Raw genomic sequence first — 44,179 nt, forward strand, 5'->3', positions numbered from 1 at the left:
TTCGTCGTGCAGGCGCCGGGCATAGCGGGCGAAGGCGTGCAGGGCCTCGGAGGGGTTGCCCTCCGCCAGGTGGGCCCGGGCCAGGCACACCTGGCCGCTCTCGCGCAGCGGGTCGGCGTGCACGGCCGTCTGCGCAGCGGTGACGGCCTCGGCGTACCGCTGCGCCGTGATCAGCCGCCTGGCCAGCGTCTCCAGGGCGTGCAGTCGCAGCTGCCGCCAGCCCTCCGCCTCCAGCAGCGCCCAGTCGTCGTACCAGCCGGGCAGCAGGTCGGCGGAGAGGGCGTCGACCGCGTCCGGAACGGAATCGGGGAGCCGGGCAGCCTCGGCGGGGTCGAGGACGCGGTGGGCGGTCCTGCGGGCATGGTGGAGGTCGACGGTCGTGCCGCGGGCCAGGCACACCTCGGCCGGGCCGATCTCCAGGGCCCGTCGGCCGGTGTGGTGCAGGCGCGCGAGGGCGGAGCGGAGGTTGGCGTACGCGTGGTCCTCGGGGGCCTCCGGCCACAGGGTTCCCGCGATCAGGGGCCGGGGCACTGCGGCCCGGCAGCACAGGGCAACGAACGCCAGCACCCGCTCCGACCCTCCGGGAACGGCCACCGCTTCCTCGCCCACCCACAGGCCGAAGCCGCCCAGGACACCGATGCGCACCCCGACCCCGCCCCGACCGGAGACCGCCGAAACGGGAACGGAGGCGGCCCGGACCGAAACGGCCTCCCGCGGCGCCCGTCGGCCGACCGCGCCGTGACCACCCCGATGTCCGTTCTCCATGCCCCCTGCCCATTCCCGCAGAGACGCAAATCCGGTCACAGGTGCCCCGTGTGCCCCCACCCACCATGCTCCACCCCCCACCACACGCTGTCGAGCCGCTTCCGCGTCCGGGACGGTGTCGAGCCGCTCGGAGACGACGAGGCGCTCAGACCCGTTTCCCGTCGTGCTCGAATAGACCCCCAGGGTGACTGGCCGAGCACTTGGTCGTAAGGGGTCTTTGGCCGGAGGCCTCCCCGTGGTGCGCTTCACCACCTTTCCTCTCCCCCTTCATGGAGCCGCGATGACGGTGCAACAGCATCAGGCGACGGACCAGACGGTCCTGGTGTACACGGCCATCGCGCAGCCCGCGCCTCGGCCGGACAGCGCCGGGCCGGGCACGACGGCGTTCCGCCACCGGGTGGCGGCCGATGCGCTCAGCAGCGCCAGGAAGGCCTCCTGCGACGCGGTCGGGTCGACGTACCCGAGGAGCACCGCTCCGGCACGGCGGTCGTCGACGACAACCCCTCCCGGCTCAAGACCCACGAGATCGTTCGCAGCGAGACCACCGAAGGCCTCACTCCGGTCCGGCGCTGCTCCGCCTGAGGGGTCAGCTGGAAAAGCGCAGGCGGCGGACGGTGAGCCGCCCGTCGTCCTCGCGCTTGACGACGTGCGTCGTGCTGGGCGTCGGCTCCTCGCCCTCGAAGACCGCCTCGCCCCGTGTCAACAGGTCGCTGATGTGCTTCTCGGCTGCCTGGCGCTCGGCGTCGTCGCCCTGCCCGCTCCCACCCGAGTCCGGATGCCTTTCCTTGCCTGTGCTCAACGCCGATGCCGAGCCTGAATACCCGTAGGTGACCTCACCCGCCTGCCGGCGGCCGAGAGGCGGACGTATTCGGCGACGGCAGCGCTCCTGCAGGTCGGCGTCTCGGCTGCCGCCTGTTCGGCACGGTCCCTTCAGTGGGCGTTCTCGCCATGGGTGTTCCCGTTGTCCAGGTCGTTCTGCCCGCGGTCCGGTTGGCGGGTGAATCGGGTTGCGAGGTGGTAGGCGACGGTGACGTTGTCATACCGTCGGCCGGGGACGACTCTGTCGGGGAGGTTGATCCGGTCACTGTGGGATGTTGATTCACGTTCGCCAGTGCCGGGGAAACTGACGGCTGTCCGTGGTTTTTCCGTGAAGCGGAGGTGCTTGGATCGGACCGTCGCCTGGAACGAGATGTCTGGTTCCGGGTCCTGGCCTCCGATGGTGGCGGGCCGTCCGGCGCCTTGTGGCTTGGAGGTACCAGCCGTTCAGGGGGGCTCGTCCCGCCTCCGGGGGGTGCGACGGGTGGGCCGAGGTGCTTCCTTCCCGTCCTCGCCGCGGGCCCGGCGCGGGCGGGTGCCGCTCTTGCTCCGGGCGGTCCGGTCCCGGTCCCCGTCGGCGGGCCCGTGTGACGTGCTTGATCCGGCCGGCCTCGTCCGGCCGGCGGTGTCGCCTGTCGCCTCGGTGACGTCCTCGACGGCTTTTTGCGCGGTGCCGCCCGCGGCCTCGGCCACGTCCCCGGCGGTGTCGCCGGCATTCCCGCCGACATCGCCGACGGCCTGGCTCGCCCCGGCACCGACGTCCTCCACCGCTCGCCCGGCGCCACCGCCGACGTCCTGCACGGCCCTCCCGGCGCCGCGTCCCAGGTCGTCGACCGCACCGCCGGCGCCGCGTCCCACGTCCTGTACGGCGGACCCGGCACCCCGGCCGACGTCCTCGACGGCCCTTCCCGCGCCCGTGCCCAGCTCACCAACGGCTTGGCGGGCACCGCCACCGACGTCCTGTACGGCGGAACCGACCCCGCGTGCCAACTCCTGGACGATCTCCGGGTTGCGATCGAGCGTGGTCAGCACCCGGTTGACAATCGTCACGACGTTGTGGAGGCGCACCTTGAGCTGGGCTTGCGCCTCCACACCCGAGATGCCCAGGTGCACCCTGCCGAGTGCGACGTCGGCGCCCACGTTCAACTTCAACAGGTCCAACACCTCGGCCTGCAGTGAGACATGCGCCCGCAGGTCCTCCACGTCCAAGTCGATCTGGTCGACCTTCAGCACAGGAACGTCGAGGAAGACGTCAGGAGCCGCGTCGGCCGGCTCACCGCCGAAAGCGTCGGTGTCCTCGTGGGCCGTGGCCGACTCGTCCTCGGCGCTGGGTTCGCCGTCGTCCAGGTCGTGCTCCTCGACGGGGTCCTCGTCGTGCTCGGCGTTGTCCTGCATGGGTCCGCCTCCATGAACTCGCCGGACGTTTCGCGCCTTTTGGGACAGTATGGCGTACAGGTGTGCGGCGCGGTGCTGTCGGCCGCGGTGGAGCCACAGGCCGGCCGGGGAACGCACGGAAGGTGCCGGGGGGCGCCCGCGCGCGAACGGGGCCAAACGGGTGGCAGCCGTCATGGCCGGTTCCCGCTGTTGTTCCGGGAAGTCGAGGAGCTGATGTTCGAGCGCGAGGTGATCGTCTCGTACGAGACGATCCGGCGTCGGTGTGCGAGGATCGGCCGGATCCGTGCGAATGAGCTGCGCAGCCGCCGGACGCAGAACCTGGCAGCCGCTGCCGAGCCCCGGCTAGCGATTGATGGTTCGCATCCCTGCCTCGTCATATCGTTCGCCCGCCGCCTCGGGCAGTTCCGCGTCGATGCGGGCCAGGTCGTCCTCGGTCAGCGCGATGCCGACCGCGGCGGCGTTCTGTTCCAGGTAGGTGCGGCGCTTGGTGCCCGGGATCGGCACCAGGCCCTCGGCCTGGGCCAGCACCCAGGCGATGGCCAACTGGGCCGGGGCCACGTCCTTCTCGGCGGCGATCTCCTTCACCTTGGCCGCCAGCCGCAGGTTCGCCTCCAGGTTGGCGTCCTGGAAGCGCGGGTTCTCGCGGCGCCAGTCGTCCGCGTCCAGCTCGTCCGGCGAGGTGAACCGCCCGGCGAGGAAACCGCGGCCGAGCGGTGAATACGGGACGAAGCCGATGCCCAGCTCCCGGCAGGCGGGCAGCACCTCGGCCTCCACGTCCCGTGACCACAGCGAGTACTCGCTCTGCACCGCGGTGACCGGGTGCACGGCGTGGGCGCGCCGGACGGTCTCCGCGCTCGCCTCGCTCAGGCCGATGTACCGCACCTTGCCCTCGGCGACCAGCTCGCCCAGCGCGCCGACCGTCTCCTCGATGGGTACGTCCGGGTCGACCCGGTGCTGGTAGTACAGGTCGATGTGGTCGGTCCCCAGCCGCTGCAGGGAGCCGTGGACCGAGCTCCGGACGTGCTCGGCCGAGCCGTCCTGGGGGCCGACCGTGCTGATGTCTCCGGGTACGGCGTTGTCCATCCGGTAGTTGAACTTCGTCGCGATCACGTACTTGTCGCGATGTCCCCGGATCGCCTCGCCGACGAGTGACTCATTGGTGAGCGGCCCGTACATCTGCGCGGTGTCGAGAAAGTTCACCCCGAGGTCGAGGGCGCGCCGGATGGTCGCGATCGCCTCCTCGCGATCGGTGGATCCGTAGAAGGCGGACATGCCCATGCACCCCAGGCCGATGGCCGATACCTGGAGGTCCCGCAGACTGCGCTTCTGCATGCCGTGTCCCAGCCTTTCCCTGCGTACTCGTTCATTGCCCGGGCGGCACGAAGCCCCTCATCCATTTAGCGACGGATTCCACCACCCGGCATCCTGTGAGAGGCACCGGGCGACACGGGCACCGCCGGCTCCAAGCACGCCGCCGCCCTCCCAGAACCCAGGTTCTGGGAGGGCGGCGCCGTCCCGCAACCACACAACGACCGTGTCCCGCCCCAGCCAGTACAGCCCGTCACACCACGCAGCCAGAGGTTGGGCGGTTCGTGCCGGTGAGCCGGATCAGCTTCGCCTCGGGTGGCGAGCCTGCGGGGCCCCTCATGTGGTGAGGTCGTCTCAGCGCAGGGGCTGTTCCGGGGAGTCGGCCGGGGACGCCGTCTGCCGGACCTGACGGCGGCGGTGACGGAGCACTGTCCACGCGATGCCGAGAATGACGAACCACACCGGGGTCACCAGCAGCGCCTGCAGGGTGTCCTCCTTCTGGGTCAGTGCCCAGACGAGGAACGCGAAGAAGGCGAGTACGACGTAGCACATGACGACGCCGCCAGGCATCTTGAACGTCGACGCCTCGTGCAGGTGAGGACGGCGCTTGCGGTACACCAGGTAGCAGATCAGGATGATCGACCAGACGAACATGAACAGCAGGGCCGAGATGGTGGTCACCAGCGTGAAGGCCTCGATGATCGAGTCGCCCATGGTGACCATGACGACACCGGGGAGCAGGAAGAGGCCGGACAGGAGCAGGGCGTTGACCGGTACCTTCCTGGAGGTGAGCTTGCCGAAACGGGCCGGCGCGTCGCCCTCCTGGGCCAGGCCGTAGACCATCCGTGAGGTGGAGTAGATGCCCGAGTTCGCGGACGAGGCAGCAGAGGTCAGCACCACGAAGTTGATCACGGAGGCGGCGATGCCGAGGCCGGCCAGTGTGAACATCACGACGAAGGGGCTGCGGTCCGCGCTGATCTGGCGCCAGGGTGTGACGGTGATGATCGCGATCAGGGCCACCACGTAGAACAGCATCACGCGTACCGGGATCGAGTTGATCGCCTTGGGCAGGTTCCGTTCCGGGTTCTTGGTTTCCGCCGCAGTGGTGCCGACCAGTTCGATGCCGACGAAGGCGAAGGTCGCGATCTGGAATCCCGCGACGAACCCCATGGGGCCGGTGGGGAAGAAGCCGCCGTCGTTCCAGAGGTTGGAGAAGCTCGCGGTGGCGCCCCCGGGTGCCTGGAAGCCGCCCAGTACCATGCCGAATCCGACGACGATCAGTGTCACGATGGCGATGATCTTGATCAGTGCGAACCAGAACTCGGTCTCACCGAACGCCTTCACCGTGGGCAGGTTCAAAACGATCAGCAGGACGACCGCCGCGAGTGCCGGGATCCACAGCGCGAGCCCTCCCCACCAGTACGACACGTACCCGGCGATCGCGATGACGTCGGCGACGCCGGTGACGATCCAGCAGAACCAGTAGGTCCACCCCGTGAAGAAGCCGGCCCACGGTCCGAGAAGGTCCGAGGCGAAGTCGGCGAAGGACTTGTAGCGCAGGTTGGAGAGCAGCAGCTCTCCCATCGCCCGCATCACGAAGAACAACATCGCGCCGATGATCATGTAAACGAAGATCACCGAGGGGCCGGCCAGTGAGATCGTCTTGCCCGACCCCATGAACAGGCCGGTGCCGATGGCGCCGCCGATCGCGATCAGCTGGATGTGCCGGTTGGACAACTGCCGGGAGAGGTGCTGTTCGCCCGCGGGGGAGGGGGGTTGTCCGGGCTCCGTCGCGGGCTCCGTCCCGGGTGCCGGGGCGGTGGTCGGGACGGCTTTGCTGCTGTCGTGCATGTGCGAACCTCGTGGATCTTTGGTGCGTGCGGGCCGTGACAGACGTGTCATGGGATGCGGCCGCACACGCATGGGAGGAGCGAGTGGGCACAAAGAGTCGGCATGAGTGGTGGGGCGGCCGGCGGGGTGCCGGGCACGCCGGACACGCCGGACACGCCTTCAAGGGGTGTGGGCCCATGAGGGAGGGCCGTGGGTGGGAAAGCCGGAGCTCAGTCGGGATGCCGACGGGCAGCCGGCGGCCGGCGGCGGGGTAACGAGAAAGCCATCGGGGGGTCCTCAAAGGTCGGGCACGGGCAGGAACCCGCGCTGCCGAGTGGAGCCTCCCCCTCTGTCATGGGGCCTGAGAGCTTCGCCGCGGAAGTTCGCGGCTTGCACCGTGGGCGAGGCGCGGGAGCGCCTGCTTTTCAGAGGTGCCTGCCCGAGCGGTAGGGGTGCCTGAGAGTTTCCGGGGAGGTGTTGCTCCTTCGGCGCCCGGGTCTGGCTGACCCGGTGCTCTCCCGCAGCGGGATGAGCGGCGATGTGAGGCTAGGCCCGCACCGGCAGCCGGTCAAGACCTGCGCGAACGTTGATCGTTTACTTCCGGGTAGGGCGGCGTTTCAGGATCGCGTGCACCTTCCCGCGGGTGCGGGCCGCTCCCGAAACCGGGTCGGCCCTGTGCGTCGGCCGCCGGGATCGTCCCCTTTTTGCGGCCGCGGACGTAGGCGAGCCGTTTGCCGTCGTGGCTCCGTACGGGGCATGGCCGTTTGGTGCGAACGCGAGGGGTGGCGGCGCCAAGAAGCCATCCCGAAGTCCCGCTTGAGGCAAGGTCACCGGACTCTGCGAAACCCGGGGCGGTTCAGGGTGTGGCTGGACAGATCAATCGACGACGGGTAGACAAGCGCACGAAGCTCCTGGCGGACACGGGTGATCTTGGTCGAGAACCCATCTACCAGGAGTTTCGTTGTCCCGTAGAGGCCTCCCCCGCCAACGCCCCGACCACGCGGCCAGGTTGAAAAGGATCAGGGTAATTGCCTATTGCATCCAAAGCCTCGGGGTGATCGAATATGCGTCCGGCGATCGGTGTTCTTGACGTTACGCAGAGGGTGTCGCACATGATGGGCCGCTGGTTGGCAAGCCGAACGAAACAGCATCAGACGGGCCCCCTGGCAGCTGTGCAGACTCCCTCGAATGCCGGAGTGCTGAGCTGCCGGATCCTCAGCCCGGCCAACGAGCCGGTGCCGCACGCCCGATTCGCGGTCAGCGACACCGTGGGACGCACCATGGTCGAGGGCGGGACGGACCCCTTCGGATCGTTCGTGGCCACAATTCCGGCGGGGGAGTACCGGCTCGCGGTGTTCGCCGAGGGGTACCTGCCGTACCGGGTGCCGTGCACGGTCACCGAGAACTCCCTGGCCTCGCTCGGCGATGTGACCCTGCGGGCGGCACAGCCGCTGGAGATGCCCGCGCCGGGCGACTGGGAGATCGATCTGGCGCACTCCTCGATCGCCTGCACCGCGCGGCACATCGGGGTGGCCCGGGTGCACGGCCGGTTCAACTCCTTCGCGGGGGTGGTGCGGATTACCGGTGACGCGACGCAGACGGCGATGCACGTGGTGATCGACGCGGGGTCCATCGACACCAATGTGAGGATGCGTGACGACCATCTGCGGTCGGCGGACTTCCTGGACGTGGCGCGGTTTCCGACCATCGAGTTCTACAGCGACCGGTTCGTGCCCCGGGGCGGCAATCGGTGGGACGTCATCGGCGAGCTGTGGCTGCGCGGGGTGGCGCGTACGGTCACGCTGGACATGGAATACCTCGGGCTCGGCAACGGCATGCAGGGCGAGGCCCGTGCGGCCTGCCGGGTCACCACCGAACTGCACCGCGACGACTTCCAGGTGAGCTGGCAGACGATGCTGGCGCGGGGTATCGCCGCCGTTGGCCCCACCATCCGGGTCGACATCGACGTGCAGGTCGTGCCCAAGAGCTGACCACCGACCTGGCGTTCGCTGTCCCGAAAGACGCCCGGCAAGGGCTCTTGTGAGCGAAGTGAGACATGTGCTGGTGCTGCCCGACCGCGAGTTTGCGGAAGCGGTGGCGGAGGCGCTCGGGGAGAGCTTCGGCGCCGACGAGGAGCCTCGGCTCGTCCGGGACGCCCAAGCCGGCGACAAGTGGCACCTGGACGAGGTCTTCGTGAAGGTCAACGGGGTGCGGTACCAGCTGCGGCGTGCGGTCGTCCAGGACGTCGCCGTCCTGGACGACCGCACGCAGTCCCGGCGCGACGCGACGGCCGCGAAGCGGTTCCTGGCCAAGCCGATGAAGAAGCAGTGCCGGGTGTCCCCGGGTGCTGGTCACCGACAGGCTCCGCTCCTGCGGCGTCGCCCACCGGGAGTTGACGCCCTCGGTCGAACACCGGCAGTCGAAGTGCCTCAACAACCTGGAGGAGGACTCCCACCAGCCCACCCGACAGCGCGAACGCGCAATGAAGGGCTTCCGTTCCGCCACCGGGACACAGCGGTTCCTGTCCGTGTCCAGCGCGATCTCACCGCACTTCAGGCCCCGACGCCACCGCCTCACCGCCCCTCAGCACCGCGCCGAGACGCACCGCCGCTTCGCGATTTGGAACCAGGACGCCGACAGCACCTGCCCGCCCGCCGAGGCCTGGCACCCCATCAGCCAGACACGCCATGGACAACTTGACAACGCTTCGGAGGCGACCTGCACGACGGCGGCCACAGCCGCTACTTGATCAGGGCGTTGGCCACGATGATCACCAGGCCGATCAGCATGTCGCCGGTTCCGGCCCGGAGCGAAGCCCCCCACCCACGGCCCGCGCGGCGCGCGGTCCACGCCCCCAAACCGGCGAGGAGCAAGGTGTTGAACACCAGTGCGGTGTTCACCGCCTCGGCCTCCGTCCACCAGGAGGGCATCGCGGTCAGCAGCAGCACGACGGTGGGAACAGCCGCCGCGACGACGGGCCACTCGGCGAGCATGGCGCGCAGCCCGACCCAGGAACCGCCGGGGTCCGCCGACATCCGGTGCGCGAGAACGTGGGCGTAACCGTGGGCGGCCGCAGAGGCGAGGGCGGTGAGCAGGACCCACACCGCGTCCGATCCAGGGTCGGTCTTCTCTCCGGGGGAGTCGAGGGCAGCCGCCAGCGCACTGGCCAGGACGAGCCCGTAGACGCCGCTGAGCAGCCGTGGTTCTGGCAGCCGCCGGCCCGCTGCCTGCGGGACAGCCGACTGGGGGAAACGGCGGGCACGGTGGTGCATCGCTACAGCCTCCGGTGGGAGGGTCGGAACAGGGCAATACGGCACCACATCGGAAGAGCGGTGCCTGGCTGCATACGTGAGCCGTGGTCCTGACTCAACTTCTGTGATGCGCAGAAGCAACGCCTTCTCCTGAAGCCTGCTCCATTTGCCCGACCTGCGGGACGGCGTGCGTGCCCTGGTTCGAACCCATGACGGGACCTGTGCCGCCTTTCGGGACCGCTCCTCGGCAGGGCGTCATCGGCAGTATCCGGCACGAGGTCCCCGATCGCTTCCTCACACGCGGAGACGGGCCCCCGGTACCGCGGGCCCGCAGCCGAGTCACCGCCCGGCGACAGGGGCCTCCATCCGCTGCCTGCGGGACGCCGTCACCGCGTGGACCAGCAAGCCCTTCGCCCGCAGCTCGGTGAGCAGGGCGGCGTGCAATCACGGCCAGACACCCGATTCGGTCCGGTCGCGAAGACGGCGCCATGCCGTGACACCGGAGCACCCCACCGCCTGTCGGCGGATTCGCCCGACATACTCGCCTGATGAGCGACAACGCGCAACCGGGCAGTTGGGATGCCCCGTGGTATCGAGTGCAGACGGAGCGGTTCGAGGCATGGTTCCTGCCGGATGCCGGTGAGGATCTGGAGGCCGTGCACGACGTCGACGTCGAGGTGCGACTGCCGGACGGCTCTCGGTGGAGTGCGAGCGTCTGCACGGTTGCGCACGTGGAGACGCTCATGGAGCGATGGGCCACCAGCGGGGAGGCTCTCGGTGGGCGCTACTTCTGGTGTCCCGACGGTCTCATCGTCCGCGATGCCGGCATCGGCAACATGGTCCAGGTGCTCTCAGGGCTGATCGACAACGGCGGGTTCCCCCAGATCTTGCAGCGTCTCGACGACTGAACCAGTCCGACACTCTCATCTCATTCTGAAACGATCAGGGAGGGGTCACTCACTGTCAGTGTCCGCACGTTGCCAACGAGGCGGATTGGCCGGGAGGACACCGGAGACGGCGCCATCGGCCTTGGCGGCGTCAGCGACGGCCTCGGCAGCTGCTTCTGCGGCCTGCGCCGTGTCGTTGGCGGCCTGGGCGGTCATGTCGTCATCGGCAGGCTTCTCGCGGGTGGCCGGTGACGGGGGCAGCTCCTTGCTGAAGGCTTTGGACACGCCCTGGAGCGCGGCGGTGATCTCGCTGGGGATCACCCAGAAGTTGTTGCCTGAACCTTGCGCCAGCTGGGGCAGGGTCTGGAGGTACTGGTAGGCGAGCAGCTTGGGGTCGGGGTCGTTGCGGTGCACGGCCTGGAACACCTCGTCGATGGCCCGGGACTGGCCCTCGGCCTGGAGGATCGCCGCAGTACGGTTGCCCTCCGCGCGTAGGACAGCGGCCTGCTTGTCACCTTCGGCGGTGAGGATCTGCGATTGGCGCTGCCCCTCGGCCCCCAGGATCGCGGCCCGCTTGTCCCGCTCGGCTCGCATCTGCTTCTGCATCGCGTCCTTGATGGTCTGCGGGGGATCGATGGCCTTGATCTCCACCCGGTTGACCCGCAGTCCCCACTTACCGGTGGCCTCGTCCAGCACGCCGCGGAGCTGGCTGTTGATGGTGTCCCGTGAGGTGAGCGTCTTCTCCAGGTCCATGGAGCCCACGACGTTGCGCAAGGTGGTGACGGTCAGCTGCTCGACGGCCTGAAGGAAATTCGCGATCTCGTAGAAGGCCGCTCGTGGGTCGGTGACCTGGAAGTACAGGACGGTATCGATCTCGACGACCAGGTTGTCCTCGGTGATGACCGGCTGCGGTTTGAAGGAGACGACCTGTTCACGCAGGTCGATCACCGGGCGAACGCGGTCGATATAGGGGATGACGAGGTTGAGGCCGGGGTTCAGGGTGCGGTGGTAGCGGCCGAGTCGCTCGACGTTGCGAGCGCGCGCCTGAGGAACGATGCGCACCGCCCGCACCACGGTGAAGATCGCGATCAGCGCGACGATCAGGCCGGCGATGAGGAACGCGGAGGTCTCCATGGTTTCAGTCCCGGGGGTAAACGAACGCAGTGGTGCCGCTGATCTCTATGACGTCGACGGTCTTTCCAGGAGGAATCACCAGCGTCTCGTCATAGGCGCGGGCCGTCCATTCCTCCCCGTCGATACGAACCCTGCCACCCAGGCCCGACACCTCCGAGACGACATAGGCAGCCCTGCCGACCAGGGCATCTATACCGAATCGCGCCTCTTGTGGCTGGAGCATATGACGCATTGCGACAGGGCGCACGAACAGCACGGTGACGGTCGCCACGACGGCGAACACCAAGAACTGGAAGGGCAGCGGCAGTCCGATTGCCGCGCACCCCGCCGTGACCAGCGCGGCGGCACTCAGCATTCCGAGTGCAGCGGTGAGAGTGAGGATCTCCGCCACAGCCAGCACAGCTGCGACGATCAACCAGATCAGCCACAGATCCATTGCGTACCCCTTCCGGCCGGCACGGGTGCGGAGGGCTCGGGTCCCATCGTCGGACCCTGTAGGTGAGGGCCGCGGCACCCTCTTGTGAAGGAAACCCTGCCGACCGAGCGGAGGTGTACTGGCACGACACCTGCCGCAAGCACCTACTTCCAGGATTTACCCTTATTTTCCCGTTCTTGAAAGATTACTCCCCGCAGATGAGCCGCCTGCAGTTCTCCTCCTGAGACGGCGGACGCGCGGCAGGCCGGGCCAGATGCACTGGCACAGGAACTGATGGCGCGCTCGTTGCCGTTCTTGTGGGCCGACCCCCGAATGGGCCCTATCGAGGGGTTCCCCCTCCGAAAAGCCCGGCAGGGTGGTCATCACCCCTGCCTCGGGCGGATCAATCGCTCGCATCCCGTGGAAAAGTCGAATACCGTCCGAGGCGGGACCGCGATACCGCTTCGTGCGGGAACAGGCGGCCCTGCTCGGTCTCCACGCCGGCGACCTCATTCCGGCGATCGAGCAGACGTACCACGACGCCGACGGCCGCGCGGTGGAGACCGCCGACATCGTCGCCCCGGACCGCACTGGCTGAAGCCTTTGGCAGAGCTGTTCGGCGCCGGAGGCCAACCTTTTCTGGTACGGCGCTGGCCTGGCCGACTGCCGCTCCAATGCCGATCGCCCCACCCGTCCCTACTTCTGGCCGCTCGGGCGGTTGTCGGCCTGCTCCACAGCGCCGACAACCGTGCTCCGCAGTGGACGGCGCGAGATCACGGACTGCCTCTGTCGACGGAGGACCGGCGGACTGCATAACCCCCTTCCAGTTCCACGGACGCGGCCCCGGCGGTCACGCGGACAGTCGACGCGGTACCGGGTCCGATCTGCCTGGATCCTCACCCCCACAACTGTGGGATGACCTGCTCACCGATTATGGCTCCACCGGCGATTCGGTGGACCTGCTGCGCGCGCCGGACCCCGGCCACCCCCCTACGCGACCGTCGGCGTCGGCGCCATCCTCGTGGGCAAGCAGGGCCTCCTCCTCGGACGGCACCGCCGCGGTACCTGGAAACTACCGGGCGGCATCGCCGAACCGGGTGAATCGCTCAGAGAGGCTGTCGTCCGCGAACCCGCCGAGGAGTCGGGGCTCCGCGTTCACTGCGCAGACCTCACCCTCCTCGGAACGCTGGTCGACCACGTAGAGGACGTGGTCCGCGTCACTGCGGGCGCCATCGGCACCGCAGGGGAGGGAGAGCTCGCCGACCAGCCGGGTGAACCGTGAGTGGCTGGCGGTGGCACTGCCTGAGCGACGTTCCGCAAGGGGCTGTCCGTCTGCTCCGCCCGGGCTCTCACCGTACTGCCGCGGTTACGATCGTGCCGGCGATTACCTGGTTGCACGTACGGTCCCGCAACTCGACACGAGACCAGCCGACGACGACGGCCAGGAAGCATCCCGGGGCCGCCCACGCACTGCAGGTCTGCATGAGCATCGTGCAGGCACCTGCTGAGACAGTCATGGTGCATGGAGATCTTCCAGACGAACGCGATCATCGCGTCCGAGGCCCGGACGGCACCTCTCACTCACTGCGTCACGAGGCCAAGGGCCAAGGCCGGGATGGAGCCCTCTTCGTGAGCCGGCGTGGTGACTTCGCCGTTGAGTGTGAGATCGCTGAGGCCCCGGCTGCAGGTGCCGCCGGAGCCGCTCTTCCTCGGTGGCGTCACGCACTCCCGGTGGCGTGCTCGGCGGGCCGGGCGGCTGCGCGTCGTGCGAGCGCAAGGGCGGCGCCGACCGCGGTGAGGGCGGCGAAGCCGAGGGGGTGATCAGGCCGGTGCCAGCGCCGATGCGAGCGGCGGCGAGGAGCACGCCGGCGATGCCGTGGGTGCCGAAGGCGGTGGTGAACCCGGCCGCGTGGAGGGGCCACCTCCGGCGCGCGGGCGCCGACTGGGCCGGGGCAGTTGGAGTGGTCATCGCTGGTCCTCCGAGGGCTCGTGCAGGTGGGCGAAGACGCGTTCGGCGTACTTTTCGCAGACGGCGGCGCAGATCTTGAGGCGCGCCGCGGCCTCGGCGGCCTCGGGGGCGCCGAAGACGTCGCGGGCGGTCAGGTCCCGGTGCCGACGGCGCAGCCTCTCCAGCGACTGCTCTTCCTCTTCGAGTTCGGCGAGGGTGAACTCGGCGTTGCGGATTTCCTTGGCGATCTCCTCTTCGAACTTGTCGCAGTCGGCGAGGAACTCGGTCCAGTCGGCGGAGCGGGCGGCGGTGAACAGTGCCTGAAAGCGGGCGGCGTCTTCGGGTGCCCGGCCGTAGGCGCTGAGCGTGACGGCCTGGCCGCCGGCGTTCTCGGCGAGTGTGAGGGCGCGGGCGACGCCGTCGGCGAAGACGGGGACGTCGGGGACGGCCCAGACGCCCTGCCCCAGCGAGAGCGCACCGATGCGGCGCAGCTCACGCCATACGGCGACCCGGTGACGGGAGGGTTCGGCGGGGATCTTGATGAGGAGCACGAGCCACTGCCCGCCCGATTCCGCATTCGACACACCAGGAAATGTGGCAAGTGTTACATCACACCTTGTGATGAGTTACCCGTACTCCTTGCATCCTGTACTCAGGTACGGGTTTGCCGTCGGAGATGTCTCCCGCCGGAGGCGGCGCGCTGCTGGAGTGCCCGGCCACGACGATCCCGCACTTGGCCCCCTGGGCGTTGACGGAGCCCGGGATCGGGCAGTCGAGGCTGCACCGGCATGGGAAGGACTCCAACCCACTGATCGTGCTGACCGCCCCGGCCGCGGCGCGGTTCGGGCTGCCGGAGCGACTTGAGGACCGTCGGGGTCTGCGTCTTGCGGAGGACCACCCGGTCGTCAAGCAATTGGCGAAGGCGAAATGATGAGTTCGAGGAACGCTTGAGGGAGTGCGGCTCCAGAAATATCGGCAAGTTCTGGCAACACCGGAGCCCGGCAGGGGCTGATCCCGGTCTCGGTGTCAGCCCTGGTGCCCACGAAACCTGGTTATGGCCGATGACGTGCTCAACTACTCTCGACCTGGGCTCTCCACGGGCCCGGAAGTGGGGGGGAGGACGATATGGAGCCACTGGAACTCCGTCGCGCAGTTGAGGCAGGACGGGTGACCGCTTCGGAGGCAGGTCTCCAGGTCGACGATGTAGTCGTCATCAACAACTCGGACCGCGCCGTGCTGCGCCTGGTCCCGTGCGGTGTTCTGGCTCGGGTCGCACCTTTGGGGCATCTGGCTGATTCCGAGTTCGAAGTAAAGGTTGCTCGCCGTCTCGCCGACGTCGACGCTCCGGTGGCTGAGCTCGAGCCTCGGGTTGATCCCCGAGTCCATGTGCGTGATGCCTTCGCCATCTCGCTCTGGACCTACTACGAACCTGTGGGATCAGAGATCGCGCCGGCCGACTACGCAGACGTGCTCATGCGGCACCACGCCGCCCTGCGCCAGATCGATCTGGCCGCACCGCATTTCACCGATCGAGCCGCTGGGGCGCTGAGAGAGGTGAACGACCGGGAGCAGTCCCCCGAGCTGTCCGATCCTGACCGGGAACTCCTCGGCAACACACTCAGTGGACTCAGCGCCGCGATCAGCATCGAGAAGGCCGGCGACCAGCTGTTGCACGGCGAGCCACATCCGGGCAACCTCCTCAGCACGAAGAAAGGGCCGCTTTTCGTAGACCTCGCCACGTGCTGCCGTGGGCCGATCGAGTTCGACCTCGCCCATGCACCCGAAGAAGTGGGAAAGCACTATGTGGGAGCTGACCACGGCCTGATTCACCGGTGCCGCGCCCTGGGCTGGGCGATGTTCTCGGCCTGGCGCTGGCGCCGAGACGACCAAATGCCCGACCGGGACCACTGGAGGGTGGAGGGGCTCAACCAGGTTCGTGCTGCACTCGATCGCTGCGGACTGGACTGAACTTGAGACGGAGGGACTGCTGGGTCCACGGACGAGTGGGGCCGCCGACGCCTGTGGCAAGGATGATCGCACCCGTCTTGACACGTCTGTTCGCCAATGAGGATCTGGCGGTTCCGCGGCATCTGCTCTTTTGAGCTGGGGCGGGGAGCGGGCGAGGCGGTAGGAGTCGGTGCCGGTCTCGATGATGTTGCCGCCGAACGTGAGGCGGTCGACGATGGCCGCGCAGAGGCGGGGAACGGTTCACCGCGCCTACGACCTGCTGCGGACGTTCGGCCACGAGGGCCATCCCACCCCGCTGGGGCAGGCGTTCGCCGAGTACGGCCGGACCATGCACCTGCTCGCCCTGGTCGACCCGGTGGACGAGACCTACCGCCGCCTGATGAACCGGCAGCTCCCTGGGCAGGAGTCCCGCCACCGCCCGGCCCGGGCGAGCGGCCCCGGGGTGAGGGCTGGCGGCCGGACATCCGCGCGGCGGTCGTCTCCCGAACCCGCATCAACCTCCACCGGAAGACCGTCGGGTACGCGGCGTTCACCGGCCAGTACCCGGTCGCGATCCTGTCCGCGCCGTCAGTTGTGCAGGCGGCCTGAAGCGGACCATCAGTCTTCGCCAGTCAGGATGAGGCCGCGCTCCTCGCTGTCGGAGGCGCCGATTATGGTGTGGCGGCCGTTGGGGTTCTGGCGCAACTTCTGTGAAGTCGACCGCCGCAGTGGCTCGCCAACGGTGGCCCGTCCGGAGCCTCGCAGGTCAGCCGCGTGGCCAGAATCCAAGCGGCGGCGCTCCCGCTTCGCACCACAGAAGTTGAGCCAGAGCCTGAGAAGCAGTGGCACCGGCCGTGGCAGTGGTTCAGCAGCGACCAGCGCGAGATCACGGAACGGATCCAGCCGGGCGAGGTCAGCCGAGTCGAACTCCAACCCAGCCAGGAGCGGATCGAAGACTGATTCCTGAGCAAGAAGGACGGACACCGGTCGCACGCGGTGGTCGACGGCCCCTCCCGGGCCGTGCCCGGTCGGCTGTTGCAGCGCACCGGCCCCCGTCTCCGAGGCGGAGAAGCAGTGCTGCTCAGCCGCCCGCCCTATGACGACGGCCCCCGTGGCGTGGGCGCGGACGCGTCGGCCTTCTCCGCCGACAAGGGGCTGCTGGACGTGCCGTCCCGACTGCGCTTCGGGAATCCGCGTGTCGAGGGTCGTCGTCACGCCGCCCGCCCCGTGCGCCGGCCCCTCACGGATGGCGCGGTCCGCCGAGTGGTGGAAGCATGGAAGTGGTGCTGTACGCCACTCCACGCTCTCGCGAGGAGGGATGGTCATGGCCAAGCGTCTGGTCGTCTGCTGCGACGGCACATGGAACTTCGCCGATCAGCCGAGCAGGACAAACGTGGCGAAGGTCGCTCTTTCCGTGCGTCAGGGGCCCACTGCCGGGAAGGAGCAGCGGGTCTACTACCACAGTGGCGTCGGCACCCAGCGGTGGGAGCGGCTGCGGGGCGGGGCCTTCGGTGTGGGGCTGTCGCGGAATGTCGTGGACGCCTACCGGTTCCTCGTCGAGACGTACGAGCCCGACGACGAACTGTTCCTCTTCGGCTTCAGCCGGGGCGCGTTCACCGCTCGCAGTCTGGCGGGGCTGGTGCGCAACAGCGGCATCCTGCGGCGGGAACACGCCGACCGGACGCAGGAGGCGTGGTCCCTCTACCGCGATCGGATCGAGCAACCGAACGGCGCAGCATCCACGTTGTTCCGCCGTTCGTACGCGCGCGAGACGGAGATCCACTTCCTCGGGGTGTGGGACACCGTCGGTGCCCTGGGCATACCTCTGCCGGATGCCGCTCCGCTCCAACCGGCGGTGAACCGGTTCAACCACCGCTGGGCGTTTCACGACACCGAGCTGAGCAGCTGGATCAAGGGGGCTTTCCACGCGCTGGCCATCGACGAGAAGCGCTCGGCGTTCCGGCCGACGCTGTGGCACCAGCGGCCGGACGCCGCCCGGCAGGAGCTGAAGCAGGTCTGGTTCGTCGGGGTGCACTGCGATGTCGGTGGCGGGTACAAGGAGGCGGAGTTGTCCGACGTCACCCTGCTGTGGATGGTCGGCCAGGCCCGGCGCTACGGGCTGGGGTTCGACGACGACGTGCTCAGCGCGGCCGGGCCGAAGGTGATGAGGCCGGCGAAGAGCGTCGACTTCCGGGTGGAGCCGAACGGCTCGGGCCAGCTGCATGAGTCCCGGGAGGGCATGTACCGGCTGGCCAAGGCCCACCACCGGATCCTGGGCGGCGCGGTGAACGACAAAAACGAGCCCGACGGTAACGAGTTCCTGGCGGTCCCGGCCAAGGAGCGCTACGACCGCGACACCGGTTACCGGCCGCCGGAGCTCAGGCGGTATCTCACCACTCAGGAGCGGGTCCGGCTGGAGCCCGTCCTGCTGCCGGACCTCGTGGCCGGCCTGCCGCCGATGTCGCCTGCCGCGTCCGCGCCGGGGGCCGGCCGCATCACCTGATGACTCAATCTCCGTCCATACCCGATGACTTGATCTTCATCCGCCAAGAACCCCTTCGCCTGCAGAGCCGCCACCATCGCGACATGCGTGTCCTCTCTCCCCACCGTCCGTCCTCCGGCAGCCCCCGACCCCGCTGGAAGACGCTCACCGCGGCCCGGGTGAGCGGGCCGTTGACGCTGTCGATGGGGCCTGGGTCGTAGCAGAGCGCGGTCAGGGCTTCCTGGATGCCGCGATGCCGCAGACGCCCGCCAGATGGAACACCCGGGGCGGCCAACGCCACCGCCGGGCATCGGCGGTGAGCCATCCTGCGGGAAGGTCACCGAGGTTGCCGTGCCCGTGCTGGTGATGCCCAGGAGGAACTGAGCGACTGCATGAACGTCACCAGGTGTTCCGCGGCGCCGGCGGCGCCGTGGCGGTTGACCTCGACGAGGAACCGGAGGGCGCCGGCGGCCGTCACGGCGGTGGCGGCGAGGGCAGGGATGAGCCGCAGCCCTCAAGGGCGGTCCGGCCGCGCCCAGTGGCGAGGACCGGCAACAGGGCGAGGAGGGCGAAGCCACCGCGGCGAGCGAGCCGTGCCGGAGGGAGCCGCTGCTGGGCGCGAAACCGGCGCTATGAGTAGCGCCGCCAGACGGTGACCAGGTGGCAGACGACCAAAGGGGTACGGATCGCATCGCGCCATCGTAAGACCATCACACCAAACCCCTACGGAAGGTAATCATTGCATCGCTTAACGTGTCCGGGGGTGGTTCACTGGCCGCATGCCTTTTCATCGCTACGGCGTGCTCGCGGGACAGCTCCACCACCACTTCCGCGACGATCCCGACCACCAGGGCCGCTGGTTCCACGTCAATCTGGAGGTGGACGCGCCCGCCGGGCGCTTCCACTGCGCCGTGGACGTCGACAGCCACAAATCCAACGTGGGCGTGCAATGGAAGGTGTTCACCCTGAGCCCCCTGGAGGTCGGACCGGCGGCGGCGCTGGCCCTCGGCTACCACGACCTGGCGGCCACGCCGGACTCCGGGGCCATGGACTACCTGCGCCGACCCTCCCTCGTCGACCACACGGGGGTGCTCTTCCAGCGCCGCCCGCCGTCCTGGCTCCAGGATCTCCTCGACTTGCTGGGGTCGCGCCCGTGGCAGGTCGGTTCCTACGCGGAGGCCACCGCCGCCCTGGAGCCGATCCTGGTGGAAGGCCGGCGCATCCTCGTCTTCGGCGAGCCGTTCACCGACGATCACCTGGGCCGTCAGGGCATGCACAACGTCCACCAGAACCAGGGCGACCCGAGTGGTTCGCAGTGGTGGGACGAGAACGGGATCTGGCAGGACGGCGCCACGCTCACCGAGCGACCCGACGGGCGCTACGACGCCTTCCTGAACAAGTTCTCCAGCCAGGCGGCCCACACGGACAACTCGGGGCACCCCGTGGGGTGACCGACCGGTGCGTCGCAGGGCGGTCACCGGCACGTCAGTGGAAGGCGACCGTGGTCAGGATCAGGCAGTGGTCCGACCGGCCGGTGTCCGTGATCGCGCAGGTGTAGTCCGCGCTCGTCGGCCCGAAGACGTAGTCGAGCTTGAGGCTGGAGAATGCGCTCACGTGCGTCGGAGTGCCGGTGCGCAGTCCGCCGTGCGCCGACTGGCCGCACGGCTCGAAGCCGCCGTCGGCCACCTGCTGGACTCGGGCTGTCAGGCTGTCAGGCTGTCAGGCTGGCGGTGCGGGCGTTGGCATTCGCGAGATCGGCCTGCAGTGACACCCTCGTGACAGTCGGCTCGCCTCCTGAAGGGCAGGAGCGTGAGCAGTTGCTCGGACAGTGGCGCCCGCCCCGGCTGCCGGTGATTCCCTGACGTGTCGAGAAGGGCGCCTGCCGAACTTCAACCGAGCTCAGGCGCCCCTCTGCCGCGGCTAGAAGAAACCGAGCTTCTTCGGCGAATACGACACGAGGAGGTTCTTCGTCTGCTGGTAGTGGTCCAGCATCATCTTGTGCGTCTCCCGGCCGATCCCGGACTGCTTGTAGCCGCCGAACGCCGCGTGCGCGGGGTAGGCGTGGTAGCAGTTCGTCCAGACACGACCCGCCTGGATGGCGCGGCCGGCGCGGTAAGCCGTGTTGATGTCGCGGGTCCACACGCCCGCGCCGAGACCGTACGACGTGTCGTTGGCGATCTTGATCGCGTCGTCGAAGTCGTCGAACGAGGCCACCGAGACGACGGGGCCGAAGATCTCCTCCTGGAAGACACGCATCCGGTTGTCGCCCTCGAAGATGGTCGGCTGCACGTAGTAACCGTCCTTCAGGTCACCGTCGTAACCGGCGCGTTCGCCGCCCGTGAGGATCTTGGCACCCTCCTGTCGGCCGATGTCGATGTAGGACAGGATCTTGGCCAGCTGCTCGCTGGACGCCTGCGCGCCGATCATCGTGTCGGTGTCGAGCGGGTGCCCGGGCCTGATCAGCTCGGTGCGGGCGACGGCCGCGGCCAGGAAATCGGGGTAGTTACCGCGCTGGATCAGCCCGCGGGAGGGGCAGGTGCACACCTCGCCCTGGTTCAGCGCGAACATCGTGAACCCTTCGAGGGCCTTGTCGCGCAGCTCGTCGTCCTTCTCCCACACGTCGTCGAAGAAGATGTTCGGCGACTTGCCGCCCAGCTCCAGCGTGACCGGCTTCAGGTTCTCGGCCGCGTACTGCATGATCAGCCGTCCTGTGGACGTCTCGCCGGTGAAGGCGATCTTCGCCACCCGCGGACTCGAGGCGAGCGGCTTTCCGGCTTCCGGGCCGAAACCGTTGACGATGTTCAGCACGCCCGGCGGCAGCAGGTCGGAGACGAGGCTCAGCCAGTAGTGGATGGAGACCGGCGTCTGTTCGGCGGGCTTGAGGACGACCGCGTTGCCCGCGGCGAGTGCGGGCGCGAGCTTCCACGTCGCCATCAGGATGGGGAAGTTCCACGGGATGATCTGGGCGACGACGCCCAGCGGCTCGTGGAAGTGGTACGCGACCGTGTCGTCGTCGACCTCGCTGAGCGAGCCCTCCTGGGCGCGCACGGCGCCGGCGAAGTAGCGGAAGTGGTCGATGGCCAGCGGGATGTCGGCCGCCAGGGTCTCCCGTACGGGCTTGCCGTTCTCCCAGCTCTCCGCGACCGCGAGCGGCTCCAGGTTGGCCTCCATGCGGTCGGCGATCTTCAGCAGGATGTCGGACCGCTCGGCCGCCGGCCTGCGCCCCCAGCCGGGTGCGGCCGCGTGGGCCGCGTCGAGTGCCACCTCGACGTCCTCCGCCGTCCCGCGCGCCACCTCGGTGAACGGCTGCCCGTTCACCGGACTCGGGTTCTCGAAGTACTGCCCCTTGACCGGAGGCACGTACTCCCCGCCGATGAAGTGGTCGTAGCGGGACTGGTAGGAGACGATCGCGCCTTCGCTTCCGGGCGCCGCGTAAAGGGTCATGCGGAACTGGCCTCCTTCAGCAGGGCCGCCCGCCGTCGGGCAGCTCTGCGTCGGAGCGTAAGGACGCGGACGTTGCATCCACGTTGCGGATGGGCAGCGGCGCTACCGGCCCTCGAAGCGGACCCGGCCGTCCGGGGCCGCCAACTCCGATTCGAGTGAGGCCAGACGGGCCCGGTTCGATGCCGTCGGTCGGGCCGTGACCAGCGCCCGCCACACGTCCAGGTCCTCTTCGCCCCACGGCGCGTGGGCCCAGTCGGCCAGCAGGTCGGCGTCCGAGCGGGCGATCAGTGCCGCGCGCAGGCCGTCGGCGAGGCGGCGCCTGAGCCGTACGACCGCCGGTGCCTGGGAGGCGGGCAGCAGTGGGCCCGCATAGGCGGCCAGGGCGGTGGTGACCGCGCCGGCCGCCAGCCGACGTTCGACGGCGGCGATGTCCGACTCCAGGGGTGCCGTGAGCCTGTAGGGGCGCGACTCGAGCAGTCCCGGGCCGAGCACCTGACGCAGTCGGGCGAGCTCCGCGCGCAGCGTCACCGGTGTCACCGACTCGTCCTCGTACAGGGCGCACAGCAGTTCGTCGCCGGTCAGGCCGTCGGGGCGCCGGGCCAGAAGGACGAGGATCTCGCTGTGCCGGCGGCTGAGCCGGATACTGCGGCCACCTGCTGTCAGCACGGCCTGGTCGCGGCCCAGTGTCGTCAGTCCGGGCCCACCGCTGTCCGGGCGCCTCGGGGCGAGCAGCGCCAGCTGGGATTCCGCTGCGCGTGCCACGGCCTGTACGAAGCCCAGGCTGTGCGGATGCGCGAGACCGTCCCCGCCGGTGATGTCCACGGCACCGAGCAGCCGCCCCGTGTGCGGATCGTGAACGGGGGCCGCCGCGCACGTCCACGGCTGCACGCGCCGCGCGAAGTGCTCGGCCGCGAACACCTGGACCGGACGGTCCACGGCGACCGCCGTGCCCGGCGCGTTCGTCCCGACCGCGCTTTCCGCCCACCGCGCGCCGGGCACGAAGTTCATCCGCCCCGCCTGTCGCAGCGTCGACGTGTGTCCCTCGACCCACAGCAGTCTCCCGTGCGCGTCGCACACCGCCAGCAGATGCCGGCCGTCGGAGGCGAACGTGCCCATCAGCTCCCGGAACAGCGGCATCACATGAGCCAGCGGGTGCTCGGCGCGGCAGGCCCCGAGGTCGCCGTCCGTCAGTTCGATGTCGGCGGTACCGTCCGGGTGGACCCCGGCGCGTGCCGAGCGCCGCCACGAGTCGGCGACCACACCGCGCACCGGGCGCGGCACCGTGCCGGCCTCGGTGAAGGTCTCGTGCGCCAGGTGCAGCACGCGTACGCGCTCGGCAGGGTCGGCCCCCGGTTCCAGGGCTACCCAGGGATCGGTCAACGTGGCCTCCGCAGGGCGATGCGCTGGGAACATCGTCGCCCGGGGCGTAGGTGGCGACAACCGTTTCGACGGGGGCGGTGGCCTCCTGCTGCCGTCGACCGGTTTTCCCGTACGCGTGTTCGCTGAACGGACGGTCACCACCGGTTACTACCCTTGACGGGCCGACAGCATCTGAGGGTGCGCGGTTGCGGAAGCCTTTCATGGCGCGTTCGTGTTGCCGGGTGGGCTGGTGGGAGTTCTCGGCCCGGTTGTTCAGGCCCTGGTGCGAGCGGTGTTCGACCGACGGCGTCACCGCGCGGTGGGCGGCGCCGCAGGAGCGGAGCTTGTCGGTGACGCCCCCCGGGGTACCGACCTGGTCTTCTTCATCAGCTTCCGGAAGAAACGCCTGGCCGCGGCCTCGTCCCGCCGGTTCTGCGGCAGGATGTCCAGCACGGGAACGTGCTGGTCCACGGCCCGCCACAGTTACCGCTGCACGCCGTTGAGCTTGACGAATCCCCCGTTCAGGTGCCCCTTGACACCAGGCCCGGGACGGCTTCGACGTAGAGCAGCGGCATGAGCCGGGCCGAACCGGCGCGTCCACCGGTGGACTGTCTCGTGGCTGGCCTCGATGCCGCGCAGGCTCAGGTTGAAGCGGTGGTACGGCCACATGCAGGGGGAGATGACCTCCGGCGGGAAGCGGAAACCCCGGTACGACGGCGTCCCCACGGACAGCCCTTCCAGCGATTCGACCAGACGGGTGATCGTGCCGCCCGAGAAGGCCGCCACTCAACCTGACAACGTCCGCGGAACCGCTGGGCCGGCGGGTGGCCGTCCGCCCTCTCGGCGGCCAGGCCCCGCAGGGCGTAGTTGGTCTTGCTGTACTGGTAGGGCGCGTCGGGCACGGAGTTCGGCGGGCACCGGAACGCGATGGCCGACATCTGCTGCCGCGTCACGGCCTTGCGCGGGTCGGCGTCCATGCGGGAGGCGAGTTCGGGCGCCTCGGTGTAGTTGTAGAGCCCGCTGCGCGTCTTCAGCAGGTCGGCGATGGCGATGTGTTCGCCGTCCGGCACTCCGGGAACGTAGGCGGACGCCGGGTCGCTCGGCCGGAGTCTGCCGTCCTGGGCGAGGAGGAGGATCAGCGCCGCGGTCATCGTCTTGGTGTTGGTGGCGATCCGGAAGTGGTTGCTGGTGGTGGGTGGTTCGACCGTGCCCAGCTCAGTTGTGCCGACGGTCGCCCGGAAGGTTTTCTGTGGGGTGCGGAGCAGGACCACCGCGCCGGGAACCGTGAGTCTCTTCGCCGCACGCTCCGCGGCGGACCGGAACGCGGCTGGATCGATGGGCTTCAGCGCCCACGGAGTGGGGTCGGAAGCGCTCGCCGTCGCCGCAGGTGGGGCGGATGCGTCGGAGAAGGCCGTGAGACCCGGCCCTGAGGGCGCAGCCTGCGATCAGCAGGGCCGCGCACGACGCCGGCAGAGCCATGCGGCGGGCGGTGCACAATGTCTCAAGACCGGCTCCCGTCCGGCCTCGTATGCCGCCACGACCATGAGAGCGGTGGCCAGACGTGCAAATCCTTCGGGAAAGAGGGGCCGTCGGTGTGCAGTGGCGCCCGGGGATGATTGTCTGGCGTCGGCAATCTCACCCCCGACCCGGCCCGGCCGGCAGGAGGACTCCGCAACCGTGAACAGCCCCTACGCGTACGAATACAAGGTCGTCACCTTCCGCGAGTCGTTGATCGGCGACGCGCTGGACAGCGACAAACTGGAGAAGGTCCTGAACAAGCATGCCGAGGACGGTTGGGGTCTCAAGGCCATCACCTCCGCCGATGTCAAGGGCCGCATAGGTCCCGGTGCCGTCGAGGGACTGCTGCTGACCTTCGAGCGTCCGCGCGGATAACCGGACTGCCGTGGCCGGGCCCCGGGAGACGGCCCAGACTCGCGGGCGCTCCGCTCCAGACGGACAAGGCCCAGGTGGTGTCGGGTCGTGTCGTCACGGGCGACTGCATCGCGGATGCGGCGGCGATGGCGCTGGAACCGGTGGGTGTGCCGGGTCCGGGGGCTGCTGGATGGTCGAGGGCTCGCTGTTCCTCGACTGCACGGGTTCTTGCGGTTGCACTGTGCGAGCCCTGTCGTTGCGTCGGCTGTTGGCGGCGGGTGCGGAGGAGCTGGTGGGGGCACAGGGGGAGGGTGGGGGAGCGGCCCGCGCCAGTCAGGGTGCTGACTTTCAAGAGCACGACGTTGGAGGAACTTGCCCCGGATGGGACTGCGCGGTTTGGCCGTAGCGGTGGCCGGATGATGCGGCGGTGCCAGCCGGGGTAGCGGCGGCCCTGGTGGTCGCTGATCGTGGTGGTTTTGATCGTGTTCTGCCTGCGCTTGCCAGAGACGAAGGCCCGGCGCCCGGGGCGGTGCGCCTGCGGGCGGCGGACCTGGGTCTCGGTGCCGTCGATCCTCAGCGTGACGTTCTCGGCCGCGGCATAGGCGAACACGTCCTCCAGCGTCCGTAGCCGAAGGCCGGGCCGGTCCGGCACCGCGAATCCACGCGCGGCCAGCAGCGGACGGATCTCGCTGATCGCCCGCCCGATGGTGGAAGAACCCACCTCGTAGATCACTCCGAGTGCCTCGTGGGTCAGTCCCGTCCGCAGGCGGACGAGTGTCACCAGGACCCGGTCGGTGAAGACCAGCTCGTACTTCGGACCGGCGCCGGCTTTCCGCCTCCGGGCCACCGCTCGTGCCGGGTTGCTTCGCACCGTGCGCTCCAGCGTGTCGCGAGCTCGGCGACCAACTCTCCCAAATGACGAGCCGAGATGCCGCAGAACGCACGGTGCGACATGGCGGCACGAGCCTGCTTGATCTTCACACCTCAAGAACCTGGCGGGGCGCATCCATGTCACGCAGAGTGCTGACGGATTGCTCGCGTCTACCCTCACCTGTATGACGACCGATTGGATAGCGGAATACCAACGCATGGCTCAGGGGCGGCGCTTTGATGAGCTCAGCCGTCCACCCGCGAGGCAGGTCGCCTCCCCGCCACCGCTGTCCGAAGCGGAGATCCGCGAAGCGGAGGCGGAGTTGGGCATCGCGTTCCCGGACCAGTACCGAGAGTACTTGCTCCGGCAGAGCGCCGGCGGCGCGGTGAACCGCCTGTGCCGATCCGCGGCAGGCTGGGGCTGGCATGGGGACTCAAGCACCAACTACGACTTGCTCACCACTGACTTCCCGCATCCCGACTCCTACCGTGCTTACGAGGATGAGCTGGACGCGCGCGAGCCGCTGGAGCAGGACTTCCCGGACCACGACGCCTACCGGGCGGCATGGGAGCAGTGGGACGCCGAGTACGGGGTGTTCCAGGAGCGCAAGACGTCCGGCGCTGTATTCATCCAGGAAAACGGCTGTGGCTTCTCGACCCTGCTCGTTGTCACCGGTCCGCACCGGGGCTCACTGTGGTTTGACGGCCGGGCCACCTGCGACCAGATCCTTCCTTTGAACCTGGGCGGTCAGCCCGTGTCGTTCATGGACTGGCTCGCTCGAAGGTCCATGAGTCTGGTTGGCTGGTGAACGCGGCCGGGCGGAACCGGTCCGGCAGCCCGGTCGCAAAATCCTCGCCCCGACCACCGATGAGAACTCGGTCAGGCTAATCGCGGGTCAGGTCGTTAGAAGTGAACGGAGCCACACGCTGCCCAGCGACACCGTGTTCCGTTGGCCGACAACGTGCTGGCCCAGGGGCGGTTCAATCGCCGGTGAACGCCCAGAAAGACGATCGATCCGCGCCCTGGCGTAGCCAGACCCTCCCCGACACCGTTGTCCGCCGCCGCGCCACCCGCCGCGGGTCGGGGTTGAGTAGCGACCTTATTCAGGGTTCGCGGCTAGCAGAGTTGCGCCCAAGGGGGTGAGGACGTGGACCGTCTTGTTCGCCCATCGGTGGGAGGTGATCAGGTCCGCTTCGCGGAGGGCAGTGGCGTGCCGGCTGGCTGCGGGCGGGGCCAGGCCGATGCGTCGAGCCAACTCTCCTGTTGTGCAGCCGTTCTCGATACTGCGTAAAGCGGCGGCTCGGCTCGCCCCGAGAAGGCGTTCGAGAGCCTGATGTCTGCGGAGATCGGCCTGGCCGTCTGCTGTCCACCATTGCGGACCTCGTGAAATGGGATAGACCAGTACAGGTGACAGGGCCGGGTCGATGAGGGTGACCGGAACGCGCCAGCAGAACGCTGACGGGATCAGCAGTAAGCCTCGCCCATTGAGATGGATGTCGCGATTGGCGGGATAGTCGACCTCGAGCACCGGCCGCGTCCACCGCATGGTCGGCCGGAAACTGTTGAGCAGTGCCTCGACACCGCCCTCGAGGACGGCCCGTGCACGCACCGCTCGGTCTGCATCGACAAGTGCCTGGATTCGTTGCCAGGTGGGAGCGACAGCGCACGTGTAGTAGGCGTGGAGCGCTTGGCCGAGCATTCGGAGTGCTGTTGGCTCGCCATCGGACAGTGGGCGCATCCACGTAGGCCTGCTCGGCAGGACAGTCAGCTCGTCGCGTAGTCGATGAATTGGCGTGGAGAGCACAGCGTCTATGCCTGCTGCCAGGCCGTGAGTTGCCTGAGCGGGGGTAAGGAAATCGGGGAAGTCGCTCTTGGGAGGAGCGAGGTAGCGGATCAGACGAACCTGTTCCGACGGGAGCTGACGAAGCCGGAGGCGGGCCTGTGTACGCCAGCCGTTGAAAACGGCTTGTCCGTCGCGGTTGCCCAGGAGATTCGCACTGAGTACCGCCTCCCACAGCGGGTCCGGTCCTGGTGCGAGCCTGGTGCGGAGTAGGTCTTCGCCAGTGAAGTGCACTCTGAGCATCGCTGTCCCCCCTGAATGCATTGATGCTGATCTTGCATGCCTTACATGTCACTTGACCAGTGTTTTTTCGTCCAGATGCAATGACCTCCCCCAGGTCGACTTCGCCCTAGCATCCTGGGCTTCGCAACACCTCGGGGGGAAACCGAAGGGCGATATGACCAGAAGCGGTACGCGCATCACCCGGCACTGCCGGTCTCTTTCCGAGCCCGGATCTGCACCACCGCACGGGGAGAGCGGCTGGTTCCTTTCTGCTCGATGGAACGGGGCTGGCGCACCTGCTCGCGGTCCGGGCGGCTGGTCGTGTGGCATGGCGTTTTACTCCGAGTTGCGGCCTGCCGTACCTGGCGGAGGCCGATCCTGTTGCGATGGCACGCACGTTTGACACATACCGAGGAGATTGAGATGAGTTTGATGCGTACCAGGGCGTCGGCTACTGCAGCGCTGCTGTTCGGGGCGGGACTGGCAGGAGTGGTGGGGACGACAGGCACTGCGCAGGCGTCGGTGGCCGAGTGCACCAACGGCGCCAACGGGTTCGTTAGCATCCCCTACAACAAGAGCGGAAGCGTGAAGACCAGCGTTTCTCTCGGCCGCACCACCGTCCAGCTGCACGTCGGCCCGATCAACGGCAAGGACTACGGCTGGGCGAAGATCACCGGATCGACGGTGAAGGGCGACCAGGTGTGGCTGGACTGGACGACAACCGGGGGCAATGGGTGGCTGCAGTGCGGCCCCTGGTCTGTGCAGAGCGATGGGGCCCCCAACACCAGTGCCGCCCAAGTGGTCAAGTACACCGACTCCCAGTGGCTGTTCCGGGCCTGCGGCAAGCAGGTGGGTGGCACCAGCAAGTGCACCGGTTGGTGGTAACGGGCATCAGCGAGCAGTAACAGCGACAACGGCGGTGTGCCGTGGACTCCACGGCACACCGCCGTTGTCGCGTCCTGTGCAGCGCTTCGGCCGCAACGGGGCGTTGGCACGTTGGTGGGGGTGTGACCGGCTGATGGCGTGTCAGGGCGTGTCAGGGCGTGTCAGGGCGTGTAGGGGTCGGGCGGGGGTCTGGGGCACGCTGCGGCGGGCAGGGTGCTGGCGCCGGTGATCTGGTCCCGGATCGCGAAGCGGGCGGCCATCTCGGTGCGGTACTCGGGGGCGGTCAGCAGGTGTCGCCGGGGCCTGAAGTGGGGCGAGATGCCGCCGAACGCGGCTAGGAACCGCTGCGCTCCGCCGACACTACGGAAGCCTTCCATGGCGCGTTCGCGCTGCCGGGTGGGCTGATGACCTTTCTCAGCCCGGTTGTTCAGGCCCTCGGGACAGCGGTGCCCGACCGAGGGCATCACCCCACCCCGGGCCGCTCCGAGTCAAACAGAGACGCTGGAGTACGATTCCCGTTCGATTGACCGTACGGCTCTGGGGGACGGGTCTTGAGCGCCCAACTGAGGTAAACAGCAGTGCAGTTGGCAGACATGTTCTGGCGCCGGCACACCGTGTACCGGGACCGGGCCGGGGGTGTGGTCATCCGGGGAGAGCATGTGCAGCGCTGGATCAGCCTCGCCCCCTCGGGCCGCAGGGACGAGATCCTGCTCCGTGCGGGCCGTATCCGCGACGGCGGCACCACCGCTCCGGCCCGTTCGGAGACGGTCCTACCGCTCGGTGCCGGCACCGGCGAGCTCGCCACGGCCTGCCGCTGCCTGCTCGCCGAGACCGCCGCCGACCCCGCACCGCCCGCCCCGGCGGCTCCCGGCCGGGCCCGGCGGTTCGGGAAGCCGAAACGAACCGGGCGGAAGGGGAGACGGATGAGCCTGGTCTCCTGGATGATCCTCGCCTGTGTGGTCGGCGTCGTCGCCCTGTACGCCTACAGCACCGCGAGGACCGGCACGCGCTGAGCAAAGCCCGCAGACCCAGGGGACCATCCGCCTCGCCCGGGAACACTCCGCCCACGAGACGCCCGGCTGCGATGTGTCGGGTTCGTTTCAGTGGAGTGGCCAGCGGTCGTCGTCGGCCGCTGCCGGCCGTCTTCCCGCCGGCCGCGGTGGGAGTGTGGGACGGTCCGCCCCTGGACACCGGGGTGGCACGGGCATCGGATTTCACTGTCGTGAGGTGGTGTGCCCCGGGTGGCTCGCCGTCATGTAGCCGAGAGGTCGCAGGCTTACGCACGGTTCTGCACCGAGTAGCCGGGGGATGGGATTCCCCCGGCTACTCGGCGCAGACAGGTGGTGCACGTGGTACCGACGTATCAACGACCTGAGGGTTGCGCCGTCAGGTGCCGGCTTCGTCGTCCGGTCCGGATGACAGGACCGTGTTCAGCCTGCGCCTCAGGTGGTCCCGTTCGGGTTCGGTGCCGGCCAGGTCGAGCGCTTCCCGGTAGGCCGTGGCGGCCTCGGGCAGCCGGCCGAGCCGGTGCAGCAGGTCTGCCCGGGCGGCCGGGTAGGGGTGGTAGCGGCGCAGCGCCGGCTCCTCGGCCAGCTCGTCGAGCAGCGCCAGGCCCGCCTGCGGTCCGTCACGCATCGCCACCGCCACCGCCCGGTTCAGCGCGACGACGGGGGACGGGCTGAGCCGGAGCAGCACGTCGTAGAGCGCTGCGATCTGTGGCCAGTCGGTGGTCGCGAGGTCGGCGGCCTCGTCATGGAGGGCGGCGATGGCGGCCTGCACCCCGTACGGGCCGGGTGGTCCGCCGGTCAACGCAAAGACCGCCAGGCCGCTTCCCTCCTCGATCATCGTGTGGTCCCAGCGGCCGCGGTCCTGCTCGTCGAGCAGCACGAGCTTGCCGTCCGCACCGGTCCGGGCCTCGCGTCGCGCGTGGACCAGCAGCATGAGCCCGAGCAGGCCGGCGACTTCCCGCTCGGCAGGCATCAGGTGGCGCAGGATCCGCGCCAGCCGGATGGCCTCCTGCGCGAGGTCGAGCCGCTGCAACCGCGGGCCCGAGCTGGCCGCGTACCCCTCGGTGAAGATCGAATAGATGACCTGCAGGACCCCGGGCAGGCGCTCCGGCAGCTCGTCGGCACCGGGCACGCGAAACGGGATACGGGCCTCGCGGATCTTCTTCGCCCGGACGATCCGCTGGGCCATCGTCGCGGTAGGGACGAGAAAGGCCCGCGCCACCTCGTGCGTCGTGAGCCCGGCCAGGCAGCGCAGGGTCAGCGCCGTGCGGTCCTCGGCCGCAAGGGCGGGGTGGGCACAGGTGAAGAACATCTGCAGCCGGTCGTCGGGCAGACCGCCGTCACCGTCCGCGGGCGGGGCGGGATCGGCCCGGTCCGCCTCCACCTGCAGGACGGCGAGGCGGGCGGCGTATGCCTGATCCCGCCGCAAGCGGTCGACGGCCTTGCGCCGCGCCGTGGTCAACAGCCAGGCCCCGGGCCTGGCCGGGATGCCCCCGGCCGGCCAGTGCACCAGAGCCGCCTCCACGGCCTCGGAGGCAACATCCTCGGCCAGGTCGAGATCGCCGAAGCGGCGGACGAGGGAGGCCAGCAGCCGACCGTGCTCCTCACGGAACACCGACTCCACGGACGACTGGACCGGCGCCGGGCGGGGCGACCCGAGGGGCATGTCGGTCCCGGTGGCCCCCTCGCCCTCCACCGTCAGGCCCCGAACTCGGCGATCGGACGGACCACGACCGACCCGCTGCCGCGCGCGCCGGGGCAGCGGGCGGCCCAGTCGAGTGCGACGTCCAGGTCCGGTACGTCGATGACGTAGAAGCCGCCGAGGACCTCGCGGGTCTCGGCGAACGGCCCGTCGGTGACGGTCCGCCGACCGTCCCGGCCGACCCGTACCGTGGTGGAAGTGACCAGACCGGCCAGCGACTCCCCAAAAACCCAGATCCCCGCGTCCTTCACTTCCTTGTCGTAGACCATCCAGTCCTCGACGCTGCACTCGGCGGCCGCGCCCTTCTCGTCGATCGCAGCGGCATTGATCAGCAGCATGTACTTCACGGTCCGGCTCCTGTCAGGTCCTGTGGTTCCCTCGCACGGCGGGTCGCCGTACACCATGACGACGAACGGGACGCGGTCGGATCGACACCTCCCCGAAGATTTGTCGATCGGGCGGATCCAGGCGCCCGCTGGACACACCGTGCTTCAGTGCGATGTGCCGGGTTCGTGTCAGTAGGGCGATCGGCAGCCGCCGACGGCTGCTTTCCTCCGCCTTTTCGCTGGTCCCGGCGGGGGCGGGCGACGGTCCGCTACTGACATGAGGGTGACACGGGCACCGGGTCTCACTGTCACGGCGCGGTATATCCCATGGTGTTCCACCGACACGAGGCCGAGACATCGCAGATACGGCTGCTCAAGACCTCAACGACACCGCACGATACGGCGCGGTCCACGGCTCAATGCCCAGCAGTCCCTGCCGGTTGCCTTGGTGATGCCTCCCATCGCGCAGGCATACGCGAGGAGGTTGGCGTCGTAGGGGAAGGTGATGCCGGGTTGCTGCCAGAAGCGGTAAAGCCAGTGCTCCGGCGGAGCATCCGCGAACGGCGTCAGAGAACCTACCTCCTCATGCCGTACCTCGGCGCCGTCGCGGTAGAGCGTGCCGAAGATTCCGCCCTTGGGGTTGAAAAAGAGGCTGCAGGTGGTGGCCGGCGCCAGCCTGCGGGCCAGTTCGTCGTCGTCCAGCTCATTCGAAAAGGGCTGGCTGATGACACAGCCCAGCGCGGTCCCGGTGACGCCAACCGCATAGTTCCCACCGGCGTCGAACAGGTCGCTCTGGTCCATCTCGGAATCCTGCTGGAATACAGGGCACTTTGCAGGATCGGCACCGAGCCGACGGATGACCTCATCCTCACCGATGACATCGGCGAAGGTCACTCCCAGGCCTTCAGTATGGATCTTCTCTGCTGAGAAGACGCTGATCAGCCGGTCCGCCCGTGTCTGCTCGGCCCGTTGCGCAACCGTCAACGGCACTGCCCCGGGCGTGCCTGCTACCAAGGGTGCAAGGCCCGTGGTCAGGGCGAGCGGCCCCGGTGTCCACTCATCCACGCACGGCCGCCACGCATCGGCTCCCGACTCCAGCAGCATCTGCACGGTCTTTTCCTGCAGGTGCTCGACTGCCCACCACAAAGGCGTACGCCCCAGTCCATCGGGTATATCCACCTCCCGCGTGTAGGCGAGCATCGCGGTCACCGCCTCAGCGGCGCCCGCCGCTGCCGCCAGATGCAGGGGTGTCTCCTCAAAGGCCCCACAGCGGGCAGTCGGAGACTCCCCTCCCGCAAGCCGCGCCCTGACAGATGTCAGATCGTTCCAGTCCTGGAGATGCCAGAAGTCTCTCGTACCCATCCCGTGATCATCGCAAACAGCACTGACAGCGACCGTGATGTGTCAGGTGCGCGTCAGTGGAGTGGCCGGCAGTCGCTGCCGGCCGCCACGACACCCCCCAGGAGCCGGTCCCGCAGCTGAACCGTGGGCCCGGCTCGGACCCGCGGTCCTCAAGTCGCCGATGCCCTTTGCCTGTCTCGGAAGCAGGGACGACGCCCACGTGTCACGATCGCCTCATGGAACCCACCGAAGCAGGCACTGGGCTTCCTCGGGGCATGGGAGCGCCGGCGGCTCGCGCTCTCGCAGCCGCGGGATACACCGATCTCAGTCGGCTCGCCGGCGTGCCCGAGGAGGAACTCAAGGCCCTGCATGGCGTGGGCCCGAAGGCTTTGTGTGTGCTTCGCGAGGCCCTGGCGGAGCGTGGCCTCAGCCTGAGCTGACGGGAGCGTCCTCTTAAGCACCGCGTTCCTGCACGTCAGAGGGCTGCACGGTGAGCGCTTCAGTTGGCGAGTCACGCCAGGTGCAGCGCTCGGTCACAGCCGTGCAGCAGGCGTTCACCCGCCCCCTCTCCACGTCCGTCGGCGCGCAGATGCGCTACCTGGAGCAGCTCAAGGGCACCCGCGCCGTGGCCGACGCGCTCGGTGTCTCCCAGCGCACCGTGGAGCGGTACGTGAAGGACCAGATCCGCCGGCCCCGCCCGGACCTCGCCCGGCGCCTGGAGGACGCCGGGCGCGCCCGCTGGCGGCTGTTCCTCCGCGTAGCGCAGGAACCGGATGGTCCACAACGCCAGTGCCTCGTCCTCGGGCGTGCAGTCCTCGATCGGTGAGGCGAAGCGGGCAGGCACACGCGTGGCCCGGTCCTGGGTGTCGACCAGCAGGCGAAGCACCCAGCTCTCCAACGCGGAATGAAGCGCCGGGACGCCGACGCGGTCATCGTCCTCGAGATCCGAGTAGCACAGCATGACCATGTGAAGCTCCTTACCTGTAGCGCGTGATGAGGCTGCTATCCCTAAGGACCGGCCTGAAGGCGAACCGGCAATCACCCCGCGATTTTTCTAAGTGATCTACGTCACCTTGCGGTTCTCGGGGGCCCAGCCTTCGGAGCCCGGGACGAGCCACGCCACTGCATCGGGCGGCCGAACTGGCCGGCCCGCCCGATGGATCGCGACACACCGGGACGAGGCTGCAGTTGGCCACACCCTCCACCCATCACAGGCGCTCCCTGCCTGCCGGCAGTAGACCGCTGCCCCATGCCCGGTGCAGCGGGTCGCAGAGCACAGCCTTCAACTCTTCCGTCTCCGTGGCATCTTGCCCGTACACGGATTGGCGGCAGAGCGGCCACAGCAGTGTGGCGGAGTTTCGGGCGCGTCGCGCACTGGGGTGTGGATGTTGGTTTATGCACACTCGAGGGGCGGTGGCTGCAGGTGCCGAGCGGGGAAGCAGAGGATCGGGGTGGCTTGTGGCGAGGGAGGCTTTCGAGGAGTTGCAGACCGGCGAGCTCGAGCCGGCCACATTTGATCTGTTGCTGCGTCTGGATCACGATCGTCGCCTGCTTGCCAAAGCCCCGAAGAAGACAGGACAAGGCCGTAACTCTGCTGCTGCCAGGTGCGGATGGTCGCGGGGCGGCCCTGACGGGATCATCGGCAGGCCGTGAAGGGCGTGTTGTGGCGGTTACGAACGGGGGCGCGCTGGCGGGACCTGGCCCGAGCGTTATGACCCGTGGCAGACGGTCTACGAACGCTTCGCCCGCTGGGAGCGGGACGGGACTTGGGCGAGGCCGCTCGAGCACGTCCAGACGACGCGGTGGAGTGGACGGTGTCGCAGGGCCGATTGGAGTCGCCTGGGTGGGCCACTGGACGCCGCCCTAGCCCTCGGGCCCGACCGCCTCAACGGAAGGCATCATCACGGCCACAGGGTAAACAGGTCACGGGGCCCGGTCTCCCGCGAGAGGGACGGGTTCGGGGTGTGACCGACACCGTCAGTGCGGATGGCGTCTCTTGTTGTGGTGTAGCCGATCAAGTGGGGGGCGTGCGCCGGGGTGCACGGGGCGGGGAGCTTCCGCTCCCTGCCCATGAGGCGGGCCACCATGCAACTCTCCTTGGCAAACGGGCAGTTCAACCCAGGAGGTGCACGGTGGCCCTGTCCCAGCATGACTTACTCCGGCTGCTGGAGTCACTACGTTCGGCGGATGGGCTCGAACTCGTCCGCGGTGTGGCCGAGCGGATGCTGCAGGAGTTGATCGAGGCCGAGACCACTGCCCGGATCGGCGCGGAGTGGAACGAGCACACCGACACCCGCACTGCTTTTCGCAACGGCCACCGGGACAAGACGCTGACCACCCAGGCCGGCGACCTGGACCTGGCCATCCCCAAGCTGCGGTCGGGGAGCTTCTTCCCCGCACTGCTGGAGCGCCGTCGCCGGATCGGCCAGGCGCTGTACGCGGTCATCATGGAGGCTTACGTCCACGGCGTGTCCACGCGGTCGGTCGACGACCTGGTCAAGGCCCGCGGCGCGGACACCGGGATATCCAAGAGTGAGGTCTCGCGGATCTGCCAGGACCTGGACGGCCAGCTGACCGTGTTCCGCAGCCGGCCCCTGGATCACGTCCGCTTCCCGTACGTGTACCTGGACGCGACCTACTGCAAGGCGCGGGTCGAGCACCAGATCGTCTCCCGCGCCGTGGTCATCGCCACCGGGATCACCGAGGACGGCGGCCGGGAGGTGCTGGGGGTGATGGTCGGCGACAGCGAGACCGAGGTGTTCTGGACCCAGTTCCTGCGCTCCCTGCGTGAACGCGGTCTGACCGGGGTCCGGCTCGTGATCGGTGACCACCACTCCGGGCTGGTCAAGGCCATCCGGAAGGTCATGCTCGGTGCGGCCTACCAGCGCTGCCGGGTCCACTTCCTGCGCAACGTGTTCGGCGTGATCAACAAGGATGCCGCGGAGATGGTCGCCGCGACCATCCGCACGATCTTCGCCCAGCCCACCGCCGACGCGGTCCGCACCCAGCTCGACACCGTCGCCGACATGCTCGGCACACAGTTCCCGAAGGTCAAGGCGATGCTGCTGGAAGCGAAGGACGACCTGACCGCCTTCGCGGTCTTTCCGGAGCGACATTGGAAGAAGATCCAGTCCACCAACCCGCTGGAGCGGATCAACCGCGAGATCAAGCGCCGCACCGACGTCGTCCAGGTCTTCCCCAACGACGACGCGCTCCTGCGGCTGGTCACCGCCGTGCTCTTCGAGCTGCACGACGAGTGGATCGCCTTCCCCCGCCGCTACCTGCCCGAGGGAAGCATGGACCAGATCTACCCCACCGAGCGCCCCGAAAGCGCCCCCGCGCTACCCAACACCACCAACACAACGTCTGATTGATCGGCTACACCACGACAAGGGACATGACCCGCCCTGCTGCCGGGCGACATCGCCATCGGCACCGCCCACCGCAGCCAGGCCCACCACATCCGCACGCTCCTGGCCCGCCAACACCCCCAACTCCACGGCATCACCATCGACACCGCCAACCGACTCCAAGGCTGCGAATTTCGCGTCACCATCGTCCTGCACCCCCTCTCCGGCCGCGGCGACGCCTCCGCCTTCCACCTGGAAGCCGGCCGCCTGTGCGTCCTCACCTCACGACACCGCCACGCCTGCATCGTCGTGACCCGCGCAGGCATCCCCGAACTTCTCGACGCCCACCCCTCCAACGACCCCGCACACCCCGGAGCCGCCTGCAAGGTCCCCGACGGCTGGGAGGCCAACCACGCAGTCCTCGCCCACCTGGCCGACCACACCATCCACGCCCGGGCACAGCCCGGCCGCCGACGCGGATGAGCAGCACGCGCCCGCAACGTGCGCATCGACCGGGCTGGGGACGCTGCGCGGCGGGGATGAGGAACTCGATCGCGACCAGCACCCACATCGCGACACGCAGCGCCCGCAAGGTGCCCCGTCCATATCCGTTGCCCCCTCCGGTCGGTAGGGCTAGGGGCCGTGCTGACCCAGCCCCAGCATCAACAGGCTGCCCTCACCCGAAGGAGTGGAGGTCAGTCACCATCCCCGAAGTGAGCGGAATCGAACGGTGGCGTACTCGTTGCAGTCAGCGAACACCCGGTGCGCCCACCTATTTCAATGGGCCCTAGGATCGGTGGCCATGGCGGGACGACCCACGACGGATGCGCTGCAGCGAGCACAAGGCAAGCGGCTGGCTATGCACCTGCGCCGACTCAGGTCGCAGCGAGACTGGAGCCGCGCACAGTTGGCGGACATTGCAGGAATCTCACCGCGGACGCTGGAGCGTATCGAGGCTGAGACCACATCCAATCCGGGACTGTTCACCGTGGCGGCCCTGGCCGATGCCTTCGGCGTGTCGGTCGACGAACTGGTGCGGGAAGCGCGGGGCGCCGCAGAAGCCGGGATCGTGTCGGCCGGGTACGAAGGGCGAAACATCGAGCAGTTCGTGGAGCAGCTGCTGGCCCGCAACGTGAGGACGGTGGCCGATGTGCGGCTCACGCCCCTCAGCCGCAAGCCGGGCTTCAGCAAGAACAAGCTGACCGGCGCGCTGACGGAGGCCGGCATCGGCTACCGGCATCTGCGGGCACTGGGCAACCCCAAGGAGAACCGCCCGCCGTTCTGGGAGGGACGGGCCACGGAGGGACGGGCCGTCTTCCGGAGCCTGCTCGACAAGGACCCCGCGCCGCAGGCTCTGGACGAGCTCTTCGCCCTGGCGGCCAAGGAGACGGTGGCCGTGCTGTGCTTCGAACAGGACGAGGACCGCTGCCATCGCAAGGTCATCTGTGACATGGCCCTGGCCGATCATGGCCTGCCTGTGACCGCCCTGGGCTAGAAGAGCTGGAAGCGATCCATCACCCCGCGCGGCGGGTAAAACGCTCCCAGCAGCATGAACTGGTGCGGCCGTTTGTGCAGGTTGCCGACGAAGAAGTGCAGGTCCCGCTGCGGACCAGCGATCTCGGTGAACCACCGCTGCCGGATCTTGTCCTCCAGCACCCCAGGCGCGTACAGGTGACGCCACTTCAAGTACGCCGCCCCCGCCTCCCAGTCCAGCAGCCCGATCTCGTGTCCTCTGCAACTCTCGTCATCACAGCGGAAGCTGTAGACGAACCGGTAAGGCAGTGCCTCCAACGCCTTGCGCTCCTGGTCGAAGATGTTCATCTGCGAGGCCATCATGTCCTGCCACGCGGACCGGTCATCGGCCTTGACCAGCCGAAAGCTCTTGACCTCAGCGGGCCGGAACACCCCCAGCGACGTCCCGTTCGCCACTTGCTCCCGCTTGATCTGGCACAGCGAGTCCGCGACGAGCGGACGTACCCACTCAGCCCGCCGTTCCCACGACCTGTCACTGGTTACGTGACCGACGACCTCCAGCGAATCCAGCACCGGTCGCCGGCTCTCCGGCCGGTCATCCCGGGAGTGGCCGGAGACATCGACCTCGACGATGTCGTACTTGTGGAACTGCTTGGACTGCTCCATGTCCCGGAACGGGACCGGGAATAACCGCACATGCTCCGGCCGCGGAGTATCCATCCGCACCCCGGCGACGCAGACCGTCTCGTTGTACTGCCGCGACAGCGTCGGGTACGCCTTCACCGTCACCATGACCCGGATGCGTTCGGCCTCCATAGCTCCCCCTCTATGTGCCCCGACACCAGGATCAGTCCCGGCAAGGGCACAGCGAAAGAGCGCCTAGTCTCTGGCCACAGCGTGGCCAGCCGTCTTATAGGCCGCATATCCGGCTCCGGCAGGGCCGTGCCGGAGCCGTCAGACGCCAAAAAGGTCCCCGAACCACGGGTTTCAGCAACCCTTCACAGGCCTAGCCGTATGGTCAGCGGACTCGGGTGACCTCGATGGGCGCATCGGGACAGGTGTCGAGGATCGTGGAGATAGCCGTCTGTTCGGCGGGGTCGACGGCGAGGCTCCACCTGGTCTTGATGGCGACCCAGTCGGTTGCGTAGGTGCAGCGGTACCCGGTGGCCGGGGGCTGCCAGGTGGTGGGGTCCTGGTCGGCCTTGGACCGGTTGCTGGCTGCGGACACCGCGATCAGCGCGCGGGCATCGTCGAGGTCGTTGGCATACGCCTGGCGTTCGGCGCTGGTCCAGGCAGAGGCGCCGGAGTCCCATGCTTCGGCAAGCGGGACCAGGTGGTCGATGTCGAGGGCACGGGCCTGGCTGAAGTAGGAGTCGTCGTACGGCGAATACCAAGAGCCTCAGCCCGTTGGACCTCCCCGCCGAAGGCGCCGGCCTGCAGGAGCGGCCAGGATTCGTTGATCTCCCGAGCGATATCCGGGGCGAGGCCGACGTCGTCGTACCCCCACCAGCCCTCCAGCAGGAAGTCGCCGGACCACGGGTTCGCGTGGAACTCGTGCTCGCTGTCCATGGCAATCAGGGAGGCGAGGAACTCGAACCGGTGGAAGCCGCCTGATAGGCGCCGGAAGGCACCGCCCGCTGCGCCCAGAACCGCGCCCGCCTCGTACGGGCCCTCTACACGCGGCTGGACCGCCTCGCCGAACCCGCCCCGGCCACCACGTAGTTCGGCAGGGGGAGGGCCCCAAGATCGCAGGACCTACATGCACACCAGTGCGATGCCGCAGCTCAGAACCCCCGGGCATCGCACCCCAGTGCGTGTAGGGCCTGGCACGACGCTGCTGCGGGGGTGAGGGCGACAGTTACCTTCCGGCTGGCTCCGGGCTGGAGGATGGCTAAGTGGTGCGTTGGCGCCCTCAAACTGTGGCAATCTGGGTTCCGTTGGGGGGATCAACTGATGATCAATTACGCGTGCACGGCGTGTCCTTTTCAGGCTGAAGGTCTCGAAGATCTGCAGCGGCACTCACAAGAGACGGGCCACGTCGGCATCTGCAAGAGCGAGGCCGCGTCAACTGGAGGCAAGCTCTCCAAGCTCACCAAGCGTCTGGTGGTAGCTCAGGGCGCGACCCTTACTGCCCTCGGAGCCTCCATCTGGGCATGCACGTACCTGTACGCCAAGTGGCAGGTCGCAGAAGATGAGATCGCCTACCTGAAGTCACCCAGTGGTGCAGGCCGCAACCTCAAGAACCAGGCCAAGGGTCGAGACATAGAGTGAGCTGGGTGGGGCGAAGCCTGCGCCGCTGCTCACCAGCCGTCGGGTGCGCTGCCCACCCACGCGATCGGTCGGCCCTCGCTGTTGCGGCCCCAGTGCGGTTCCTCCATCGAGGTCTCGTGACCGTCGGGCAGGACGCAGATCCGCCCCCAGCTGCCGTGCGTGCCCGCGCAGACCTCGATGAGCCGGGCCGCGTCGCCACCGCCACGGCCTGGTCGTAGCGGTCCTGGAACGGCTGGAGACGGGCGCACAGCTCCAGGCCGAGCTCCGTCTCTGCCGCCTCCACTTGGGCCCGCGCCGCCTGCACCCCGGCGTCGGACAGCGCAGCCGAGATGACGTCCTCCGCCTCCGTGAAGGCCCTGGTGCTGGCGTGCCGACGCACAGCGTCCTGCACGCGCCGCTCTTCCTCGGGCCGGTCATCACGCCGCTCCTTCCGTGGCCGCCCACTCCAGCCCGAGGCCGGCGAGCGCGGCGAGCTTGTCGACGGTCAGCTTGGGCCGGCGGCTCTTGCTGTTGGTGAGGAACACCCCGAGCTTGACCTCCGTCCCGTCCGGCAACGCCTCTACGTGGGCCCTAGGTGGTGTCTTCAAATGTCACGCCCACATCAGGAGCGAGGCAAGGGTGACGGCTGCCCGGTAGGACTCGACGGTCTTGTCGTAGCGGGTGGCGATGCCGCGCCACTGCTTCAGCCGGCTGAAGCAGCGTTCGACCACGTTGCGCCGCTTGTAGAGCTGTCGGTCGAAGACCGGCGGGCGCCCGCCGCGGCTGCCCCGGCGGAGCCGGTTGCGGACCTGGTCGGCCCGCTCCGCTTTGGCCCGGAATGGTGTGGGCGATGCCCCGCCGCCTGAGCCAGGCCCGGATCGCCTTGGAGCTGTAGCCCTTGTCGCCCAGCACGTGATCGGGCCGCACCCGGGGGCGTCCCGGGCCGAGGCGGGGCACCCGGATCGCCTCCATCACGGCGGTGAACTGGGTGCAGTCGTTGGTGTTGCCGCCGGTGACGGTGAAGGCCAGCGGACGACCCCATGCATCGCAGGCCAGGTGGATCTTGCTGGTCAGGCCGCCTCGGGAGCGTCCGAGGGCGGGGCTGCGGAGCCCCCTTTTCGGGCCCCGGCGGCGTGCTGGTGGGCCCGCACGACGGTGGAGTCGACCGACACCAGCCAGTCGATGTCCCCGGCCGCGTCCGCCCTGGCCTGGGCGGCCTGGAGCATCCGCTCGAAGGTGCCATCCAGGGCCCAACGGCGGAAGCGGGTGTGCAGCGTGGCCCACGGGCCGTACCGCTCGGGCACGTCCCGCCAGGCGGTCCCGGTGCGGAACTTCCCACACGATCCCGTTGAGCACCGTGCGGTCGTCCAGCCGCTTGCGGCCCCGCAGCGATGCGGGCAGCAGCGGCCGGACGAACTCCCACTCGGCGTCCGACAGTTCATGGCGACGTATCACCCGACCATGATCCACCACCCAAGACCATTTGAAGACACCGCCTAGGGACCTTCGTAGAGCCCGTGCGGTCTTCCGCAACGCCCCTTTCGAAGGCGCTCACGGGCGTCGTGGACGGATCTGCGGACACGTCCGGCTCCACTGGGGCCGGAGCCGCGGCGAGCCGGGCAACGCCGACGGCCTCGAGGCGCTCGCGCTGCCCGTCGGCCAGGGCCAGCCCACACCTCGGGCTTCCGCTGGCGGGCCAGCCACTTACCCACGTCTATCCCGTGCACGGTGAAGCCGGGCAGGACCTCTGCCGGGCCTTCCTCGTCACGCACCAGCTCGCGCAGCGCGGCGTAGCGCCTCTGCCACTGAGGCTCCTGCGGGATCGCCAGCAATTCCACGGCCTCTTCATCGTGAGCCCGCAGCCCTTCGAGAACTTTGACCAAAGGGCGGTACGAACCCGAGGTGAACATATCCTCCGGCGTTTCATCGGGCTGGAGGAATACCGGCACGATCAAAGAGGTGAGCTTTCTCTGTCCGGGCATCTGACGCAGCGCGCGGTCGATCGCCTGCACGCTGTCGTGCGGCGCACCCTTGGGGTCCAGCAGGGCCACGGAGCCCACGGCGCGGATGTCGATTATCTATAGGTGGGGGAGTACGAGGGACCTTTGCTCTGTTTGCCCCAGCAGGCGGTATTGGATCCGCGTTGTCGACGCTGCGCGATTAGCTTTCAGCGGTGCGGTTGTTGAGACGTCGGATGGTGTCTGCGGCTGTACCGCCGAGACCAGGGTGGTCGCGGTAGAGGGCGAGCAGTTGGAGGGAGGAATGATCTCCTACGCGAGCGAGTAGGCGCAGCACGGTGGCGGTGCGGTCGTCGGGCTGGGGGTGGGGGAAGAGCGAGGTGAGGTGCTCCGGGGCGTTCAGGCCATGGTGCAGAACGGTGCGGATGTGGCCGGGGAAGGAATCGACGATGAGGCCGAGCGCGCTCGTACGGATGTCTTGGGCGAACATGGCAACAGACTGAAACTGCTGGAGCGGGTCAACGGCGGCGTCCAGGAGAAAGGTAGTGAGCTGCTCCCACAGCGGAATGCAGCGTGCGTATCGGTCATCTGAGTGGAGGTTTGGGCGGTGAAGCCAGAACAAGATCTGCCCGTAGCAGCGCCATGCTTCTGCGTCGGCGCCTTCGTGGCTGCCCAGCATCGGGGGAGGGATCTCCAGGTGTGCGGCGCAGCCTTCGATGCCGAGCAAGTGGCAACTGATCGCATTCTGGCGGAATGGATCGGGCACGTTCATATGTGACGCCCAGTAGCGGAAAGCTGGCAGTGCGGCTGGGTCCTTCGCGCGTATGAGCTCCTTGAGGACAACGTCTGTGAACAGGCTGGCGTCTCCTTCCCGCACTGCGAGGATAAGCAGCGCGCGGCGTGCGGCCGGCTCAAGAGCATCGATTGCCTCGATAAACGGCGCAGAGATCACTTCCTCGAACTGGCTCTCCACGACTCTTTGAGCACGGGAGTGGGCGTCGGTCTGCTTGGGGCTGGCAAGGAGAGAAGAGATCTCCTCGATGATGTCGTCAACGCTGTAGGGCGAAGTGAGCTGACCGTAAACGTGCAAGGCGTCGACGAGCATCGTGGAGACCCAGATGTTGTCGGTGTGCACGTCGTTCAGCAGCTCGATGACTCGGGTCTCGGTGACCTCGTCCACGGTGGTGCGGATGGAGGTGAGCAGGTCGAGGCCTGCGAACCGCAGGTGGCTGGCCTTGGTGGCCCACGCGTGGCTGAACAGGGCTGGCGCCAGTGCAGCTACTTCGCTGGCGTCCGTCCAGCGCAGGAGGAGGCACAGCAGCATGGCCAGCCCGATGTCGTCGGCCTCCAGCGAAGCAGCCCATCTCTGGAGATCGGCTGCTCCTGCCGGCTGATGCCGGTTGTGCCCTCGCCTTGGCCACGCCAGCCGGAGCGCATGCGTGATCACCGCCGCAGGCAGCCGTGTACCGCCCGTCGACGCGATTGGCCCGTTCAAAGCCGCAGCAATCAGCCCAGCTACACGAGAGGGCGTTGGGCTCCATCCCGTGCCGCGTCGGAAGGCCTGGTCATTCTCGCGCATGAGCCGGGCCAGTGGCCCCAACAGCCGCCCGTCGCGGGCGGTGGTGCCGAGGGCCGTGAACATCGCCTGCTCGTACTCGCTCCAGCAGCGGCTCGGCTCAATGGCGTATCTGAAGTCGGACGTGCATTCGACCCTACTGGCGGCCATTGTCTCGACCGCCTCTTCCAGGCAGCGCTGGGCCTCTGCCAATGCGACGCCGTCGGCCACAGGTCCCAATCGCCCGCACAGCGCTTCGATGTGACGAATACGCTAAGGATCACTGCATGAGTGATGCGCTGAGCTGCTGATGTAGTGATCGTTGCAGGATTTCTCGTCGACGTGCCGTAACGCTCTCGGCTGGGGTTTCCATAGAGGTCCAGAAGCAAGAAGGGTCCCTGAAGTGCGAATTCAGTGATCCTTTCGGAATATAGTGATCGCGGCAGGATTCTCTACTGCCGGGTGACTCAGGCCGAGCGATTCTGCGCTGGTCAGGGGGCTGGTGGCTTGAGGGAGTGGGGTGGACCAAGAGCGCGGCTGCAGGTT

Annotated in this window: 40 protein-coding genes, 14 pseudogenes and 2 riboswitches (1 of these 56 cut by a window edge); of the genes and pseudogenes, 24 read left to right on the plus strand and 30 right to left on the minus strand. The window is 68.5% G+C overall.

Features of this window, described 5'->3' with window-relative positions; translation table 11 throughout:
• The 4 genes from ACVW19_RS33785 to ACVW19_RS33800 all read right to left on the minus strand — a co-directional run.
• Positions 1–765: the 5' portion of an AfsR/SARP family transcriptional regulator gene (locus ACVW19_RS33785; protein WP_457464389.1), read on the minus strand. It extends 87 nt beyond the left edge of the window; 765 of the gene's 852 nt are visible here — the first part of the coding sequence; its start codon is at positions 763–765; the stop codon falls past the left edge of the window.
• 297 nt (positions 766–1,062) lie between these two features.
• On the minus strand, positions 1,063–1,287 hold the full coding sequence (locus ACVW19_RS33790) for a hypothetical protein (RefSeq protein ID WP_457464391.1): 225 nt from the start codon (positions 1,285–1,287) through the stop codon (positions 1,063–1,065).
• A 64-nt stretch (positions 1,288–1,351) separates the two neighbouring features.
• Positions 1,352–1,564, minus strand: coding sequence for a hypothetical protein (locus ACVW19_RS33795; RefSeq protein WP_457464393.1), 213 nt, complete (start codon positions 1,562–1,564; stop codon positions 1,352–1,354).
• A 464-nt stretch (positions 1,565–2,028) separates the two neighbouring features.
• Complete coding sequence (locus tag ACVW19_RS33800; protein ID WP_457464395.1) at positions 2,029–2,976, minus strand: hypothetical protein; 948 nt, start codon at positions 2,974–2,976, stop codon at positions 2,029–2,031.
• A gap of 177 nt (positions 2,977–3,153) precedes the next feature.
• On the opposite strand from ACVW19_RS33800, the pseudogene ACVW19_RS33805 reads away from it, so the two are divergent.
• Positions 3,154–3,285, plus strand: a pseudogene (locus tag ACVW19_RS33805) (IS6 family transposase); the annotation flags it as partial.
• A 33-nt stretch (positions 3,286–3,318) separates the two neighbouring features.
• Here ACVW19_RS33805 and ACVW19_RS33810 read toward each other — a convergent pair.
• Positions 3,319–4,308: an aldo/keto reductase gene (locus ACVW19_RS33810; RefSeq protein WP_457464397.1), complete on the minus strand. Its 990-nt coding sequence runs from the start codon at positions 4,306–4,308 to the stop codon at positions 3,319–3,321.
• Positions 4,309–4,638: 330 nt separating this feature from the next.
• Entirely contained in the window at positions 4,639–6,135 is a 1,497-nt protein-coding gene (gene cycA / locus ACVW19_RS33815) for a D-serine/D-alanine/glycine transporter (RefSeq protein ID WP_457464398.1), read from the minus strand.
• A gap of 321 nt (positions 6,136–6,456) precedes the next feature.
• Positions 6,457–6,548: riboswitch (glycine riboswitch) on the minus strand.
• Positions 6,549–6,645: riboswitch (glycine riboswitch) on the minus strand.
• A 581-nt stretch (positions 6,646–7,226) separates the two neighbouring features.
• Here cycA and ACVW19_RS33820 point away from each other — a divergent pair.
• A complete protein-coding gene (locus ACVW19_RS33820) occupies positions 7,227–8,105 on the plus strand; it encodes a YceI family protein (protein WP_457464400.1) in 879 nt (292 codons plus the stop codon).
• A gap of 157 nt (positions 8,106–8,262) precedes the next feature.
• A pseudogene (locus tag ACVW19_RS33825) lies at positions 8,263–8,743 on the plus strand (IS6 family transposase); the annotation flags it as partial.
• 112 nt (positions 8,744–8,855) lie between these two features.
• Here the strand turns inward: ACVW19_RS33825 and ACVW19_RS33830 are convergent.
• Positions 8,856–9,386, minus strand: a complete 531-nt coding sequence (locus tag ACVW19_RS33830) for a hypothetical protein (protein WP_457464402.1) — start codon at positions 9,384–9,386, stop codon at positions 8,856–8,858.
• A gap of 527 nt (positions 9,387–9,913) precedes the next feature.
• On the opposite strand from ACVW19_RS33830, the gene ACVW19_RS33835 reads away from it, so the two are divergent.
• A complete protein-coding gene (locus tag ACVW19_RS33835) occupies positions 9,914–10,273 on the plus strand; it encodes a hypothetical protein (protein ID WP_457464404.1) in 360 nt (119 codons plus the stop codon).
• Between the two features lie 45 nt (positions 10,274–10,318).
• Here the strand turns inward: ACVW19_RS33835 and ACVW19_RS33840 are convergent, their stop codons facing one another.
• Both ACVW19_RS33840 and ACVW19_RS33845 read right to left on the minus strand, forming a co-directional pair.
• Positions 10,319–11,386 carry an SPFH domain-containing protein gene (locus tag ACVW19_RS33840; protein WP_457464406.1) on the minus strand — a complete coding sequence of 356 codons (1,068 nt, stop codon included), beginning with the start codon at positions 11,384–11,386 and terminating at the stop codon, positions 10,319–10,321.
• A gap of 4 nt (positions 11,387–11,390) precedes the next feature.
• The gene (locus ACVW19_RS33845) at positions 11,391–11,822 is read right to left on the minus strand and encodes an NfeD family protein (protein ID WP_457464408.1); all 432 of its coding nucleotides are present in this window, start codon (positions 11,820–11,822) and stop codon (positions 11,391–11,393) included.
• Positions 11,823–12,267: 445 nt separating this feature from the next.
• Here ACVW19_RS33845 and ACVW19_RS33850 point away from each other — a divergent pair, with 445 nt between their 5' ends.
• Positions 12,268–12,399 carry a hypothetical protein gene (locus ACVW19_RS33850; RefSeq protein WP_457464409.1) on the plus strand — a complete coding sequence of 44 codons (132 nt, stop codon included), beginning with the start codon at positions 12,268–12,270 and terminating at the stop codon, positions 12,397–12,399.
• A 414-nt stretch (positions 12,400–12,813) separates the two neighbouring features.
• A pseudogene (locus ACVW19_RS33855) lies at positions 12,814–13,083 on the plus strand (NUDIX domain-containing protein); the annotation flags it as partial.
• A gap of 683 nt (positions 13,084–13,766) precedes the next feature.
• Here ACVW19_RS33855 and ACVW19_RS33860 read toward each other — a convergent pair.
• A complete protein-coding gene (locus ACVW19_RS33860; RefSeq protein ID WP_457464411.1) occupies positions 13,767–14,333 on the minus strand; it encodes a Chromate resistance protein ChrB in 567 nt (188 codons plus the stop codon).
• A 107-nt stretch (positions 14,334–14,440) separates the two neighbouring features.
• On the opposite strand from ACVW19_RS33860, the pseudogene ACVW19_RS33865 reads away from it, so the two are divergent.
• Together ACVW19_RS33865 and ACVW19_RS33870 are read left to right on the plus strand one after the other, a co-directional pair.
• Positions 14,441–14,677 (plus strand): annotated as a pseudogene (locus tag ACVW19_RS33865) (telomere-associated protein Tap); the annotation flags it as partial.
• Positions 14,678–14,874: 197 nt separating this feature from the next.
• On the plus strand, positions 14,875–15,717 hold the full coding sequence (locus ACVW19_RS33870; protein ID WP_457464413.1) for a phosphotransferase: 843 nt from the start codon (positions 14,875–14,877) through the stop codon (positions 15,715–15,717).
• Positions 15,718–15,840: 123 nt separating this feature from the next.
• On the opposite strand, the pseudogene ACVW19_RS33875 reads toward ACVW19_RS33870, so the two are convergent.
• Positions 15,841–15,957 (minus strand): annotated as a pseudogene (locus ACVW19_RS33875) (IS21-like element helper ATPase IstB); the annotation flags it as partial.
• On the opposite strand from ACVW19_RS33875, the pseudogene ACVW19_RS33880 reads away from it, so the two are divergent.
• Positions 15,950–16,165 (plus strand): annotated as a pseudogene (locus ACVW19_RS33880) (Tn3 family transposase); the annotation flags it as partial. The pseudogenes ACVW19_RS33875 and ACVW19_RS33880 sit on opposite strands and share 8 nt — an antisense overlap.
• Before the next feature lie 149 nt (positions 16,166–16,314).
• Here ACVW19_RS33880 and ACVW19_RS33885 read toward each other — a convergent pair.
• Positions 16,315–16,911, minus strand: coding sequence for a hypothetical protein (locus ACVW19_RS33885; protein ID WP_457464915.1), 597 nt, complete (start codon positions 16,909–16,911; stop codon positions 16,315–16,317).
• 109 nt (positions 16,912–17,020) lie between these two features.
• Between ACVW19_RS33885 and ACVW19_RS33890 the strand changes: the two genes are divergently transcribed.
• Positions 17,021–18,199: a DUF2235 domain-containing protein gene (locus tag ACVW19_RS33890; RefSeq protein ID WP_457464414.1), complete on the plus strand. Its 1,179-nt coding sequence runs from the start codon at positions 17,021–17,023 to the stop codon at positions 18,197–18,199.
• Between the two features lie 4 nt (positions 18,200–18,203).
• Here the strand turns inward: ACVW19_RS33890 and ACVW19_RS33895 are convergent, their stop codons facing one another.
• Positions 18,204–18,503, minus strand: a complete 300-nt coding sequence (locus ACVW19_RS33895; protein ID WP_457464415.1) for a peptidoglycan-binding domain-containing protein — start codon at positions 18,501–18,503, stop codon at positions 18,204–18,206.
• 454 nt (positions 18,504–18,957) lie between these two features.
• Here ACVW19_RS33895 and ACVW19_RS33900 point away from each other — a divergent pair, with 454 nt between their 5' ends.
• Positions 18,958–19,629 carry a DUF2278 family protein gene (locus tag ACVW19_RS33900; protein WP_457464417.1) on the plus strand — a complete coding sequence of 224 codons (672 nt, stop codon included), beginning with the start codon at positions 18,958–18,960 and terminating at the stop codon, positions 19,627–19,629.
• Positions 19,630–19,663: 34 nt separating this feature from the next.
• On the opposite strand, the gene ACVW19_RS33905 is transcribed toward ACVW19_RS33900, so the two are convergent.
• The 5 genes and pseudogenes from ACVW19_RS33905 to ACVW19_RS33925 form a co-directional block, all read right to left on the minus strand.
• Positions 19,664–19,864, minus strand: coding sequence for a hypothetical protein (locus ACVW19_RS33905; protein ID WP_457464418.1), 201 nt, complete (start codon positions 19,862–19,864; stop codon positions 19,664–19,666).
• A gap of 234 nt (positions 19,865–20,098) precedes the next feature.
• Positions 20,099–21,622: an acetaldehyde dehydrogenase ExaC gene (gene exaC / locus ACVW19_RS33910; RefSeq protein WP_457464419.1), complete on the minus strand. Its 1,524-nt coding sequence runs from the start codon at positions 21,620–21,622 to the stop codon at positions 20,099–20,101.
• 102 nt (positions 21,623–21,724) lie between these two features.
• Entirely contained in the window at positions 21,725–23,002 is a 1,278-nt protein-coding gene (locus ACVW19_RS33915; protein ID WP_457464421.1) for a GAF domain-containing protein, read from the minus strand.
• A gap of 184 nt (positions 23,003–23,186) precedes the next feature.
• Positions 23,187–23,713 (minus strand): annotated as a pseudogene (locus ACVW19_RS33920) (IS6 family transposase); the annotation flags it as partial.
• On the minus strand, positions 23,623–24,252 hold the full coding sequence (locus ACVW19_RS33925) for a serine hydrolase domain-containing protein (RefSeq protein WP_457464423.1): 630 nt from the start codon (positions 24,250–24,252) through the stop codon (positions 23,623–23,625). The pseudogene ACVW19_RS33920 and the gene ACVW19_RS33925, both read right to left, overlap by 91 nt.
• A gap of 406 nt (positions 24,253–24,658) precedes the next feature.
• On the opposite strand from ACVW19_RS33925, the gene ACVW19_RS33930 reads away from it, so the two are divergent.
• Positions 24,659–24,874 (plus strand): DUF4177 domain-containing protein, encoded by a 216-nt coding sequence (locus tag ACVW19_RS33930; RefSeq protein ID WP_389149329.1) that lies wholly within the window; start codon positions 24,659–24,661, stop codon positions 24,872–24,874.
• On the opposite strand, the gene ACVW19_RS33935 is transcribed toward ACVW19_RS33930, so the two are convergent.
• Complete coding sequence (locus ACVW19_RS33935) at positions 24,807–25,943, minus strand: helix-turn-helix domain-containing protein (protein ID WP_457464425.1); 1,137 nt, start codon at positions 25,941–25,943, stop codon at positions 24,807–24,809. The two genes, ACVW19_RS33930 and ACVW19_RS33935, sit on opposite strands and share 68 nt — an antisense overlap.
• On the opposite strand from ACVW19_RS33935, the gene ACVW19_RS33940 reads away from it, so the two are divergent.
• Positions 25,909–26,532: an SMI1/KNR4 family protein gene (locus tag ACVW19_RS33940; RefSeq protein ID WP_457464427.1), complete on the plus strand. Its 624-nt coding sequence runs from the start codon at positions 25,909–25,911 to the stop codon at positions 26,530–26,532. The two genes, ACVW19_RS33935 and ACVW19_RS33940, sit on opposite strands and share 35 nt — an antisense overlap.
• Before the next feature lie 291 nt (positions 26,533–26,823).
• Here the strand turns inward: ACVW19_RS33940 and ACVW19_RS33945 are convergent, their stop codons facing one another.
• On the minus strand, positions 26,824–27,807 hold the full coding sequence (locus ACVW19_RS33945; RefSeq protein ID WP_457464428.1) for an ArsR/SmtB family transcription factor: 984 nt from the start codon (positions 27,805–27,807) through the stop codon (positions 26,824–26,826).
• A 402-nt stretch (positions 27,808–28,209) separates the two neighbouring features.
• Between ACVW19_RS33945 and ACVW19_RS33950 the strand changes: the two genes are divergently transcribed.
• Complete coding sequence (locus ACVW19_RS33950) at positions 28,210–28,671, plus strand: hypothetical protein (protein ID WP_457464429.1); 462 nt, start codon at positions 28,210–28,212, stop codon at positions 28,669–28,671.
• Positions 28,672–28,832: 161 nt separating this feature from the next.
• On the opposite strand, the pseudogene ACVW19_RS33955 reads toward ACVW19_RS33950, so the two are convergent.
• Positions 28,833–29,156, minus strand: a pseudogene (locus ACVW19_RS33955) (hypothetical protein); the annotation flags it as partial.
• Between the two features lie 93 nt (positions 29,157–29,249).
• Between ACVW19_RS33955 and ACVW19_RS33960 the strand changes: the two are divergent.
• Positions 29,250–29,684, plus strand: coding sequence for a hypothetical protein (locus ACVW19_RS33960; RefSeq protein WP_457464430.1), 435 nt, complete (start codon positions 29,250–29,252; stop codon positions 29,682–29,684).
• Between the two features lie 373 nt (positions 29,685–30,057).
• Here the strand turns inward: ACVW19_RS33960 and ACVW19_RS33965 are convergent, their stop codons facing one another.
• The 3 genes from ACVW19_RS33965 to ACVW19_RS33975 all read right to left on the minus strand — a co-directional run bounded on the left by ACVW19_RS33965 (position 30,058) and on the right by ACVW19_RS33975 (position 33,068).
• Positions 30,058–31,344 carry an RNA polymerase sigma factor gene (locus tag ACVW19_RS33965; RefSeq protein WP_457464431.1) on the minus strand — a complete coding sequence of 429 codons (1,287 nt, stop codon included), beginning with the start codon at positions 31,342–31,344 and terminating at the stop codon, positions 30,058–30,060.
• A gap of 32 nt (positions 31,345–31,376) precedes the next feature.
• Complete coding sequence (locus ACVW19_RS33970) at positions 31,377–31,727, minus strand: YciI family protein (RefSeq protein ID WP_457464432.1); 351 nt, start codon at positions 31,725–31,727, stop codon at positions 31,377–31,379.
• A 360-nt stretch (positions 31,728–32,087) separates the two neighbouring features.
• Positions 32,088–33,068 carry an ankyrin repeat domain-containing protein gene (locus ACVW19_RS33975; protein ID WP_457464434.1) on the minus strand — a complete coding sequence of 327 codons (981 nt, stop codon included), beginning with the start codon at positions 33,066–33,068 and terminating at the stop codon, positions 32,088–32,090.
• Between the two features lie 499 nt (positions 33,069–33,567).
• Between ACVW19_RS33975 and ACVW19_RS33980 the strand changes: the two are divergent.
• From ACVW19_RS33980 to ACVW19_RS34000, 5 genes and pseudogenes are all read left to right on the plus strand, one after another.
• Positions 33,568–33,804 (plus strand): annotated as a pseudogene (locus ACVW19_RS33980) (helix-turn-helix domain-containing protein); the annotation flags it as partial.
• 795 nt (positions 33,805–34,599) lie between these two features.
• A pseudogene (locus ACVW19_RS33985) lies at positions 34,600–34,841 on the plus strand (transposase); the annotation flags it as partial.
• A 338-nt stretch (positions 34,842–35,179) separates the two neighbouring features.
• Positions 35,180–36,421 (plus strand): IS256 family transposase, encoded by a 1,242-nt coding sequence (locus tag ACVW19_RS33990; protein ID WP_457462088.1) that lies wholly within the window; start codon positions 35,180–35,182, stop codon positions 36,419–36,421.
• Positions 36,422–36,451: 30 nt separating this feature from the next.
• Positions 36,452–36,880, plus strand: a pseudogene (locus tag ACVW19_RS33995) (AAA domain-containing protein); the annotation flags it as partial.
• 376 nt (positions 36,881–37,256) lie between these two features.
• Positions 37,257–37,892 (plus strand): DUF488 family protein, N3 subclade, encoded by a 636-nt coding sequence (locus ACVW19_RS34000; protein ID WP_457464894.1) that lies wholly within the window; start codon positions 37,257–37,259, stop codon positions 37,890–37,892.
• Here the strand turns inward: ACVW19_RS34000 and ACVW19_RS34005 are convergent.
• Both ACVW19_RS34005 and ACVW19_RS34010 read right to left on the minus strand, forming a co-directional pair.
• A complete protein-coding gene (locus ACVW19_RS34005) occupies positions 37,889–38,662 on the minus strand; it encodes a hypothetical protein (RefSeq protein ID WP_457464436.1) in 774 nt (257 codons plus the stop codon). The two genes, ACVW19_RS34000 and ACVW19_RS34005, sit on opposite strands and share 4 nt — an antisense overlap.
• A 226-nt stretch (positions 38,663–38,888) precedes the next feature.
• Positions 38,889–39,230: pseudogene (locus ACVW19_RS34010) on the minus strand (HNH endonuclease family protein); the annotation flags it as partial.
• Between the two features lie 47 nt (positions 39,231–39,277).
• Here ACVW19_RS34010 and ACVW19_RS34015 point away from each other — a divergent pair.
• From ACVW19_RS34015 to ACVW19_RS34025, 3 genes and pseudogenes are all read left to right on the plus strand, one after another.
• Positions 39,278–39,484, plus strand: coding sequence for a hypothetical protein (locus ACVW19_RS34015; RefSeq protein ID WP_457464437.1), 207 nt, complete (start codon positions 39,278–39,280; stop codon positions 39,482–39,484).
• Between the two features lie 9 nt (positions 39,485–39,493).
• Positions 39,494–39,592 (plus strand): annotated as a pseudogene (locus tag ACVW19_RS34020) (restriction endonuclease); the annotation flags it as partial.
• A gap of 231 nt (positions 39,593–39,823) precedes the next feature.
• A complete protein-coding gene (locus ACVW19_RS34025) occupies positions 39,824–40,141 on the plus strand; it encodes a hypothetical protein (protein WP_457464439.1) in 318 nt (105 codons plus the stop codon).
• Between the two features lie 29 nt (positions 40,142–40,170).
• Here the strand turns inward: ACVW19_RS34025 and ACVW19_RS34030 are convergent, their stop codons facing one another.
• The 3 genes and pseudogenes from ACVW19_RS34030 to ACVW19_RS34040 all read right to left on the minus strand — a co-directional run bounded on the left by ACVW19_RS34030 (position 40,171) and on the right by ACVW19_RS34040 (position 41,572).
• A complete protein-coding gene (locus ACVW19_RS34030) occupies positions 40,171–40,389 on the minus strand; it encodes a hypothetical protein (RefSeq protein ID WP_457464441.1) in 219 nt (72 codons plus the stop codon).
• A gap of 168 nt (positions 40,390–40,557) precedes the next feature.
• A complete protein-coding gene (locus ACVW19_RS34035; protein ID WP_457464443.1) occupies positions 40,558–40,695 on the minus strand; it encodes a hypothetical protein in 138 nt (45 codons plus the stop codon).
• A 36-nt stretch (positions 40,696–40,731) separates the two neighbouring features.
• A pseudogene (locus ACVW19_RS34040) lies at positions 40,732–41,572 on the minus strand (IS5 family transposase).
• A 269-nt stretch (positions 41,573–41,841) separates the two neighbouring features.
• On the opposite strand from ACVW19_RS34040, the gene ACVW19_RS34045 reads away from it, so the two are divergent.
• Positions 41,842–42,204 (plus strand): hypothetical protein, encoded by a 363-nt coding sequence (locus ACVW19_RS34045; RefSeq protein WP_457464444.1) that lies wholly within the window; start codon positions 41,842–41,844, stop codon positions 42,202–42,204.
• Positions 42,205–42,280: 76 nt separating this feature from the next.
• Here ACVW19_RS34045 and ACVW19_RS34050 read toward each other — a convergent pair whose 3' ends face one another.
• On the minus strand, positions 42,281–43,864 hold the full coding sequence (locus ACVW19_RS34050) for a hypothetical protein (protein ID WP_457464445.1): 1,584 nt from the start codon (positions 43,862–43,864) through the stop codon (positions 42,281–42,283).
• Positions 43,865–44,179 lie beyond the last annotated feature (315 nt).

It is taken from the genome of Streptomyces sp. TE5632 (genome assembly GCF_054061295.1).

Bases quoted from the DNA above. Each gene is read 5' to 3' on its own strand.
- ACVW19_RS33800 (WP_457464395.1), bottom strand. From the start codon at position 2,976: ATGCAGGACAACGCCGAGCACGACGAGGACCCCGTCGAGGAGCACGAC.
- ACVW19_RS33810 (WP_457464397.1), bottom strand. From the start codon at position 4,308: ATGCAGAAGCGCAGTCTGCGGGACCTCCAGGTATCGGCCATCGGCCTG.
- cycA (WP_457464398.1), bottom strand. From the start codon at position 6,135: ATGCACGACAGCAGCAAAGCCGTCCCGACCACCGCCCCGGCACCCGGG.
- ACVW19_RS33820 (WP_457464400.1), top strand. From the start codon at position 7,227: ATGATGGGCCGCTGGTTGGCAAGCCGAACGAAACAGCATCAGACGGGC.
- ACVW19_RS33830 (WP_457464402.1), bottom strand. From the start codon at position 9,386: ATGCACCACCGTGCCCGCCGTTTCCCCCAGTCGGCTGTCCCGCAGGCA.
- ACVW19_RS33835 (WP_457464404.1), top strand. From the start codon at position 9,914: ATGAGCGACAACGCGCAACCGGGCAGTTGGGATGCCCCGTGGTATCGA.
- ACVW19_RS33840 (WP_457464406.1), bottom strand. From the start codon at position 11,386: ATGGAGACCTCCGCGTTCCTCATCGCCGGCCTGATCGTCGCGCTGATC.
- ACVW19_RS33845 (WP_457464408.1), bottom strand. From the start codon at position 11,822: ATGGATCTGTGGCTGATCTGGTTGATCGTCGCAGCTGTGCTGGCTGTG.
- ACVW19_RS33870 (WP_457464413.1), top strand. From the start codon at position 14,875: ATGGAGCCACTGGAACTCCGTCGCGCAGTTGAGGCAGGACGGGTGACC.
- ACVW19_RS33890 (WP_457464414.1), top strand. From the start codon at position 17,021: ATGGCCAAGCGTCTGGTCGTCTGCTGCGACGGCACATGGAACTTCGCC.
- ACVW19_RS33895 (WP_457464415.1), bottom strand. From the start codon at position 18,503: ATGGCTCACCGCCGATGCCCGGCGGTGGCGTTGGCCGCCCCGGGTGTT.
- ACVW19_RS33900 (WP_457464417.1), top strand. From the start codon at position 18,958: ATGCCTTTTCATCGCTACGGCGTGCTCGCGGGACAGCTCCACCACCAC.
- exaC (WP_457464419.1), bottom strand. From the start codon at position 21,622: ATGACCCTTTACGCGGCGCCCGGAAGCGAAGGCGCGATCGTCTCCTAC.
- ACVW19_RS33940 (WP_457464427.1), top strand. From the start codon at position 25,909: ATGACGACCGATTGGATAGCGGAATACCAACGCATGGCTCAGGGGCGG.
- ACVW19_RS33935 (WP_457464425.1), bottom strand. From the start codon at position 25,943: ATGCGTTGGTATTCCGCTATCCAATCGGTCGTCATACAGGTGAGGGTA.
- ACVW19_RS33945 (WP_457464428.1), bottom strand. From the start codon at position 27,807: ATGCTCAGAGTGCACTTCACTGGCGAAGACCTACTCCGCACCAGGCTC.
- ACVW19_RS33950 (WP_457464429.1), top strand. From the start codon at position 28,210: ATGAGTTTGATGCGTACCAGGGCGTCGGCTACTGCAGCGCTGCTGTTC.
- ACVW19_RS33965 (WP_457464431.1), bottom strand. From the start codon at position 31,344: ATGCCCCTCGGGTCGCCCCGCCCGGCGCCGGTCCAGTCGTCCGTGGAG.
- ACVW19_RS33975 (WP_457464434.1), bottom strand. From the start codon at position 33,068: ATGGGTACGAGAGACTTCTGGCATCTCCAGGACTGGAACGATCTGACA.
- ACVW19_RS34000 (WP_457464894.1), top strand. From the start codon at position 37,257: ATGCACCTGCGCCGACTCAGGTCGCAGCGAGACTGGAGCCGCGCACAG.
- ACVW19_RS34005 (WP_457464436.1), bottom strand. From the start codon at position 38,662: ATGGTGACGGTGAAGGCGTACCCGACGCTGTCGCGGCAGTACAACGAG.
- ACVW19_RS34025 (WP_457464439.1), top strand. From the start codon at position 39,824: ATGATCAATTACGCGTGCACGGCGTGTCCTTTTCAGGCTGAAGGTCTC.